Raw genomic sequence first — 55,474 nt, forward strand, 5'->3', positions numbered from 1 at the left:
GACAGCACCTGATTGGGCACCTCGGCGTTTTTATCAAAACCCGCTGCAAGCCCGACCGGATTGGCAAATTTGCGCCCGAAAACCTCGGTCTCAAGCATCGGGGTTGCGTCCGCCGCGTCATCCGCGCGCGGCACCAGATTGTTTTTCAACGCCCAGATCGCCAGACCATGCGCAGTCTCGGCATCGATCCAGCGGACAATCGGCAAAACCAGTGACTTATACCACCCCACGCGTCACACTCCGTGCTTGTAAAGACATGCCCTGTTCTTACGCGCCCGTGCCCGCCGGGGCAAGGATCAATGCGTTAAATAACGGGCTCAGGTTGTCTCTTCCATGCGTGCATCGAACGCGGCACGCGCCGCTTCGACCTCGGGCATGTTTTCTCTGGTCCACATATAAAGCGCCTTGAACGGCCCCAAAAGACTGCGGCCAAGATCAGTGATTTCATATTCGACGGCGACCGGTGATGTGGCAATGACATGGCGCGCAACAATGCCGTTGCGTTCCAGTTTGCGCAGCGTCTGGGTCAGGGCCTTTTGCGTGATGCCTTCAAGCCCGCGCTTGATCGCATTGAACCGCAGCGGCCCATCCGCAAGCACGGCCAGGATCATCATCGACCATTTATCGGCGATCTGATCAAGCAACAGGCGCGACGGGCAGTTTGCATGAAACTCTACCGAGCATTCCTTCATTTCCATGGCCGGCTCCTTTGCTTCCTTGCCGTAAATTCCGGGTCAATCCGCCCTCAACCACTGATGTGCAGTTTCTTGAAGTATACCTGGTTTCTTCAAGGTGCCCAATTGACACCAAGTATATAACATATATCTAGTTGCCATCATAGACTTTCATAAACCGGAGCATTCCGTGATGAGCAATACCGATATTCTGTTTCAGCCCTTTCGGCTTAAAACCCTTGAACTGCCCAACCGCATCGTCATGGCGCCGATGACCCGCAACAAGGCACCTGATGGCATTCCGGGGGCGGCCAATGCCGACTATTACCGCAAGCGCGCCGAAGGTGGCGTTGGCCTGATCCTGTCCGAAGGCACGGTGGTGGATCGCCCCGCTTCGCGCAATCTTCCGGACATTCCGTTCTTCCATGGTGATGAAGCGATGGCCGGTTGGAAGGCCGTTGCCGATGCCGTACATGCCGCAGGTGGCAAAATGGGCCCACAGATCTGGCATACCGGCTCCACCCGCACCCCGGATGGGTGGGAACCGGGCGCACCGGTCGAAAGCCCGTCGGGCCTTGTCGGGCCGGATGATCAGCGTGGCAACACCATGTCTGATGCAGACATTGCCGATACGATTGCCGCCTTCGCCAAGGCCGCCCTTGATGCCAAGAACGCCGGGTTTGATACCTTTGAAATCCATGGCGCGCACGGCTATCTGATTGACCAGTTCTTCTGGTCGGGCACCAACCTGCGCACCGATCGCTTTGGCGGCAAAACCATTGCCGAACGTTCGACCTTTGCCCGCGAAGTTGTTGCGGCCATGCGGGCCGCAGTTGGTCCGGACTTCCCGATCATCCTGCGCGTCAGCCAATGGAAACAGCAGGACTTCACCGCCCGCCTTGCCACCACGCCAGATGAAATGACCTCCTGGCTGGCCCCGCTGGTCGAGGCCGGTGTGGATATCATTCACGCATCACAACGCCGTTTCTGGGAACCGGAATTCCCCGAAATTGATGGTGAAAAGGGCCTGAACTTTGCTGGTTGGGCCAAGAAATTGACAGGCGCGGCAACGATTTCGGTTGGTTCTGTCGGCCTGTCATCGGACTTCATCGGTGCCCTGTTCTCTGGCGAAGCCTCGGAAAAATCGAGCATCGACGACCTGATCGAGCGCATGGAAAAGAACGAGTTCGACCTGATTGCGGTTGGCCGTGCGCTGATCACCGATGCCCAATGGCCCAACAAGGTCAAAAGCGGTGCGTTTGATCAGCTCGAAGATTTCAACGCCGCCGCACTGGGCGAGTTGGTTTAACCCAACGCCCCATAAAATGTGACATTCCTTTGCGCTCCCCACCCCGAACGCAAAAAAGAACCGGGCAGCATCGTTGGCGATGCTGCCCGTTTTGTCATGCACGGCTTTTAAAACTTCAGCCCACAGCTCCAAGCTCAAGGTGCCGAACCCGGGGTCAAAACCCCATGCACCCTCAATTGCTAAAGCAGCTGATCAACACAACCGCCTACAATTCGACAACATGAAAACAACATACTGACGTATAGTATGTTTCTGGCAAATGAATAGGATGGTGACATCAAAAGTCACCACGTCGCCAGAAAGGAGAAATGTCATGCAAAACGAACCAGTCGCGTTCACCCAACGCGCATCAAACATGGCATTCGCAATGGAACAGCAGCCCGAACGGCGCAAGCGCGTAAAGGTTGACCTGCCTGAAAACCGGCACAAGTGGGCATCGAACGACGAGGTTGAAAAACCAACCGTCATTCTGCGCGGTCCGAATTATCTGGTCGACGACCCGGCCAAGCTCAAGAAATCGCCAAGGAAACGCTATCTGCCGACCATCATGGCCTATGCCTTTTCCGGCGCTGTGCTGATCACGGGCTTTATGTATTTCTATACGGAAATGTCTGCGATCCTGAGGTAAGCGGGCCAAACAGCGCCCCACGCGCCCCACGCACACGGGCGGGGCTTGCGCAATCCGGCCTGGCTTGCAGATCAGAAATCATCATGCGTGTTGCCAGTTACACGGCACACGCCCCCTCGACGACATGATCGTCCCGACTAAAAACTTCCGGGCAGGCCATTATTGGCTCTGCCCGGTTTTTTATGGGGCCACTTGCCTATGCCTAAGGTGCGCCCTAGCGCAAATCTTCGGGCAGAACATGCACGCCGTCATCGTCGAGACGAACATCATCGACCTTGGCGACATGCTCAACCGACAGAACATCATAAAGATGCGGGAACAATGTGCCGCCGCGTGCGGGTTCCCATTTCAGTTTGGATTCAATCGCAGCGATGGGAACGCGCAGAAGCTTCAAATGATCGCGCCCAGCATAATGCAGCGCAAGCGTTGCCGCCAACGTATCTTCGGTCGAGAAATGAATAAAGCCATCGGCAATATCATGGGGCGCGCCAACATACTGCCCGTCTGACAGGGCCTTTGCCCATTCATCCGAACCCAGTACGCGGTAAATCGTGGTGTCTGTTGTTTTTGTCATGAGGGGAATTTAGGCAGGGCGGCACGATACGGCAAGCCTAATTCAATTTGGTTTTCAACCAGCCCAAAAGCCTGGCATGGCGTTCCGTCCCGGCGAAATCAGGATTGCACACCAGCCAATAGGCCGATTTCATCGGCACCGTCGGGCCCACGGGCTTTAAAAACCCCTGGGCGATATCGCCTTCGACCAAAAGTGTTCTGCCAAGCCCGACCCCCATGCCGTTGATTGCGGCCTGCAACACCAGATCGGCCCGCTCGAACACGATCTGGCGTTTATCGTGATCCAGCTGCAGCCCCGCCTTTGCAAGGTAATAGGCCCAGCTGAAATCCGTACTATCCTGCTCGCCGGTTGTATCCTTAAGAAACATGGCGTCAGGCTGTTCTGCAAACTGTTCAAGCGTGGCACCATCATCAGATAGACTGGGGCATAAACCGGGGCATAAACCGGGGCGGGCGACCGGCACGATCCTGGCCTTTTTAAGCAGGGTCGAATGCAGGCCGGGATACGGCCCGACGCCAAAGCGAATTGCCGCATCGATCACCCCCGCCTTGAAATCCACCGGGCGGTCATTGACATCAAGGGCAATCTCAAGCCCGGAATGCTGCGCATCGGCCAAATGGGGCAACACCCATTTCATCGCCAAGGAGGATGAAACCGACAAGCGCACCGCCCCTTGCGTTTCGAACTTTTCCAACTTGTCGAATGCGACGTCCCAATGGCCGATGGCGTCACCTGCCGCCGCACACAGAATGCGCCCCTGCGCAGTTGGCGTGATCTGGCGGGTTGTGCGCTCAAACAAGGAAAAGCCAAGCACCTCTTCAAGCAGATTGATCCGGTGGCTGATCGCCGATTGATGCACACCAAGCTTTTCGGCCGCCTTGCTGAAACTGTTTTCACGGGCAATGGCCACCAGAAGCGGGGCGTTTTGATTGACCCTGGCGATTAAATTCTCGCGCGATCTTTCATGAGTTTTCTTCATGTGTATATGACTTCACTCTCGCACTATTCCTGCCAGTATCGGCGTAACACAGATTTTAGCAGGAACAGAGTTATGAGTACATTTCAAGAAACACCCAAAACCGTCCCGGTGCAGATCGTCAATGCGTTCGTCAAAAACAATCAGGGCGGCAACCCGGCCGGTGTCGTGCTGGACGCCGACCAATACAGCGACGCGCAAAAGCTTTTGATCGCGCAAAAAGTCGGCCTGTCGGAAACCGCCTTCGTTTCGAAATCCGACACATGCGGCATCAAGCTTGATTTCTTCACCCCGACCAAACGCATTGCCCATTGCGGCCATGCGACCATTGCAACCTTTTCCTATCTGGCCTCACTCGGGCGGTTTGGCGATGGCGAAACATCCAAGGAAACCGTCGATGGCCCGCGCAAAATCATCCTTGAAAACGGCATGGCCTATATGGAGCAACTGGCCCCGACCTACACCCCGGCAACCGAATGGGTTGATCACGGCGTAACGCTTGAGGCTGTCCTGAATTCACTGTCGATCAGCGAAGATGATCTCGATGACCGCGCCCAGCCGGTTCTGGTCAACACCGGCAACAACTTCATCGTCATCGCGGTGAAAGATCAGGCGACGCTTGCCAACATCACGCCCGATCAGGACACCATCAACGCCATCAGCGAGAAACTCGACCTGATCGGCTATTACATCTTCACCACCGGCACCGATGATGCGGGGATTGATGCCACCACCCGCATGTTCGCCCCGCGCTATGGCATTACTGAGGAAGCCGCCACCGGCATGGCGGCTGGCCCGCTGGCCTGCGTGCTGTTTGATCACCTCAAGATCAAAAAACACACCTTCCGGATCAGTCAGGGCGCATTCATGGATCCCCCATCCCCCAGCCTGATCACGGTCACGCTGGATCTTAAAGACGACCGCATCACCGGCCTCATGGCGGGCGGCGAAGGCAAGGTGATGAAAAACCTTGAGGTTACGCTTTAAGCCAACCGTGCTTTTGTGGCGTTTCTGCAAAGCCATCTTCGGAAGCGCCACCGCTCCCACCGCGTTACCACCGCACGCATTGCAACAACAAAGCCGAACAGCAAATATTTACCCACAGGTAAAATATCGCCCCGCCCCCGCGCGAAAGCATCATTTTTTACCCAGCGGTAAAATTTGATTTCTTTCATCTGCCCCGCCGGTTTAACCCGATCCTTGACGATGCCTCAAACCGATGTGAAGCTTGGATCAAATAACGCGGGTGCCCCCATGAATGATGGCTTGGACCTACCGCCGGGCATTGGCCCGCACAATGATCGCGAACTGGAATTGATGCTGGCCGGGACAAAGCCGATGGCGATGTTTTCCGACGCCGTTCATGTCAGCGACTATTTCCCTGACGCCGATTTCGCCTCGCATGTCAAATCAGGCCGGATCATCCGCGTTGAGGAAATCATCCCCCGCCCACCCCATGAGATGCGATACCTATTCTTCGCCCTGCCCGGCGAGGAATGGCGGATCAAGGAAGCGTTGGTGATGTGCCGCAATCTATGCGCCGGGACGGTCAAGGACCATGACGCGGATTCGGCGCGGATGGGGGAGTTGTTGGGGTATTCGGCTGAGGATATCGAAGCATTCCTAGCGCACGTAAAACGTCGATCAGCTTCAACTGTTTTCTGACAAACTTTTGGTTAGCTACTTCACGATAAATGCACCAACCAGACCAAAGCAAATACAAGGTTAGAATGCACTGAAAATTGGCAAGTATGCGCCCAAATCTTAACAAAGATTCAAAAATTCAAGCGTAATGTGCAGAGTGATATAAAAGCGAAAACTATTTTTTATTTCTCTCGCAAGGGTTGAGTCATGGCCGAAACTGAGATCGAATGGACAGACGCAACTTGGAACCCGGTTGCTGGATGCAGCATTCAATCAAGTGGCTGCAAAAATTGCTACGCAATGCGCATGGCAAAGCGTCTGGAAGCTATGGGAGTAGACAAATACAATGGCTTAACCAAAACGGTGAATGGTAAGGCCGTCTGGACTGGGAAAATCAGAGAAGACAGGCAAGCTCTGGAAGCGCCTCTAAACTGGAAAAAGCCCAGAAAAATATTTGTAAATTCCATGAGCGACTTGTTTCATGCGGATGTGCAGGAAAGCTTTATAAAAGCGGTCTGGCAAGTCATGAGCCAAACCCCGCAACACAATTACCAAATCCTCACCAAGCGACCTGATAGGATGTTGGAGATATTGAGTGGCTCGGACTACGCTGTTTTGCCAAATGTGTGGCTTGGAACGAGCGTCGAAAGTATCGATGTTATTGAGCGCATAGGCTACTTGCGCAAAGTCCCGGCGGCAATTCGGTTCATCTCCTTTGAACCACTTATTGGCGCAGTAGGGCCTACGAACTTATCTGATATTCACTGGGCCATTGTGGGTGGCGAAAGCGGGCCGAATGCGCGTCCAATCAAGGAAGCATGGATTGATGAAATTCATGATCAATGCACAATTTATGATACAGCATTCTTCTTTAAACAGTGGGGCACTTGGGGTTCTGACAACAAGAAGCGATCCAAAAAGGCCAACGGTCGCGTTTATAGAGGACAAACTTGGGATCAAATGCCCGCACACGCTATGTGATAGACTTCCTCAGGTGCCTGACGATCCTTTGAGCAATGTTTTTCGCTGGATTGGAAGGGTTTGACATCGCGAAGAACAAAGAAAATAACTGCGGCCCTTGTGTGTTTCTGAGAGGAATTGGTTCGGATACCCAAGCTGTGAATTCGGTTTGCAATCTTTGCTTAACATAAGCTTCTATCGCCGGAATTTTAGCATTTCGCTCTAGCCGCTCACTGTCTGCGAAGAAGTCTGATTGGGTAGCAGCTTCATAAAGAGCATCACGCCAATCCGTGGTTCCCAAACAACGATCAATCGCTTTGCTTTTGTCTTCGTCAATCTTATCAAAGTTTCTGGCAGCCTGTCGGTACAAGCCTGAGAGCGGAAACAAGAACCACAGATCAATAGCCTTGGTGGCCGCAATATCTTTCAGAGTTTGCCACTCAACCTGCATACCGTAGGGATCCAAGAATAGTACCGCGCGGGTACCCCAATACCCACCTCCGCGCCCCCACTGAGTTGAACGGCAAAATTCTTGCACCAGCTCATTGGCATCGCCTTGGCGGCACCGCGTCTTCTTATTTGGAAACCTTGAGCAGAGCTTCTCCAGGGCATCAACGTGCTTAGCTTTCTTATCGATGAAAAGATACTCGTCAAACTTGTTATCCATCTGCAAAACTAATTGTGCAGATCCTGGGGTGATAGTTTGACCTTCACTTTCTTCCCCTAGAAGGGGAAAGCCATTGTGGGTTGTAGTTCGGCTTCCCGTTCCTGCAAAGGCATCGACATAAATGTTACGATAATTCTGGCCACTCATCACATGTAGATAGGCCTCAAGGTAGCGTTGGATCACGTTCAACTTTATCTCGGTGTGACGCCCACCGAACTTATGCTCAACTGCCATTCAACACCCCTGAAGATCACAACCGCTAGTTTAGATAAATTAACCACCCTTAGTAAACACAACCTAAATATTCAGCTATCCTTACTCAGCTAATGCTCTAGTTGTTTGCTTTACTTATCCCGCTGCGCCTTATCCGCACTCCGCTTAACAACACTCACCCCCAAAACCCCCAATGCAATGCCCCAGATCGGGCTGGTATTGACAAGTGCTGCGATAATCGCCGGGGCCTGAAGCGGCGTTAAGATGATGGCATAGGCAATCGCGCCCATGGTCATGATCCAGGTGAGCGCGACGGCGTAGCCGAAGCTCGGCCGCCAACGCCTCACAAAGGCATCTTCGCTGGCGACCTCGGCGCGGATGGTGCGGTTAACCGACTTAAGCGTTTCGGTATCGCGCGCCAGTTCGATTTCGGCCATGCGTTCGGTGTGGCGGTTGGCAGCAGTGATCTGTTCCGGGGTGACGTCGCCCTTGGTTACCGCCTTTTCAACCTGCTTGAGGCCTTCGGCCGCCGTTTTGGCAATCGGGTTGTCGATATGATCAAGCCCCGCACCGACCGCCTTCATCAAAAGCGGCAGGCCGATTTGGGCAAGCAATGCCGGGATCATTTTATACCTCCATCAAATTCGGGGCATCCAACCGATGGCCGGGATTGTCGGTAAGACGTGGCGAGAAGGAGCATTGGAGAGAACCGGCGCGCAGCGTACATGCCCGTAAGTAAGCACCGGAAGCGCAGCCAATGCTTCTTTGCAGCCCGTCTTGGCGGCAATAGCGGCCATCGGATTAGCCGATATCGCGATAGAACAGGTGCCCACCAATCTCGGCAACCGGCACATGCCCACGCGCCCAATAGGGATCCACCGCGTGGGTGTGGTAATGGGTCGCCCCATCGGTTTGATCGGGAAGATCGCCCGTCACCGCGCGCTTGGCGATGCGTTTGCACAGGCGATAAGCCCTGTCACGCGGACTGATCGCCAAAAGTTTCTTGCGGTTGGGGTCCGCTTCGTTCCAGCAGGAAAACTGCGCCGGTTTGAGGCACACCGATTTGATGTCATGGCCCCACCAATAGCGTCCGCGCGATTGCGCCACCGCCACCCGGTTAAGGATCACCGATGCCACCGCCTCAATCCCGGCAAGCTCTTCGCCGCGTGCCTCGCCATAAAGGGTTCGGGCCAGAACATCGATCTCGGAAAGGGTTTCGGGTGCTGTTGGCGCTGGTGGCGCAGGTGATGTTGTGGTTTCTGCCGCTGGTTTGGTCAGGGGGGCTGTATCAAGGCTCATGGGGTCAGCTCCTTTTTAACCGGCACGTCAAGTTTGGCCTCGATCCGAAGCAAATGCCCGGTCAGGCGTTTTTCGACGTCCTTGAGATAGGGGATGGAGACATAATTGCGCGCAACATCAAGCTTAAACGCCGCCAGACCATCGCGCAGGTCACTCACGTCATTTTCATGGCGCGTGCGTTGGGTTTCGGTGCGATTCAGAAGTTCCGCGCGCATGCGCCAATGCAGCCAAAACAAGCTGGCGACCGCCGGAATTTCCACCGCCGTGATCCACCAGATCACGTCAACAGGTTGGGTCATATGGGCCTCGAAATTCTAGAGCGCATCGCGTTTAATCCGTACCATTTTGCCGGAGGGTTTGATCTTGGCGACGTTTCGCGGCGTTACACCGTTTGACCGATGCCCGCAGCTCTGCACGCTGTGCCTTGCCAAACGACACGCCAAAAACAAACGAAATGATGCCGATTAAACGCGACGCGCTCTAACAAAGAAAAACCCGCAAACCGGATGGCTTGCGGGTCAGGTGACCGTTCCCTCCACCCGGGGCAACACCCCGCGGGTTGGATGGGCGGTTAAAACCGTCAGAAGGCAGATATCAAAGGGCCGCATGCATCGGCCCAAGGGCTCAGGCCAAGCGCCTAGGCTGCCGGTCCGTTCAGCTTTTCTTCAAGGTCCTGCCAAGCCTCGCCAGAAGCAACAAGGCAGCTTGGGCCGGACGGATAGGTAAACAATATGGTCCATGTCTGACCGTCGGGCGCCTTAAGCACCTCGATCACGCCGCCATTGGATGTCACGCCAACCGCGACTGGTTCTTCGGAATATTTCGCACTCAGACTGTCAATGACCTTGGACCGGTCACCGCAGACGGGCGACGCCATGGCGTCTGGAAGTGTCGCAACTGTAACGGCCCCTGCCATCACAGCGATCAAGCTCAGTGTTTTCAACATGGTCAGGCCTCCTGACAGTCAGGTGCGCCCACATGGACGTCTTGTTGTCCTGGACTGTTAAATGGATCAACAAATTGACCTTTGGCCGTTTCCCGGAGCCTTCATGATCAACGGCCCCTGATTCCTCTGGCTTATATGCTCTTTGGTATAGTAAAAATTCGGCGTTACTATTCTTTCATATAATAAACGTAGGGTCGAAAACTGAATTTTCCATGAACATTTCACAAATGTGATACAAAGCCGCGCTAACCATTTGGCATTGTGAGAAAGTTTTTCCTGCACTCACGGATTGAAATGGCTTTCCGCCCGGAAAATCCCGCCGTTTGACCGCCAGTCGGCCCGCCGTATCGGCATATCCACCCGTGGCAAGCGCACCGGTTCGGCCAAAATGCACCCTGCGACCGCATCAAGCCCCCTTGGCCACAAACCGCCACGGATAGCCCGCCAGCATCCCGTCGCGTATTGCTGGATAAAGCATGCGGGCAATTTCCGCCTCCGCCCCCTCTTCCTCAAAGGATGAAATCGGCGCCGCCCCAATCATCACCAACGCACGTGCACACAACGCCATATCACTTAACGCCATCTGATCCCCCCCCCCAAACAGGCCCCAAACAAAAAACGGGGCCCGGAAAACCGGACCCCGCAGTAAAATCAACCGTCAGACTTATGATGCCGACGGATAGAACGCCTTGATCGCATATGTCATCGCGATGTTGCGTGGGCGGGTTTCGACACCGCCAGCTGTCTCTGTTTGATCGATTGCTGACCCGGAGCTACGGTGAATGCTCAGGTTATTGCCCGCTTGACCGACCTCACGAAGAATACCAACTTGATGGAAATGTTCTTTGAACTCATCGGCTTGCGATGAACCAAACACACGTCCGGCATCAACGCCGCGACCATCATCGAAACCACGCACGAACTCGCCGCGAAGATCCGGAAGATTGAAGGTCGAGGTTTCGTCGCCTGCACCCCAAACGGTACCAATGGTCGCAAACAGATCAGCATATTCGGTGCGCGAGATGGCCGAACCATCGCAGACCAGCCAGCCGGTCGGCGGGGTTGGCATGGCAAATGCGGACACAGCACCGATTTCACTGCCGGTAACGATACCGCCGCCAGAACCGCCCCCCGTAATCAGGGTTTCAATCGCCTGAAGAAGCTGGGTCTTGTCATCGCAATCGGGCCAGATGCCAGCCCCCTGAATGACATTGAGGATTTCACATTCGACCGGGGTATTTCCCTGCATAAGCAGTCTCCTTGGTTGGGTAAAAGAAAACCCCGGCAACGCATGTCACCGGGGCGAGGTTGAGGGAGGACGAAATCAGGTTGGATCAATCGGTGTTGCTGGTGCCAACCGCCGTCATGTCGCGGACATCAACGCCTGATGCGCCGGAGCGTGCGACGACGAACAGGCCGCCAGACAGGGTGGCGTCGCGGTTGGTGTTGGCGATGATGAAATCGCCGACGCGCAGCATGTCGCGTGCCTCGGCAAAATAGTTCGCCGTATCAACGTCAGCGGCGACGTCCGGGGTGATGTAGTGCCAAAGCGTAAAGCCGTTGGCATATGCCAGAACACTCAGGTTTCTGGCCTTGAAACCTTCTGCCATTTTGGTCTCCTTGGTTCTTTTGAGCTTGTGGGTCGAGATCCCCGCCTTTGCGGGGGTGACGGTGCCCGAAACAGGTGGATGGAACGAACGTCATTCCCGCGCAGAGCCTGTGCCCGCGAAGGCGGGTACGGGAACCTCGCGCAATAGGCTGAGCAGGACTTTGTCGTTATTCCTGCGCCTGCAGACACACCACCCCATCGCCATCAATGAGCGTCGCGCCCTGGCTCATGGAGTTGTTCACAAAGTGTGCTGCGTGATCCCCGTGCCAGGTGATGTCGGACTGAACGTCTGATCCGATTGCATGGCCAATGGCGGTGCGGTGATACCAGAAGCACGACCGAATACCGCTTGCGACCGGAAGGCCGGAATGGGGCATCCAAAGGGTTCCGAGCCAGCGTTTGGCTTGCGTTCCCTTCCACGGCAAATCGTCATCACCGATATAATCAGATCGTGAAAATTCATCGATCGAGAGCAGTTCCGACCATTGTTTCCAGCCGACAATCGCATAACGCTGCCCGTCATCGGGTACATCGCGGTCGCCAAGGCCTTCGAAGGCCATCATGACCTTATCAAGGGTCATGCCCTCGGCATTATCGGACACGACATCGTCGGCCCCGACCAGTGCATTGATGATCAACTCGTCGGTCTTGCGCCCCAGCGCATAGGCCCCCGCATTGGCCAGCACCATCTTTTCATCATGGTTGATTTTAAGTTCATCAAGCGCATCGACCCAGTCCCCGGCATAGTAATCACGCAGATCACACCGCACCGCCTCGTGATCAACATTCATCACCGGCACCTTGCCATGACGGGCCTTGGTGGTGGCCGTGCCCTTGCCGACCTTCTGGAAAACCGTGGTTGCGCCCTTGATCGCGTTTTTCACCCGCACTGTATTGCGCAGCTTTGATCCCATGCGTTGATAGGCCTGATGCACATCGGCCTGAAAATGGTCGATAAAGCTTTGATCAATCGTGGTTGTCATCGATTACGATCCCCTTGTTGCAAATGCGTTGCGACCATGCGCAGGCAGCCAATTGCGGCACTTGCCACAATTGCCCGCAAACCGGTCATCTTCCGGTCATGGTTCCATGTTTAAAAAGACCCATCCCTACCGGGATAAGCGTGGGATTTGTCCCGGCCTGTTGCACTTGACGGGCATTTCCCCGCGTTTCTCGCCAATCAGGTCCAGACCCAAAGAGTATGTGTCGTGAAGAAACCGGTTTTGCTTGTGTTCACCCTGATCGGGCTTGGTGTTGCGGCTTATTTTCTTTTGCCGCTGACCCCCGTTCCCGATTACATCAATGCTGTCATCGACCGCGCAGGACGCCTGTTTTAAGGCATCTTGCCGTTAAGCCCGCCTATGCCCCCGACAGGCGGGCAAAATCCGCCTGCACCTCTGCGACAAGCGTTGGGTCACGGTCGCGCCAATAGCGCGGATCATTCATCTTGCGCGCGATATCAGCCCGAATATCCCCACGACCATTCCCGGTATCCCCGGTGCCAAGTGCGGCCTCGCCGGCCTGTTCCATCATGCGATGCAACGCCCGCACACCATCGGCACTTTGAGACAGCGCCTCAAAGGCCGCATCAGGCAAATTGGCCTTGCCCCAGCTTTCAATTTTCGGCGCCAATACCTTCCAGCTTTCCGCCCCGCCAAATTCGGCAATAAGCGTGGCCCGATCTGTGGCCCGGGCGGCAGCCTGATCCATTTCAGACAGCATGGGCGACAGGATTTCCCCGGCCAGATCATAAACAAGCTGGGCCTGTGCGTTGCTAAAACCGGCCGCATGCAGGCGCTGATTAAGATCAACATCCATCTCGCCCAAGCCATCCGCAATCGTGATCGCATAGGCGTCTGGCGTTTCGGGAACGACATCGGCATGTGCGGCAACATCAATCCCGGTTTCTGGCAGTGTACGGTCCGTATTGGGTACTTCTGGTGTTTCGGGGGATTCGGATACGTCCGGTGTTTCCAAAGAATCAGAGATCCCGGTTTCAGACGACAGAAGATCAGCTTCGGTTGTCATGCGAACACTCCGCTAAATGGGGGTAAACTTTGTTTGGCATCTGTGGCGCGAGGTTCCCGTACCCGCCTTCGCGGGCACAGGCTCTGCGCGGGAATGACGTTCGTTCCATGCACCTGTTTCGGGTACCGTCATCCCCGCGAAGGCGGGGATCAATCCACTGCCGAACGTTCCGCCAATCGTTTGATCTGCAACACCAAGGCACGCTTGCCTTCGCGCATCCACATCGCCTTGTCACTGGCATCCGGGCCCAACGCGCTTTGCAGGAAATGGCATTCAAGATCGGCCAGAACCGCCTGCCCGGCATCGGTTTCAAAGCAGGCCTGCCAATGGTCGCTGTCGGCTGCTGTCAATGCCGCCCCGTCCGGGTCAAACCAGTCCCATCCACTTTGGGTCATGTCAAGGCCTCCTGTATTTCGTTTGGCAGGGCCGGACGCAGCAAATGGTCGGGCACGCCAAACTGATCGGCAAGCCATCGGACCATGACGGGCAAATCCACCTCGCCCAATGCTTCGGGACCAAGGGTTGCGATCCGCGAAAGCCAATCAAGGGCCTGTCCCGCCTGAACGCGCTTTGGCAATTGCGCAAGCGGCGCGGCATGGCGCAAACAGACAACGTCGCCATCCAGCGGGATATCTGGAAGTTCGCCATTTTTGGCCAGGATATAAAGCGCACGGCGGATCAGCGGATACAGCAATTCCGCCTGCAACCGGCCATAGGTTGCGCCCAAAAGCCGCGCATTTTCCGATGCGCGTTCAAGAACCTCTGTCGCGGTCATGCCCGGTTGATCGGTCTGCCCCAACCGGTCGGCCAGCAAACAGCGCCGAATACGATCCCGCAAATCCGACAGCACAAGATCAGACACATCAAACCGGCCCGGCGCCTCAAGCGGCTTGAGTCCCGCCGATCCCACCGCCTTGGGAATGATGCTGCCCGGCACAAGCCGAATGGTTGCCGGGTTAAGAACCCCGTCATCATCGGCCTGCCAGATACCAGTCACCGCGATGGAAGCATTTTTAAGCACCAGCTCAACCACCTTATTGGCAGTCTTGATGTCCGGCAGGGCCTTCATCACAGGCGACCGGCCATAAATCTCACCCGGTGCCTTCATCCAGCGAAAGGCGATATAGGGCGACACATCAAACGCCGCGCGATGGATCAGATCATTGTCCCCCGCGCCCGCCGGACGGCCACCACCGCCCCCATCACCACCACCGTCTGCATGAAAAACACACAGCATATAGCCCAATGCCCCATCGGGATTTGGCAAAACCGCCTCGATCACATCAAGGCGCCTTTGGGCATCCTCGGCGTCGCTTTTGGCAATGGCACCAAGATTGGCATCGGGCCAGTTGGCCTTGATGTCATCACGCGTAAGCGACATCTTGCGAAACACCGCATCCATCTTGCCATCCGATCGTTCTTCAAACGCCAGATCACGCAACGGCACGGCGGCAAAGCGAAAGGCCGACGGGCTATGCACATCGGCCTTTTCAAGCCGCAAGCAGGCGGTTCCGGCCGTTACCAGATCCAGAAACGCCTGGTGCATTTCAACCGCAAAATTGGACCGGTCAAAATGCCCTTGTAAAATCCGAACGGCCCGGCCGAGTTGTTCGGTCAGAACATGTCGATCATCGCTGGCAACATTGCCGCCCGGCTCCAGATCAAACCACCCGCCCCCCGGCGGGGTGATTTCGGCCATCAGGCTGGCGGCAAGCTGTTCGACCGCATCGGGTGCAGTTGCATCAAACACCCGGTCAAGGCGCTTGCCGCCATTGATCTGGTTGCTGGCTGCGCCATTGCGTTGTGGCAGGGCAAATTCATAACAATCCTGCCAATGGGCCATCCAGTTGCGCCGCCGCCCCACCGCCTTTTGATAGCGTTGGCGCAAGACAGGAATGGCGATCGTGCGATCCGATGTGCCAATAGCAGTGCACTTATCTTGCGCCGCACTTTTCAGCGCAGCTTTTTGTGAAGCCTGTTTTGCCATGCCTATCCCCCCAACAAATTCTTACCGCCTGCGGCCTTGTTGATCCGGTCGGTCAACAGCCCGCGATAACTGGTTCCGACCAGACTTTCCCGACCATAACGGCGGCGTTCCAGCGCCTCTGTCCGTGCAGATCGTGCGGCGTCTTCTGCACTGGTTTCGTCATCGGCAGTCGCGGTTTGCCGTGAAACCGCGGGCGCGATGGTCGCCGGTTTCGGTGTGGAAAACAGACTTCCCATTGCAGCCTCCGGGGTGTGATCTTCGATATCTTGTTTGGCGCTTGTGGTTCGGCGTTCCCGTCCCCGCCTTCGCGGGCACAGGCTCTGCGCGGGAACGACATTCGTTCCATGCTGGTTTTGTGGGCTCCGTCATCCTCGCGAAAGCGGGGATCTCGCGCAGCTTGCGCACCCCAAACGCAAAACGCCCGCAAGGGTTAGAACCCTGCGGGCGCAATTGTGGCGTTGATTTGTCTCTTATGTCACATTAAAAGGAACAAATCAAGAACATTTTTCAGAAAAAAACACATCCCCGATTTGATGTGCGTTTTCCGTGGTTTTTCGCAGATGGCGATAAAGCTGCCAGGGGGTGATGATCCAGAACCCGGAAATGCCCAACACACGCTTGACCAGTTCCACACAGCTCATCGGACCAAAACGGATCTTGCGGGCCACAGATTGCGGATAGCCAGCCCAAACGCAGTGATACCCAATGGCCTGATAATAGGCATACGGATCAAAGATCGGCGAATAGCACCAACTTTCGCACCGCACCCGATGGCTTTGCGGATCAAGGCAAATCCATTCCCCCGCCCGAACGCCAGACACCAGCATAAAGCAATGGCGAAAACCCGGCCTTAACACCCGCAGCAACGGTTTTTCCGGGGCATCGGCGAACACCACCAGAACCGATACTTCGCGCCCGGATGCAGATTGCGAAACCCAATGATCGGCCATGTCCTGTACAGTGGATTTTGGCAAGGCGGGTTTGGTCACGGCGGGTTTTGGCATCGTCATTCCCGATACATCCCGCATGGCGATAAATCCCCCCCCAGTTCGACCGCGACGTCCTCGTGATGAAATGCCTCGTCGCGACCACGTTTGACAATGCCGCGTGTTATCAGAACGTTTTCAAGGGCTTCCATGGCATGACGCCACAGATCATCCTTGCCCTTTTCCCGCAGATCACGGGGATCGGGTTCGCGTTCAACAAGGCCGAAATATTCCAGAACCTGCAAATGCCGGTCGCCCAGAATCCCGCCCTGTTTAAGACGCATCACCGCATTATAAACATCGTCGGGGTCACACGGGCGCACCACCTCGCCCGCATCGGCAATCACGCGGGCCCCTTCGATCCGGGCGGTTTGACAGCGCACAAACCAGAACCACGCCTGACGCGCACTGGCAAAGGGGGTGATGGTCCGCTCAGACAGCGGCTTGGGAAAAAGTCTTTGTTCGGTCACGGTGCCCTCCTGCTTGTTTGAACCTGCTTGCAACGCCGGGTTTACGCACCGGGACAATCCCAAAACCCGCCAAATGCCCGCGAAACAGGCGCACTTCACCCATCCCGGCACATCGCAATGTGCAGAGCAAAGACTGGCGTTTTGTGATTTCCCCAAAGGCAGCATCTGCCGCCCACTTCCGACAACAGGGCTGCGCCCGCTGCCAAACTTGCAGCCCGCCCCGTTCGTCAGGACTTACTTCTGGATGCAATTCCGGTGTTGATACACAAGCTATAATCCCTTTTTGTTCTCATTGTAAAGGATTAATTTCCTATTCAAAAGATTAGACCACCCTGTCGCATTGGTCGAAACCAACAGGTGCAATCTCTTAATCCCTTGAAAATCATTCAGAAATAGAACTGCGCTATGGCAGGTTCTCTTTGACCACGACTTCCATGGTCAGCTTGGCGACATCTTTTTCCGCCGGGTTGCCCCCGCGCAGGTTTTCAAATGTCCGAAGGGCATTTTGCACGATCACACCAGGGCTTTGGGTGATCACCACATCCATGAGGCCTTCGAGCAGGAACCGCCGGGTATCGGGGGTCAGCCCGTGACCGATAAAGATGATGTCCCCGGCACGTCCGCTTTCGCGCAAGGCACGTGCAACCCCGTCAGATGATCCGCCGACGTTATAAATCCCCACCAGATCAGGATATTCTTCAAGCAGTGACTTGGTGTGCAGGTAGTTTTCGCTGCGATCATCATGGCCTTCGCGGGCAGCAACCACGCGGATATCAGGGAAATCTTCGGCCATCAGCGACAGAAATCCCATTTCGCGTTCTTCATGGGCGCGATAGGTGCGGCTGGCGGCAATCATCGCCACCCGCCCGCGATTTGGCCCCATGAACCGGCCCAGCATATAGCCGGCTGTGCGCCCGACCGCCCGGTTATCCAACCCGACATAGGCCGCACGCGGCACGCCGGAAATGTCGGAAACCACCGTAATCATGTGTTTTCCCGCATCCTGCAACTCGGACACGGTTTCACGCACGAGGGGATGATCAATCGCCATAAAGGCAATGCCATCGGCCTTTTGCCCATGTTGGCGAAGGGCCTCGGACAACAATTTGGGATTGAAACTGTCGATGAAAAAGACGCGTGCGCGGATATTATAGCCCGTTGTGGCCTCGGCCGCTGTTTTGATGCGATCCCCCAAAAGCCGCAAATACGGATTGGTCCCCGAGGGCAGCAAAAACACCACCCGCATCGGTTTGGGGCGAAAAACATCCTGCATGTCATTTTCCGGCAGATAACCGAGTTCGGCGGCAGCCTGAAGCACGCGTTTTGCCGTGCGTTCGCGCACACCGGGCCGCTTGTTTAGCACGCGGTCCACCGTTGCCGGGGAAACCCCGCACAGTTCGGCAATATCCTTGATGACTGGCCCGGTTGTCTTTGGCATCCCACCCTCAAAAACATCAAAACACATCATTTTATGATGTTTGATGAGGCAATATGTTTCACGTACTCTGACACTATTCAAGGGAAAACAAGAACAACTCGATCACAAGACAGGCTAAAAGAAGTCATAGACCATCACGGGAGGAAACCATGGTCATCCAAAGCAAGTTCCGTCATATCGCGACAACGTTTGTCGCTGCTGCATCCTTTTCTGTCATGGCGCATGCCGCCAGCGCACAGGAATATGAGCTTAGTTACGGTCACATGAATTCGCCGACCAGCGTTGTCGGCATGCAGGCCGACTGGCTGGCCGAAGAGATCGCCAAAAACACCAATGGCGCGGTCAAGATTGACGTTTATCCGTCATCCCAGCTTGGCAAAATTCAGGAACTCGCAGAAGGCGTTTCCATGGGGGCCATTGCCCTGTCGCATAACACCGCAGGCGCGCTCAGCTCGCTTTACGAAGATTTCGGCGTGCTTGATACCCCGTATCTGTATCGCGATTACGATCACCTGATGAATGTGGTCGACATCAATTCCCCGGTCATGGCCGAACTGAATGCGGGCCTGATTGAAAATACCGGCATGCGTGTACTTTATGCGTTTTATTTCGGCACCCGTCAGCTGACTGCCAATATGGCCGTAAAAACCCCGGCCGATCTTTCGGGCGTTAAAATCCGTGCCATCCCGTCCCCGGTTTATCTGACCGCGGTCGAAGGTCTGGGGGCGGCCCCGGTCCCGGTGGATTGGTCCGAAGTGCCCACCGCCCTTGCCACCGGCATTGTTCAGGGCCAGGAAAACCCGGTCAACGTAGCGGTCGATCATAAACTCTATGACGTTCAGTCACACATGATGCTGACCGGTCATATTTCAGCCGCCGAGATCGTCGTGATCAACGAAGACCTCTGGCAGAGCTTCCCCGATGACATCAAGGATGGCATTACCAAGGCCGCCGAAACGGTGCGCATGAAGGCATCCCAGACGATCCTTGATAAAGAAGCAGGCGATCTTGCCAAGCTCAAAGAAGCGGGCATGACCATCATCGGCCCTGATGACGGCCTTGATGTCGCGGCCTTCCGTGCTGGTGTCGAAAAGCTCGTGCACGAACGTTTCGATGACAAATACGGCAAATATTACGAGCAGATCTCTGCTGTAAAATAATTGGTTTCAGGACGGTTTCGGGGGTGTCACATCCTCGACGCCGGGGAAGCCGTCCTGATTTCGCTTTGCCCCAACTTATTCAGGTTTCGTCATGCCCTACAGGAACTCCCCGATCTATAAGGGGCTGGACCGGACTTGCCGGGTTCTGACCGCTTTTTCCATGGTGATGCTCGCCCTTATGGCTGTGCTGGTGGTCGGTCAGGTGATCTTGCGCAACTTTTTTGATCTGGGCCTGCCCTGGGCAGACGAATTGTCCCGGATTGCCAATATCGCGCTGGTGTTTTTCGCAGTTCCCGCCCTGATGCTTCATAACCGTCATATCGCAATTGACCTGTTGTTCAGCGCGCTTGGCGCACGCGGCAAGGCGGTTCTAAGCTTTGTCAATTACACGCTGATTTCGCTGTTTTCCGCCATTTTCCTGTTTGGTCTTTATAAATTTTTGACGCGCGCGGGCAAATTCACCACCCCTTCGCTGTCTATGCCGAATTACGCCGTCTATGCCCCGGCGGTGATTGCCTTCGCGCTTTTGTTGGCCGTGGCCCTATATCGGCTGATTTCACGCACAGAACCGGTCACGGAATATGACACGGACGAGGCCCGCAACCCGATTGCTGAAGCCATCGCCCCCATCCCCCAAGAAATGTCCCAAGCCGTACCGGCAAAACCATCAGACACAAAATCCGCTGAGGATTCCATCAAATGATGAGTGCAACTCTTCTTATCCTGTTTTTGGCACTCATGATCATTCGCCTGCCGATTGCGATCTGTCTGGGACTGTCATCTGCGGTCGTGATGATCCTGTTTAACCTGCCGATGACGGTTCTGGCGCAGCGCACGCTCAATGCGCTTGATTCCACCCCGCTTCTGGCTGTGCCGCTGTTTATCCTTGCCGCCAATCTTCTCAGCCTGTCGGGTGTGACCAATCACCTGTTTGAACTGGTGCGCATGCTGGTTGGCTGGATCCGGGGTGGCACGGCACAGGTCAGCGTTCTGGTCAGTCTGATTTTCTCGGGCGTGTCGGGGGCGGCCCTTGCCGATATTGGCGCGCTTGGCGCGGTGCAGATCAAAATGATGCGCAAGCAGGGCTATTCAGCCGAATTTGCATCAGGCATCACCATGGCTGCAGCCACCATCGGCCCGATTTTCCCGCCAAGCATTCCGATCATTATCTTTGCCTCTGTCGCCAATGTATCGGCCGTCAAATTGCTGATTGCAGGCATCGTGCCGGCTGTTTTGATCACAGCCCTTCTGATGTTGCAAGTCGGGGTGATGGCGCGGATCTACAAGCTGCCGCGCGACGAGGTGAAATTCAACATTGCCGCCTTTGCCCGCAAGTTTGTTATATCGCTGCCCGCCCTTGCCGCACCGGTCATTCTGATTGGCGGTTTGATTTCGGGGTATTTCGGCCCGACCGAAGTGGCGGGTGTCACGGTGGCCTATGCGCTTTTGATCGGCAAGTTTGTCTATCGCCAGCTTGATCTCAAACGGGTTTTGACAGCGGCGCGTGACAGTGTGGATGCCACGGGCAATGTGCTTTTCATCGTATCTACCGCCGCCCTGTTTGCCTGGGTCCTGACCATGGACCGCCTGCCTGCAACGGCAAGTGAGTTTTTGCTTGGTCTGTCAAGCGACCCGCTGGTGCTGCTTTTGATCGTCAATGTGCTGTTGCTGGTCGTTGGCATGTTCCTGGAATCGATTGCCGCCATCCTGATCATCGCACCGATCATTACCCCGGCCATGACCGCAGCAGGTGTTGATCCGTTGCAGCTTGGCGTGGTGTTTGTGCTCAACCTTATGATCGGGCTTCTGACCCCGCCGGTTGGCATGAGCCTTTATATGGTCAGCATCATCGCCAAGATGCCGCTGCATCGGGTGATCCGTGGTGCGCTTCCCTTCCTGTTACCGCTGTTTTTGTCGCTGCTCGCAGTGACCTGCATACCGGCAATCTCTGTCTGGTTGCCCAACCTTCTGGATTAAGTGAGGAACTATGAGCAGATTTCTGGGTGAAATTCGTCAGCTCGGCTACGTTGTGCCCGATATCGAGGCCGCCATGGACCATTGGTCCGAAACCATGGGCGTTGGTCCCTGGTACTATAACCCCAAGGTCCCGATCGAGGATTACCAGTATGACGGCCAATCCCATGCGGTCCATAATTCCGTCGCACTCGCCAATTCCGGCTATGTTCAGGTCGAACTGATCCAGACGCGGAATGACGCGCCGTCGATGTATCGTGATTTTCTTCAGGCCGGAAACACCGGTTTGCAGCATGTCGCCTATTGGACCGAAAAGTTCGATGACGACCTGGCGCTGATGGAAGGCAAGGGCTTTAAAGTCAAAATGAGCGGCAAGGTCGGTGAAAACGGGCGTTTTGTCTATTTCGACAAGGAAGCGCATCCGGGCACCGTAATCGAACTGTCCGAAGTCGTCGGCCCAAAAGGCCGCCTGTTCAAGTCGATCTACGAGGCCTCCATCGATTGGGATGGTACTGATCCGATCCGTCCGTTCCCGTCGCTTTCGGAAATCTAAGCCATGGATTTGATCGAAGCCCGCTACCTGATTGAAACTCCGCTTGATCCCGAAAAGATCGCCGCTGTGATGGCAGGCGAACAAAGCAGCGGCACCTTTGTGCGCGTTGCTGGTGAAACCGATGAACTGCGCGAACGCTGTGCGGCGCGCATTCTTGGCATCCGTGAACTCAGCCCGGTCAATCACCCCAGCCTGCAAAGTGCCTATCTTGATGCACGCGGGATCAAGGGGCCGTACCGTCGTGCTGAAATCCGCATCGGCTTCCCGGCGGGAAATATCGGGCGCAATCTGGCGACACTGGCCTCAACCGTTTCGGGCAATCTTTATGATCTGGGCGAAATCACCGGGCTTAAGCTGATTGATGTTATCCTGCCCAAGGCATACCGCGATCTTTATGATTATCCGGTCGCAGGCACCAAAGGTACACGCACGCGGATGAATGTGCATGATCGTCCGTTCTTTGGCACGATCATCAAACCCAATGTCGGCATGCGCAGCAATGACATCGCCGATCTGGTCGATCAGCTTTGTGAGGCGGGCGTTGATTTCATCAAGGATGACGAAGTCTGCGCCAACCCGCAATGCGCGCCGCTTGCCGAACGTATTCCCGCTGTTATGGATCGTGTGCGGCGCTATCGTGATCGCACCGGGCGTGACGTGATGATTGCCTTTAACATCACCGATGAAACCGATGCCATGCGCCGCCATGCCGACCTGATCAAACAGGAAGGCGGATCTTGCGCCATGGTCAGCATGAACTGGACGGGGCTTTCAGCCCTTCAGACCTTGCGCACATCAACCGACCTTGTTTTGCATGGTCATCGCAACGGCTTTGGCGCATTTTCGCGCCATCCGCTGATTGGCATGGCGTTTCCGGCTTATCAGACGCTCTATCGTCTGACCGGGATGGATCACATGCATGTCCATGGCATGGGCGGGAAATTCTGTGACGAGGATACCGAGGTCGCAGATTCTGCCGAACGCTGCGCCAACCCCCTTGCCCAAGGCAATGGCGATGAAGACCGCGTTCTTCCGGTGTTTTCATCCGGGCAATGGGCGGGCACAGTTCCAGCCACTTATAAGGCGGTTGGTTCGGCTGATTTCATGTTCCTGGCTGGTGGCGGCATCCTTGCCCATCCATCCGGTCCGGCGGCAGGTGTGACCAGCCTGCGCGAAGCCTGGGAGGCATGCAAGGAAGGCAAAAGCCTTGAAGAATTTGCCAGTCCCGACACCGCCCTTGCCCAAGCCCTGTCATTTTATGGGGCACGGGGCTGACGATGACCAGGTTCGTTTTCTGTGCCGACGATTTTACCGGGGCGTCCGATACGCTGGCGACATTGGCCCGTTCGGGACTTTCCGCAAGGCTGTATCTAAGCGCCGCGGCCCCATCGAACACGGATAACGACCCCGGTCACGGGTCCAAACGCCTCGATGCCTTTGGTGTTGCAACGTCTCTTCGCGCTGTGGGGGTCGAAGACGGCGTTGCAACCATCACCCCGATTGCCAAACAATTGGCCTCTCCGGCGTGCAATCTGTATCACTTCAAGGTTTGCTCAACCTTTGACAGCGCCCCCGACACCGGCAACATCGCCGCCGTTGCCGATCGTTATGCCGATGCTGTTGGCGCAAAATGGAAGGCCATCATTGGCGGCCAGCCATCGCTGAAACGGTTTTGTTTGCTGGGCAACCTGTTTGCCGGTGCCAGCGATGGCAGAATTCATCGTATCGACCGCCATCCGGTCATGGCCCAACACCCGGTCACCCCGATGGATGAAGCTGATTTGCGCTGCCATCTGTCAAAACAGGGGTGGGCGCATGTCGGGTCGATTGACTTCACCATGATCCGCAAGGGCCGCAGCGCGCTGAGTGCGGAAATCAAGCATCGCATCGCTGCCGGGGAAACCGAAACCCTGTTTGACGTTACCGAGGAAACCGATCTTCTGACCATCGGCGAGGCCATCCAAGACATCGCACGCGACATGCCCGTTCTGTGCGTTGGTGCCAGCAGTGTCGCACAGGCCCTGTTTCCGTCCTATGCGCACAGAACGCCCTCGGCACCCGAAGCACATCGGCGTCCCGGCCCGGTCTTTGCCTTTGCCGGCAGTCGATCCCCGCTGACCGCCGAACAGGTCGCACAGGCCAAGAGCTATGTGAAACACAGCATCCGCCCGTCAGACCTGTTGAACACGGCAACGTCGCAGCATCTTATTGATGATTGTGTTGCAGCCTTGAAATCGGGCAAGAACCTGTTGGTATCGCTTTCAGATGATCGCGACCATGATATCGCAAGTCACGATCTTGCACGTGCCAGTGCGACCTTCATCAGCACTATCAGCAATGCTGTTGCGCTTGGCTTTCTGCTGATTGCAGGCGGCGATACATCAAGCATGGCCGTTCAGAAACTTGGCATCGATAGCCTGTCCTTTGCCGCCGATTTTGATGCCGGGGCGCCAATCATTTGCGCCCATTCGGCCAACCGTGAACTTGATCAATTGCCGATGCTGCTCAAGGGCGGTCAGATGGGCAAACCGACCCTGTTTGACAACATTGCGGCCCTGCCCGTTGCCAAGCCTTGACCACCGTCAGAATCAGGAATTAATTCCTTCTTTCGCAACGGACATTCGTCCTGCTAGGATGCGTCATGATCCGACATCAGCAAATATGGGCCGCCCTTGATCAAATCGCCACAGACCACGGTTTAACACCGTCGGGACTGGCGCGACTGGCACAACTGGACCCGACCACATTTAACCGATCCAAACGCACCACAGCCCAAGGCAAGGCGCGCTGGCCATCAACTGAAAGCATTTCCAAGGTGCTGTCGGTCACTGATGTCAGTTTCCGCGAGTTTTCCGAACTGGTTGATGGCAATGGTGCCGGGCGCATTCCCGTCATCGGCTTTGCGCAAGCAGGGAACCGTGGCTTTTTTGATGATGCCGGATATCCCGTGGGCGGATCATGGGAAGACATTACCTTTCCAGCCCTGCATGATCCAACGGCCTATGGGTTGCGTATTTCAGGTGAGTCCATGGCCCCGGTTTTTCGGGATGGCGATCTGATCATTGTCAGCCCGGCGTCAAACATCCGCCCCAAAGACCGGGTGGTTGTCAAAACCAATGACGGCGAGGTCATGGCCAAGGAACTTGTCCGGCGCGGCGCACTGGGGGTCGAGTTAAAATCCTTTAACCCCGATTTCGAAGACCGCTTCATCCCGGCAGAGGAAATTGACTGGGTCGCACGTGTTTTGTGGTGCAGCCAATAGGCGTCAACAACCGACAACGCAGGCATGCACAAGCATGAACAGCACGCAATTGAAAAATTTGTCGAAACCTTCCGTCACTGTTCCTATATGAATTGATAATATTAGGGCGTTTGAATTACACTCAGGCGCGAATATGGTGCGGGAGACCTGCTTGCGACTAGAACGTTATCACATACGCCGATTTCTGGTGATTTTGACTGCCTATTTTATCACCGGCTATGTGGGCCTGCAGCTTCAATATCAGGGCACCAACCAATCGATGGTCTGGCTTCCGCCCGGCATTGGTCTGGCGATGTTGATCGTGTGGGGCTGGCGATATTTTCCTGCGCTTTTCCTTGGATCCATCCTGACAACGATTCCGGCGGGCATTCCGGTTGTCGCCGCTATTCTGATCGGCATTACGTCCTGCCTCTCGATCACTGTTCCGGCAGTGATTCTTGGCCGTTACTTTCGCAGTAACTTGCTGTCGCAATTCCGGGGGTTGCTTGCGTTACTGTTGATCGGCGTCGTTGCCATGCCGTCTTTCTCGGCACTGCTTGGCACCGGCATGGCCTATTTGAACGGCCTTCCGGAGGCAACCGACTTCCTTGCACTTTGGCTGAGTTGGGCTTTGTCGGGCATGGTCGGCGTTTTGGTCACCACCCCGCTTATCGTGCGCATCTGCGAATACCAGTGGAACGCAAAGGGAATTCCGCACTATCTTGAACTGGCGTTCATTGCCGGTTCTGCAACAATCGTCAGTGCCACGGTCAATTCGTCGGCAATGACGTCGCGCCCGGAATATCTTTTTATCTTTGCCTCTTTACCTTTCCTGATCTGGTCGGCTATTCGGTTTGGCCTACTTGGCGCAACATTGGTGAATGCGCTCATCACCATTACCATTGTCATCTTCTCAGCAATGGGCACCGGAAGCTTTATCCAGACCAATGCCAGCAACAGCATTCTTGATATTCACGCCTATGTGCTGTGTGTATCGTTCGTTGCAATTTTGCTTGGGTTTGGCGCAGAGAAGCTCGGACGTATTACCCAACATGCAAAAGATGGTCAGGTCTCAAGTAATATTCAGCAAATCCGCATGAACCTTGCCGTTATTGTTACGGTTGTCGGATTTAGCATTTCCACCATTGCAGCAGTTTACACCTATAGCCAACTTGTCGCAGCAGACCGCAACGTCGCAGAACAATACCGTCTGGCGTTTGAAGCATCGCTGCGCGAAGAACTCAGCAGTGCAACAGACTCCCTGATTGCTGTGGGAACTCTTTTTGATGTCCACGGCAGTATATCGGCCAGTACCTTTGACGCCATGATCGCGCCCTGGGTCAATCGCCGCCCCGGTGTTGCAGCGCTTGAATGGGCTCCGCATGTTGAAAGACGCGCACGTGGTCTGATCGAAGAAAACGCTGCTTTGCGTGGCGTGGATAATTTCGCCATCCGCGAATATGGCGACGGCGCACCTCGGGTTTCGCCGGAAAAGGATGTTTATTATCCTGTTTTCTTCGTTTTTCCGCGTTCGGGAAATGAAAAGGCAATCGGCCTTGACCTTCGGAGCGAAGCTGCGCGCAGACGCGCATTGGAAACATCGCTTCGAACAGGCAGCATCACACTGACCGAGCCGCTCACACTTGTCCAGTCAACCACGCCCGTTACCACTGCATTGGCATTTTTGGCGGTTGAAAATCGCCGCGACAGAACCGGGCCACCGCTTGGTGTCGCCATCGGAGTGCTGCGTCTGACCGACATGATCAGACGCGCAGCCCGGATTGCGCGCATTCCCGCAGACTTTGACATACACCTTGCTGACATGGCGGCAAACGGCGAGCAAAAGCTGATCTTTTCCAATCGCCAACCGGAAACAGCCCTTGGCGATATCCAAAGCCAAATCGAAATCCCATTCAACTCGAATGTTTCGAACTTTACCTATGGGTATCGTGACTGGACGATTGTTATTCATCCACCGCAAGACGGCTTTGCCAGCCTTCTGTACTGGCAGCCGTGGGCCATCTTTGTTTTTGGCAGCACAATCAGCATTCTGCTTTTGATTTACCTGCGGTCACTTAACCGCACGGAAAAGAATATTGTTGACCTTGTTGCCATGCGCACACGTGAACTTGAAGACGCCCGTGCCGAGGCCGAAAAAGCAATGAAGCAGGCCCAACAGGCAGACCGCGCCAAAACCGAATTCGTCGCCCATATGAGCCATGAATTCCGGTCCCCCATGACATCCATCCTGGGATACACCCAACTGGCCAGTGACAGTCTCGACAAGGACCTGTCGGCAGAAACATTGCGCAACTATCTGAAAACCATTCGAGATGCCGGTCGCCACGTCCTGTCATTGATTGGGGATGTTCTTGATATCTCCAAGATCGAAGCCGGAAAACTGACCCTCGAAGAGGCCCCGCTTGATCTGCACCGTCTCTGCGAGGAAGTCGTTTCGATGATGCTTATCCCCGCACGCGATCAGGGGAATACATTGGTGATCAATATTGCCCCGAACCTGCCACGATATGTTGTGGGCGATCCGGTCCGGTTAAAACAGATCGTGACCAATCTGGTATCCAACGCCATCAAGTTTACCAAAAATGGCACGATCACCATATCGGCACAGCCCCTGAACAGTGACGACGATGAACTGTCCTTCCGCATCTCGGTACGCGATGAAGGCATCGGCATCCCATCGGCCAAATTGAAATCGATTTTTGAAGCGTTCTCGCAGGTCGATACGACAATTTCGCGCAAATATGGCGGTACCGGTCTGGGGCTTGCCATTTGCCAACGCATGATCCAGGCCATGGGTGGCACCATTCAGGTCGACAGTCAGGAAGGCAAAGGCAGCCAGTTCTGGTTTGACCTTGCGCTGCCGCGCAGCTCGCAAGAGAAATTTGCTGAATTTGAAGAACAAAACAGCATCCCAACCCCGTCACTTACCCAAGACGGTGAACCGGCCGAAACCGGGAAATGGAACCTGCTGCTGGTCGAAGACATTCAGATCAACCGCATCCTTGCCCAAAAGCTGCTTGAGCAATGTGGTCACACGATCACCACCGCAGCAGACGGACAAATGGCACTTGATCTTCTTGCCGGGGGTGACTTCGACGGGGTTCTGATGGATTTGCATATGCCCGTGCTTGACGGAATGGCTGCAACCCAGAAAATCCGTGCCTTTGAAGACCCTGTAAAGGCCACCATTCCGGTCCTTGCCCTGACTGCGGATATTTCAAACGACAATCTCGAAAAGTTCCGCGAGACGGGCTTTGATGCCTATTGCACCAAACCGCTCGACATTGACAAAATCAATGCAGAACTTGCCCGCCTGGCTCACCGCAAACTGGAAACACGCCAGGTCCGGCACGAACGCACGGCGTGGTAACAAGCTGTCAGATTGGGCTGTGCGTCGTTATTGCGTCACACCGCTCATGGTTTTGAGTTCTTCGGCGACATCCGGGCCAGCAGTCAGGATCGGTGCGCCGTTCTCAAGCACATCGGGCACACCAAGATAATCATTGGCCCAGCCCCCCGCTTCGCGCATCAGGATAATGCCCGCCATGCAATCCCACGGATTGATGTGCGGTTCGTAATAACCGATCAACCGCCCGGCTGCGGCATAGGCCATCATCAATGCCCCGGAACCGTTGCGCACAAAAATGCCTTCGCGGTCCAGAAGTTCCTTGATGAACCCGGTGATCTCATCGCTTTTGGTTCGGTGCGACATGCCAAGTCCAAGCAAACCATCACCCACCGTTTTCGCCGAACTTGCCTTGATCGGCTCTCCGTTGGCAAAGGCCCCCTCGCCAAGACGGGCGGTGAACAATTCATCGCCGCAAGGATGATAGATCAGGCCCAGCACGATTTCGTTATCCACCACCAAAGCAAGCGAAATGCACCAGCTTGGCATCTGATTGACAAAGCAGGCCGTGCCATCAATCGGATCAATCACCCAAAGGCAATCATTGTCGCCTTTCTCGATGCCCATTTCCTCGCCAAGAAATCCGTCTTCGGGAAAGGAATCTGCAATACGGTCACGGATGATGGCTTCGACGTTCTTATCGGCGATGCTGACCATATCAAGGGCGTTTTCCTTGGCCTCGATCTCAAGGTCGCCAGCGGTTCCGTCATAATACTTCATGGCCCGCTTGCCCGCATCACGGATCACATCACGGGCATGTTCAAAGCGTGCCTCAATATCAAGTTTGACGTCATTGCCCATTTAGCATTCCTTTCAACGGCCGCATCAGCGGTAAAAATCATTTCACAGTCAATCAGATACACAAAGACCTGCCCACAGCAAACGGCAAGTTTTAATGACATTTACCAGGCACGGTTTACGGTGATGTTTCCTTTGACCACCAAAGACCAAAATCCTATGCTGTCGGCCAGTTTATGAGCCGCCCCACAGGCGCATTCCCCAAGGGTCAGAACCTGTTTATCCGGTTCTAACCCTGACACAATCAGGAGCATAATAATGGGTCACGGTCACGCCGCCGCTGAGCACACCGCAACCACCTGGACCTGGTACCAGGGCGAATGGCATGAAGGTAATCCCACCATCATGGGACCACAGACCCACGGTGTCTGGATGGCCTCTACCGTATTTGATGGTGCGCGGCGCATGAACGGCAAAATGCCGGACCTTTATCCCCATTGTGCGCGTGTGATCCGCTCGGCAGAACTGATGGGCATGCGCCCCGCCATCACGGCAGATGAAATCGTCGCACTGGTCAAGGACGGTGTCAAAAAATTCGATCCCGACCTGGCCCTTTATATCAAGCCGATTGTGTTTGGTGGGGATGGCTTCATCGCCCCCAATCCCGACAGCGCACAATTTGTGCTGTGCATTACTGTCACCGAAATGCCTGACGCAGTTGAAACCGGCTTTAGCGCCCGTAAATCAAGCTTCCGCCGCCCGTCGCCCGAAAGTGCCCCGACCGAGGCCAAGGCATCCTGCCTTTATCCCAATGTCGGCCGTGCCGTGACCGAGGCGACCGATTCTGGCTTTGATACCGGTGTGATGCTGGACCCGATTGGCAATGTTGCCGAATTTTCCTATGCCAATCTGTTCTTTGCCAAGGATGGTACGGTCTATACCCCGGCAATCAATGGCACGTTCCTGAATGGCCTGACCCGGCAGCGCGTAATCACGCTTTTGCGCGAAAACGGTGTCGAGGTGGTCGAGAAAACCTGCAAATATGAAGAACTTGAAACCGCCGACGAGATCTTTGGCACCGGCAACTATTACAAGGTCGCGCCCTGCGTCAAACTTGATGACCGCAACCTGCAACCCGGCCCGATCACCCGTCGTGCGCAAGAACTTTACATGGCATTCACCGCTGCCAGCGAAGACTGATCCGGGCAGCCGTGCTGCCAACATAAAATGCTAAAGCGCAAACAGCCGCCTTTTCGGGCGGCTGTTTTTGTCTGATCATGACGTGCGGCCGATAAGAAACCCTAGGCCAGATCATCCTTGCCTTCGATCAGGAAATGGAAACTATGTGAACCATTGGTTCGCGCCGCAAGATGCGGGACATATTCCGGATCATTCATGAAATCGAGTGCCGCCTGCTTTGAAGGCCATTCCAGAACAATGCGAAGACCGGCGGCCTGTTCGCTGCCTTCTACTTGCGCGTGTGATGCCGTGCGGGCCAGATATTTGCCACCGTGTTTTTCAACAAGACGATTGGCTGTCGGCAGGTAGTCAGGGATCCAGTCTTCGCTGGTCGGGGTAACGGCAAGAACCGAGTAATAGGTCATGGGATTATCCTTATGTTTGGTGAGCATAAATGCGCTGCGCCGTTAGCGGGCAAAGCCGTTGATCTCTTGGAGAAGTTTCGGGGCAAGTGCCGCATGCCGGGCACGGACATCACCAGGAACATCGCCCAGATGAACCATGCGGGTCGCCGGTGCAGCTGCCAGCCAGCGGTCGGCATAGCGATCCCAGTTGTCGATATGGATATGGGCAGATTCTGCATTGGCAAAACGCTCCCAGATCAGCACATCACCATCATCTGAAACAAAATACTGATAGTTCAGCGTGCCACCTTCTTTCCGGGTTGCCGTAACGATCTCTTGTGCGACAGCTTCGAATTCACCGCGTTTGCCGTCAGCGATTTTTGCTTCAACGATCCAGCCAACATGATCGGTCATTTTCAATCTCCGTTTGTTTGGGTCCGGGTCAGTGCCGGGGTTGAGTGGAGATTGCCTGTTTTGTTTTTCGAAATAAATGATAGTATTTCCAAAACAGTATTTCGGTTTTGGGAATTATTGAATGGATATCAACAACATTCGTTTGTTCGTGCTCGCTGCCGAAAAACAAAACATTGGCTCCGCGGGACGGGACTTGCGAATATCTCCGGCACAGGCGACCACCCGTCTGGCAAAGCTCGAAGCCGAACTGGGTGTCGAATTGTTGCACCGCTCAACGCGCAAAGTTTCCCTATCTCAGGATGGTGCGGACTATCTTCCCTATGCGCGCGAGATATTGGCCCAGGATGATGCGGCGCGCGCCGCATTAGGCAAACAAAGCATGCAACTCAAAGGCACCATTCGCTTTGCCGCCTCAAGCACCTTTGCCCAACTTTACATTGCGCCACTCGTTCCGGATTTTCTGGCGGCTTATCCTAGTCTGGCGCTGGATCTGAAATTCTCTGATACGCAGTTTAACCTTATTGAAGGCAGCTTTGATCTGGCCTTGCGGAGCGGACCACTTGTGGATTCTGCCCTGAAGGGGCGCAAATTGGCCGATGACCCGCGCATTCTGTGTGCATCACCAGATTATCTGAGTGCACAGAATCTGCCGCTTGATAGTGTTGACGACCTCGCAAAACACAGTCTGATCGGTTTCAGGGATGGTGCCCCCCGCCCGCTTGCGCGTGAGGGTAAAATCGTCGGCAATTTTGATCCGAACCGTTCGGCTGGCAGGTTGATCGTTGACGACGGCACCAGCCAAAAGGTCGCGACTATGGCAGGTGCCGGGATTTCCGCCAACTCGCTTTGGAGCGTGCATGAACAGATCATGTCAGGTGAACTGGTGCATGTTCTTCCTGATTTGGAAGTAGCCGATGGCGCTGTACTTTGGCTGGTCTACCCGCAATCCAACATCCTGTCGCCCAAGGTTCGCGCCTTGATCGATTTTCTGATGAACCGCATTGGCAAGTCTCCCCCGTGGCTGGACGGCAAGGTATGATCACTGCGCTTTTTGCGGCCTGATTATTTTCAAAATCGGAATTTTGATTTCTGATAATAGGCATTTATTTGGGCTTTCCGGTGCTTCAAGCTAACAGGCTTGGAAAGGTTTGAAAGCAGGAGCCCGCGATGTCCGTTAGCGGATATGTCAATTACCACATTAAAAGCCCGCAACCGCAGGCCTTTCATATTGATGCGGACGGGGTTACTGGCGTGATCAAGGCCCCGGAACTGGTGACAACGCAAATCGCGCTGACCGACCTTCGGACATACGCGGACGGCGAACCGGTATTTGAAACCGATGGCGTTGAATTCGCCCCATGGCCAAACGTCACGCAGATTGATGCAAACGACCAATGGCAAGCCGCATATGACGGGGAAATCCGGGCCTTTTTCACCAAACGGCTTGGCGCGCGCGAAATCATGATTTTCGATCACACCCACCGTATCGACAGCCCCGATGCGGTGCGCAAACCCGCACGAAATGTTCACAGCGATTACACCGCCACTAGTGCCGAACAACGCCTTACTGATCTGCTTGGCACAGCAAAGGCAGATGAATGGCGTAAAGGGCGCTTTGCCTTTGTCAATGCCTGGCGGCCGGTGGAAAACCCGATCAACAGCTCTCCACTGGGTTTCATTCGCCCCAAAAGCATTTCGCCACGGGACTGGGTTAATATCGCGTTGATCTATCCTGATCGGCGCGGCGAAATTCTTGGTCTTGTTGCAAATCCGGCCCATGACTGGGTTTACCGATCAAGAATGACACCAGACGAAATTGTGTTTTTCAATATCTATGACAGTGCGGGCCTGCCGCCGATTGCCCATAGTGCAATTGACCGGACAGAAGACCCCAACCAGAACACGGTGCGCCAAAGCATCGAAACCAGAATGCTGGTGCGCTACTAGGGGGCTGTCCCCAAAAATCGGCACCGACACCTTTTAACTCAGGAAATTGAGGCACTAATGAGCAAGACAATTCTGATCACCGGATCAACCGACGGCATCGGATTGCTAACAGCAAAGACGCTGAAAGCTGCCGGTCACACCGTATTGCTGCACGGACGCAGCCAAACCAAACTCGATGCTGCCGCCGCCGAACTGGGCGGGGATGTGCAAACATATCTGGCGGATCTGTCCGATATGAAGGATGTCAGTGCACTGGGCCAATCCATTCTGACAGATCATAAAAATCTTGATGTCCTGATCAATAATGCCGGCATTTACAAAACCGCAAACCCGATTGTTAACGGCTATGATGTGCGATTTCTGGTCAACACACTGGCCCCCTTGCTGCTAACCCGGATGTTGTTGCCGATCATCCCCGAAGACGGGCGGGTGATCAACCTGTCCTCTGCTGCGCAGGCTGATGTCGACCCGGCGGCAATCGCCGGGACACGCACGGTGGGTGATTTTGACGCCTACGCCCAAAGCAAACTGGCCTTAATCGTCTGGACCGAAGACCTTGCACGCAGCCATCCGAACGGCCCGGTCTTTGTCGCGGTCAATCCGGGATCGTTACTAGCCTCCAAAATGGTCAAGGAAGGATTTGGCGTTGCCGGAAATGATCTGAGTATCGGGTCTGATATTCTTTGTGCGGCGGCAACTGACGCCGCCTTTGCAACAGCATCGGGCAAATATTTTGACAACGATGCCGGCAAATTTGCCCCGCCGCATGCCTCAATCCAGAACGCGGCAAAATCCCAAGAAATCCTGCAACAGATCGAAACCACACTGGCAAGTCTGATGGGTTAATTCTGGCTGGTTAATTCTGGCGACTTAAATCAGGGCTGCGTTCCAATATCGAGCGGGGTACTCATCCCCGCACGATAAGGATATTGGGCAAAGATCGAGGCAACAGCAGCGCGCACCGTTTCATTTGGCGCTTCGCGAACCGAACTTGTCACACGCGATACAGCCGTTCCTTCCCAGACCATCTGGCTGCTGTGGCGGTTGACCAGATCGACGGTCAAGGTGCCCTCGGTGTAGCTATCGACATAGCCCGGCTCAACATAGCCCGGCCAGCCAACATACATCCCGCCGCGATATCCGTAATATCCACCGACATAGACCGGCGGGGAGGTGCGCGTTTTTTCCTCGGTCTTGAGGTGGAAGTTAATCAAAAGATCAGGCTGTTCGATATCAAGCCTGTATCCCCGTGCCTCCATGGCAAGGGCAATGGCATCCTCGATCCGTTGCCCCGACAGTGTCTGGTACTCGGCCTCGGCATTTTTGCCTGCTGCTTCAAGAAAGGCATAGGTCCGGAACTGACCGAAATCGGCGGTCGGATCGGCATCCGTATAAACGCGCGGGCCACTGGCACAGGCCGAAAGCATCCCCACCAGCACCCCGGCGATCACAAGTTTCACTGTCGTCAGCTTATTCATTGCCCGCGTCCTTTATTGCCCGAGTCCTTAATTGATTATCGTGATCCTTTTTGATCACGTGCCTCATAATAGTATGACGTTTCAGAGCAGCTATTTCATCATTAGAAAATGAAGTGATGATGGCAAAACATCTCGGGGCCCAAGCGCATTCAAATGAATGACGCCATCAGGCCCGATCAAGTCGATTACTGGCAAGCGCCTTGGCAAACCCGACCCCGACCAGACCGGCAATATGACATTGCGGTTTTCGATCCGCCTGATCGGCAACAAGCTTGCCGAAATCACGCACAAATCCGGTGCGCGGATAATCGCGCAGGATCTTGCCCCGGACATCGGCATGAATGTTCATCACCTGCATGCCAACCACATCCACGCCCGCACCAAGATGAAGCAACAATCCCTCCGGGTCGCGTGGTCCGGTATGGCAAACTGCGGAATGCAGTGCCATCGCTTCGTGAATGATATCAGCCTTCTCGGGATCATATCCCTGCTGCCCAAGCCAACGATGGGCACAACCGGCGGCCTCGACCTCAAACGAGCCCGGACCATCATGCTCAGACGAGGCAAGTGAAATGTCATGCAGGATACTTGCGATATGAAGCACTTCCCGATCAAAGCGCACATTGTGATAGTCGGCCAGGGCCACGCCAAAGGCAAAACTGCGAAGCCCGTGATACTGCACAAAATCCGGCTGGATCGCGGCCGCCCATTGGGTGGCCTCCTTTGCAATGGCACTATCGGGCACACCAAGGTGATCAAGCACGGCCCTGTCCGGACGTCCAAAGCCAAAAGACTGGCGCAGGTCATAAAACTTGTCACGTATGCCAAGTCTGGCGAAGTTGAACAGCAGGGCGGCCTTGGAATCACGGCCAAGTTCGGTGGTCAGGGCGCGGGGCATGACGGGGACTTTCGTGCGGTGGTGGGGCTTATTGGGAAGACGCGGTTTAGGACGGCCGGATCAGCACATCGGCAGCATGGCGCAGATCGTTAATCTCATCATCAAGGATCGCGCGATCATTCATCGCATGGGCCAAAACAATCGCTCCCTGCCATCGCAAGACGAACTGACGCGCAGTTTTCTGTGCTTCCACGCCATTCACCCCGGCCTGATCAAACTGATCGGCCAACCAGTTGATCAAACTGGCAAAAATCGCCTGCCCGGCGTCCCGGGTGGGGCCAAAGCCATCCTCGTTCGGGATATCAAGCATCAATCGCGCCACCGGGCAGCCATACTGAACCCGGCGCGGCGTCATGGCATCGAGATAATCAAAGAAGATCGCCAAACGTTCGGCCACTGTGCCATCCGGTGCGATGGTCGCCAAAAGTGGGGTAAATTCGCCTTGCATGGTTTCCATAGCGGCCTGGGCCAGATCGTGCTTTTTCGGAAACCGGTAAAACACCCCGCCCGGCGGCAAGCCCGCCTCTTTGGCAACCGTCTGGATCGTTGCGCCGTGATACCCATCGCGCCAGATTACATTCATCGCGGCACGGGCAAGCTTTTGGCGTTTTTCTTCGGGTTTGAGTTTTTCGGCCATGACCATCACCATAAAATAAGTAAGTTAACTTACTTAATATCAAACATCGCCCCCCTGTCAATCGCCTTTTCGTCGTCTTATTCCCGCGCTACCAAAGATCAGACGTTTGAAAGCCGCGCATTTGCGTGTACCACTTACCGCTAACAACACGCGCCAAAGCGGCGCAAGACCATCAACACGATCCGGAGCAACCGTGAAAAACAAGCAATTCACCCTTGCCGATATCCGAGATGCGGTATCGGCGGGCGCGCTGAGCGAAGACGCCTTTGCACGGCTGGAAGATTATCTGGCGGAGCAATCGCAAAACGCCCCCGAAACGGAAAAATTCACCCTGTTTCGCGGCATGAACGACATTTTCATCGCCCTTGGTATCACGGCACTCACCATCGGCTGGTTTGTTTTGTGGGGTTTGCTTGCCAATGGCCCGGTCTTCTGGATCGCGCCGCCGCTTGCCATGATCGCCTATGTCGCCCTGGCGGAATATATCGCCGGCCGGCTCAAGGCATCCCTGCCCTCGATCGCAATCATGGCCGCCCTTGGCGCAACACTGATGATCTATGTGGTTGCGATTTATATGTCCCTTGTCGGACCAACCGGGCAACTAGCAGATCTTGATACGGTGATTGAATTCGGCCAACGATCGATGAATGTGCTGGTTCTGGTTGCCGTGATCGGCTTTGCGTTCCAGCTTGGCTTTTTCCTGCGCTATCGCCTGCCGGTATCCTTTGCGCTGATTGCGGCGGGCATCATTGGCGTGTTCTGGTCAGCCCTGATGGCAACATTTGGCCCGGCAGCAGAGCCCTATATCCCCTATCTGATCACAGCGACCGGCATTCTTTTGCTGGCCTTGGCAATCTTTATCGACAGCCGCGATCCAAATCGGGTCAATGGCTGGGCGGAATGTGCCTTCTGGCTGTATGTGTTTGGCGCGCCGCTGACCATCCATTCGATTGCCGCCACGTTTGAGGCCGCAGCCCTTGCGATGATCCCTGTGATTATTATCGCCATGGTGCTATCGCTGATCCTTGATCGCCGGTCCCCGATCATCAGTGGCCTGATCTATGTCGGCTATCTGCTGCAATCAGGCTTTGAAGGGGCGGCGATTGATCCATCCATGACGATTGTTCTGGTCTGCTTCATAGTTGGCGGGCTGGTGATGGCGTTCGGGGTTGGCTGGCAACGCGCGCGTCATGTGCTGCTGGCCCCGTTTGAACATCATCCGCTGCGCCGGTACCTGCCGCCAAGTTAACGACACGCAAAGGCACCCCGCAAGAATACAAAGGCCCGCCCATACCCCCTTTTACGCAACCAATTAACAGGAACAATCAACTTTTAGTTGACGCCTTCTTCAAAAGAGGTCGAAAATTCGAATTGAAACCCATTGAGTGCGTTTTGGGGGCCATCAAAACAGGAGGGTGAATTGCTTAAATTTTCACGCCGTGCAGCACAGGTCATTGCGGGGTCATCAGTTCTACTAATCGGCGCTTGCAGCAACGGCATTCATGATCAAGTCGTTGGTGGCAGCGCGTTACTGGGCGAACCACAAGTCGGGGCACTTTCCACCACCGCGTCCTATCGAACCGTGATCGCCAAATTCAAATCTGATGCCGTTGTATGCCCGGAACCACCGCCCGATGTTGCTGTTGCCGTCACTGCGGCACTTACTGCAAGCCTCAGTGCGGAAAGCAAAAGCCTTGATGCCGAAGGAACGGCCGAACTATCGCGTGCAGTAGCAGAGAGCATCACACCACTTTTACGCAGGACGTCTGCTGTGCAGTTTTACCGGGATGCGCGGTCATATAACTGCTTTGCCCATATGAATGGTGCGCTGACCGCAGAACAATATGCCGCGGCAAACACTGCACTCATGCTTGCGGCAAAAGACTTGCTTCATGCTGAGATCGAAAAGGGGTTTGAGCACATCGACCCACAAGCCATGCAAAACAGTATTGATGAAATGGTTAAGGCCGTCAAAGACTTGGAAAAGCCCAAAAGCGACGACTGATACCGCGCCAAAGAAAAGCCCCGCAACAAGCATTGCGGGGCTTTCTGATCATCTTCAATCTGCTATCATCAAGCGCTCAGGTCTTCACCCGCAAGCGCCCGATCAATCAGCGCAACGCTTTCATCAAGACCATAGAGTGCTATGAACGATCCCATGCGCGGGCCCTGTTCCTGACCGAGAAGCACTTCATACAGCGTTTTGAACCATTCACGCAGGTTTTCGTAATTGTGGTTTTTGCCCACGGTGAAAACCTCGGTCTGGATATCAGACGGCTCGGTACCCGGTGCGATCTTTGACAGCGCGTCGCGCAGATCTTTCAATGCGGCCTGCTCTGCCTCGGTCGCGGCACGGTATTTTTTCGTCGGCTTGACGAAGTCGTTGTAATAGTTGATCGCATAGCCGACCAGCTTGTCCAGATATGGCGAGCTTTCCGGGGTTGCGCCGGCGACGTAACGTGAAATGAACTTCCACAGCAGGTCGCGGTCATCGGTGTTGCACACCGAAACAAGGTTCAAAAGGATACCAAACGACAGCGGAATGTCACGATCCGGTGCCGTACCGGCATGAATGTGCCAAGCCGGGTTCTGCAGGATCTTGGTCGGGTCGGTCTCGGTTTTAAGCTTTTCGGCAAAGGTCAGGTATTCATCCACGGTTTTCGGGATGACATCGAAATACAGACGCTTTGCGGTTTTCGGCTTCTGGAACATGAACAGCGACAGGCTGTCTTCCGGTGCATATTTCAGCCAGTCTTCCATCGAAAGACCATTGCCCTTGGATTTGGAGATTTTCTGCGCGTTCTCATCCAAAAACAGCTCGTAGTTAAAGCCTTCCGGCGGCTTGCCGCCCAGCGCCTTGACGATCTTGTTGCCAAGTTCGACCGACGGAATAAGGTCCTTGCCCGCCATTTCGTAATCAACACCAAGCGCATACCAGCGCATCGCCCAGTCAGGCTTCCACTGCAGCTTGCAATTACCGCCCGTGACCAGCGTTTCGACAAGATCACCGGTTTCCGGATGTTCGTAAACGATGCTGCCCGACTCAGGCTTGAGTTCGGTGACTTTGGCCATCAGGACCTTGTTGGTGCCCGGCTCGACCGGCATGAACGGGCTATAGGTCGCGCGGCGTTCTTCGCCAAGGGTCGGCAGCATGATTTTCTGGATCGCGTCATACCGTTCGAGAAGACGCAGCAAAGCCGCATCAAACATGCCCGACTTGTAGCAATCGGTCGAAGATTTGAATTCATATTCAAAGCCGAAACCATCAAGGAAGTCGCACAAACGCGCATTGTTATGATGGGCAAAGCTTTCATGGGTGCCAAACGGATCAGGAACGCTTGTCAGCGCCTTGCCAAGATGTTCGGCGACCATATCCTTGTTCGGGATATTGTCAGGCACCTTGCGCAATCCATCCATATCATCGGAAAAGCAAAACAGCTTGGTCGGGATATCACACATGGTTTCAAAGGCGCGACGGACATAGGTCGTACGCGCAACTTCGCCAAAGGTGCCAATATGTGGCAGACCCGACGGACCATAACCGGTTTCAAAAAGCACATAGCCCTTTTCAGGCGCCTTCTCCTTGTACCGCTTGACCAGCTTGCTGGCTTCCTGAAAAGCCCAGACGTTGCTGTTAAGTGCGGCATCTCGAAGATCGGTTGTCATTTTTGAAACCTTGTTTGTCAGTTGAATCGTTTAATTCTCGGGAGATATACGTATCACGCGATCTCTTCGATCGCATGTTTGCGCGAAGCTATACCCCACTTCGGGCGAAGATCAAGCACCTGTTGCGCATAGCAGCCAAATAATCACCGATTTCATGCCGTCCCGGTCCCGGCACAGGCACCATCACAAACTCAAAAACCGGGCCCTGAAATGCCAATGCCCAACAGAAATCATTTTGCCGTCAGCCACAGTCAATTGCGCGACACTGCAAGGCGCTCGAAAGCCGCCCCTTCAAGATGATTGTGTCCAAATAGTTTCACATGACAAACCAATAGCAAACTTTTCATATACTTTATTCTACTTTAGAATAAGAGCCGAAAGTGCCGTGCCCATATTCTATGCCAAGTCATTGAGTTTGATCGCATAACACTGGTTTGCGATCTGCACCACGAAAGAACAGGTCGGAAGGACGGCTGAATGAACTTTTCTTCCTTGTCCCTTGGCGCCAAGCTGACAGTTGCAAGCGCCTTGGCCATCGCAGTCTGCCTGATCGCAGGCATCTCCCTTCAAACAATCCAAACCGGCAAAACCACCGAAAACCTGACCGCTGGCGAAGCGCGCGCCGTGGCCAGCCATCATGCAGAACAGGCCGGAAGTGTTCTGAATGGCGGCATGCTCGTTGCCAAAAACCTTGCCGGTGCATTTCGTGCCATCCGCGAACAGGGCGGTGCAGATCGGAAGGCCTATAACGAAATTCTCAATCGCACGCTGATGGATAACCCGTCACTTGCTGGCGCCTGGTCGGGGTTTGAGCCCAATGCGCTGGATGGCAAGGATGGCGACTACAAGAACGAAGGCGAACCATTTGGCGATGGCAGCGGTAAGTATGTGACCTACTACTATAACTTTGGTGACGGCATTACCCCCTATCACCTGACCGGTTTGGATGATCCATCGGTCAATGAATATTACACCACCCCGCGTGACACCAATAAACCCTATGTCACTGATGCCATTACCTATGACATTCAGGGCCGTGACGTTGTTCTGACGTCCTTTGTCTATCCGGTACAAAATCCGGCGGGCAAGTTCCTTGGCGTTCTGGGGGTTGACCTTGAACTCAATGCCCTGTCCGAACGGTTTGCCGAACTGACCCCGTTTGGCACCGGCACGGTTAATCTGGTCTCGGCCCAGGGCACGTGGGTTGCCCATGAAGACCCGGACGTGCGCGGCACCACACTTGCCAATGACAACACCGTTCATGCCGCCATCCTTGAGGCCATGAAAAGCGGCAAACCAACCCGCATCGACGATGATACGACCATGCACATGATTGTCCCGGTCGAAATCGCTGGATACCCCAATCAATGGGGCGTGGTTGTCAATGTGCCACTTGCGACGGTTTATGCACCGGCAGACAGCCTGCGCAATGCCACCCTGATTGGCGGTGTGATCCTGCTTGCGATTGTGATTGGCGTTGTTCTGTTTTCGACCACAAGCCTTGTGTCCCGTCCGATGACCAATGTTGCCGGTGTGATTGATCACCTGCAAAAGGGCAACTTTGACATCACGGTCCCCTATCTCAAACGCGATGATGAAATCGGGGCAATTGCCAAGGCGCTAGAGGCTTTCAAGGAAGCATCCGCTGGCATGCAAAAGGCTGAACGCGAAAAGCTTGAAGCCGAACAACGCGCAAGCGAAGAACGCAATCGCACGCGATTGCAGATGGCCAACGATTTTGAAAAGTCGGTTGGGTCCATTGTTGTCAATGTTTCTGACAGTGCCGAAAACATGGAAACGGTTTCCCGTCAGATGCGCCGGGCGGCCGATGAAAGCTCCGAACAGGCTGTGGTGGTTTCTGCCGCCGCCGATGAAGCCAGCGCCAACGTGCAAACAGTGGCATCGGCGACCGAGGAGCTCTCTGCCTCCATTCAGGAAATCAGCTCTCAGGTGTCAAAATCCTCTGACATCTCCAGCACGGCTGTTGACGAAGCATCGCGAGCCAATGCCATGGTCACCGGCCTGGCAGAGGCCGCAGATCGCATTGGCGAAGTCGTCAGCCTGATCAACGACATTGCGGCCCAGACCAACCTGCTGGCCCTTAACGCAACGATCGAAGCCGCGCGCGCCGGGGAAGCCGGCAAAGGCTTTGCCGTCGTGGCACAGGAAGTTAAAAACCTTGCCAATCAGACTGCCAAGGCAACCGAAGACATCGCCCAGCAGATCGGGTCCATTCAATCGGAAACGCAAAACACGGTCGGCGCAATTGAACGGGTGACGGAAACCATTTCCAGCATCAATGAAATTGCCACCGCCATTGCGTCTGCGGTCGAGGAACAGGGGGCGGCCACCGCTGAAATTTCGGGCAACGTACAACAGGCCGCCGCAGGCACGAACGAGGTGTCTTCCTCGATCGGGATTGTACGCAATACGTCACAGGAAACCGGTGAAGCCGCATCGAACGTGCAAGCAGGCGCAACCCAGCTTGCCGATGAAGCCCGAAATCTGGATCAACAGGTCAAAAGCTTCCTTGATCAACTGCGCAATATCTAGGGTCAGGCCCCTAGAACCGGCAAACGCACTAATTCACAACACATCCAATGACGGCACCGGTAACCGGTGCCGTCATTTTGTTGATAGCCGCCCCATTAAGTGATTGAATTGTGCAAAGTCTTCGCTTTAGGCCCCTTCAGACAAGGAAACCGCCCATGCTGCCGCTGCCCGTCACAATTTTCACCACTGGTGTTTTCGCCCTGATGCTGACGACACTGGACTTGCTGGTTTCACTGCGCCGTCGCGACCTGAAACTTTTGATGGGCGATGGGGATGATATGTCGTTGCGCCGCCGCATTCGCGCGCACGGCAATTTCATCGAAAATGCCCCAATGATCATTCTGTTGGTGCTGGCGCTTGAAGCCGTATTGGCAACGTCAAACCTTGTCTGGCCCGTCGCCGTTATTCTGATTATATCGCGCCTGTTGCACGCCATCGGTGCCATAAGCGGCAATCCGCGTTTGATTTTTCCGGCAATGCTCAGCCAACATGCGATCTTTGTGATTTGTGGCATCTGGCTTCTGATCCAGACACTGAGCCTTCTTGCCCAGGCAGCATGATGATGGTGAACACACCCGCTTCAGACTCTGTCGTCGTCAAACGCCTTGGCACCTATCCGCAAGAAGCTCGCGAAAAACTGCTTTGCATTCGCGCATGGGTCTTTGAACTTGCGAATGCGGACACCTCAATTGGCAAGATTGATGAAAGTCTGAAGTGGGGGGAACCGGCATGGCGGCCGAAATCCGGGGTTGGCACAACCATCCGGGCAGACTGGAAGGAAAAGACCCCTGATCAGGTCATGGTGTTCTTTGATTGCAAAACCGATCTGATTGATCGCACCCGAAGCCTGCTGTCAGCCGATCTGACATGCGAAGGCAACCGTGCGATTGTCCTGCCGCTTGCTTCTGCCCTTCCCGAAGCGGCACTTAAAACCGCACTTGGCTGGGCGTTGACCTATCACCGGGACCGCAAAGCAACCCGAGCTTAGGGCGCAAACTCATAGCTTTTTGACACTGGCATCCATCTGATCACGCAGGGTGCGTAAATCACGATTCAGGCGTTTGGCCGTTTCAGTATCCAGCCCTGTTGCCTCAAGAATGCAGGGGGGAACGTCCTGTGCCTTTTCCCGCAGAACCTTGCCGACCTCCGTCAGGCGAACCCGCACGGACCGTTCATCTTCGGGATCACGTTTGCGCACGACAAACCCGTTGGCCTCAAGACGCTTGAGCAACGGCGTTAACGTGTTGGATTCCAGATACATCTTTTCGCCGATGCTGCGCACCGACTGATTGTCTTCCTGCCAGAGTGCTACCATCACAAGATATTGCGGGTAGGTCAGGCCAAGCTCGTCAAGCAACGGCTTGTAGATGCGGTTGAACGCATGCCCCGCCGAATAGACCGAAAAGCAAAGGAAGTTTTCAAGCTGCAGAAGATCATCTTTGGAAGACCCGTTCATCGGCTTTGGTCCATCTGTATGTGTGACACCTTGTCAATGACATCAGGCCCCCGCCCGCAAACCGGAGCATATCCAGCCCGGCGACATCCGGCGACCTGAAGATCAAAGCGGACAACATTAAATCGTGCACAATTTAATTGCAAGCGATTTCATCGCATACCTGATTTGCAAATATTTATATCGTACACGATTTAATTGTGTGCGATATAACATGCCATGAACAACACACCGCCCGGTCTTACGGGCCTTGAAAGGATGAAAACCATGAGTCCTCTTAAAGTCAAAATTGCTTCTGCTGCCTTTGCTGTTTCCACAGCACTGGCATCTTCCGCGGCCATTGCCGATCCGGTACTCGAACAGACCACCCGGAACTTTATCAATGCACTTGAAGCTTCTGGTGGGCCGGCGATCTATACCCTGACCCCTGATGAAGCACGCAACGTTCTTGCCGGTGCCCAGGCAGGCGATATTGCCAAACCGGCTGTCGACATCACGGATACGGTCTTTGGCGTTGGCCCGACAGGCGCCACCAAGGTCCGCATCATCCGACCGGCGGGCAATACAGAACGTCTTCCCGTGATCGTGTACTTCCATGGCGCAGGCTGGGTGATGGGCGATACCGGCACCCATGATCGTCTGGTGCGCGAACTGGCTGTTCGTGCCAATGCCGCCCTGGTGTTTGTCGATTACGAACGCTCCCCCGAGGCGCGCTATCCGGTTGCGATCGAACAGGACTACGCTGTCACCAAATATGTTGCCGAGCATGGTGAACAACTCAATATCGATCCGACCCGACTGGCGATTGCCGGTGACAGTGTCGGGGGCAATATGACCGCTGTGGTCTCCCTTCTGGCCGAAGAACGGGGTGGCCCGGACATCACCACACAGGTTCTGTTCTATCCGGTAACCGATGCCGATTTTAACAACGGGTCCTACACCGAATTTGCCAATGGCCCGTGGTTGACCGAGCCTGCGATGGAATGGTTCTGGAACCAGTACCTGCCGGACGGCGTTGATCGTACGGATCCGAAAATCACACCGATCCACGCAAGTGCCGATCAGCTTGCCGGTCAGGCCCCGGCCCTTGTGATCACCGCAGAAAATGACGTACTGCGTGACGAAGGCGAAGAATACGCCCGCAAACTCAGCCAGGCTGGCGTTGATGTCACCGTGACGCGTTACAACGGAACGATCCATGATTTTGTGATGCTCAACGCGCTTGCCGATACTCCGGCAGCCAAGGGCGCGATTGCTCAGGCGGGTCAGTATCTTCATACCGCTCTGCACGGCCAGTGATCACAAAAGTTTCATACTCTCTTTCGGGTAGGTGCGCTTGCACCTTCCCACCCCCGGCGACATATGAAGGACTGCGGTCCGAAACAGCCGGGTAATCACCAACCGAACCGACGTTCAAACAAAGGATGAAAACCATGTCTGTTGATGTCAAATACACCGCACACGCTTCTGCAACGGGTGGCCGCGATGGCCGCGCCACGACCGATGACGGCAGCATCGATGTCAAGCTGACCACGCCCAAGGAACTTGGTGGCGCTGGCGGTGACGGCAACAACCCCGAACAGCTGTTTGCGATGGGCTACTCGGCCTGCTTCATCGGCGCGATGAAATTCGTCTCATCCCAGGGCGGCCCGAAGGTGCCCCAGGATGTATCTGTCAGTGCCGATGTTGGCATCGGCCCACGCGACGCTGGCGGCTTTGGCCTTGCGGTTACGCTCAATGTTTCGCTTCCGGGTCTTGATAAGGCCGAGGCAGAAAAGCTTGTCGAAGAAGCTCACAAAATCTGCCCTTATTCCAACGCAACCCGCGGCAATGTCGATGTGAAATCTGTCGTCGCGTAACGCACAACCTCCCCCCTGCTGGTCAGCATCCCCCCTAATCCGCTGACCAGCAATTTCAGGCCCGGTGTTACCCCGCACCGGGCCTTTTTCTGTTTTGTCTCTACTTGTGGAACAACCGTTTGTCCGGCAGTGTGTCTGGCAATGACCCTTCCGAACACAAACCCATAACAAAGTCAGGAAACCACAATGACCAAGCAGCTTACCGTTGTTGCCACCGCACGCGCCAAACCCGGCATGGAAGAAGAACTTGGCAAACGGCTTTTGGCATTGGTCGAACCCTCCCGCGCCGAAGAAGGCTGCCTTGGCTATGACATGCACCAGTCAAAGGATGATCCAGCGGTCTGGCTGGCCTATGAAAACTGGCGCTCGGAAGAGGACCTCGCCCTGCATTTTGAGATGCCCTACCTGAAGGCCTTTGGCGACACCGGTGATGAAGTGCTTGCAGGTCCGGTTGATGTCCGTACATTCAGCCTCAAATCATAACGCCTGATATGACCTGACGGATTTTCAACCGTGCTTTTCGCTCTTTTCCTCTCTGCTCTTACATCGGCCACCATCCTGCCCGGCACGTCCGAAGCCGCCCTTGGCGCGCTGGTGGCATCGGGGGATCATGCCGTGTGGCTGCTTGTCAGCATTGCGACCATCGGCAATGTTCTGGGGTCTTTGGTAAACTGGTGGCTTGGTCTTTATGTCGAGCATTTCAAAGACCGGCGCTGGTTCCCGGTATCAGAGGCAGCACTTGACCGCGCGTCAAACTGGTTTGCCAAGTATGGCCTGTGGTCGCTTTTGCTGTCGTGGCTTCCGATCATTGGTGATCCGCTGACCCTGTTTGCCGGGGTGATGCGGGTGCACTTTGTGCCATTTCTGATCTTGGTCACGCTTGGCAAACTGGCCCGCTACATCATGATTGCCGGCGGCATGTCCTGGCTTGTATCGTTATTTGCCAGCTAGTTAGTCGATATAAATATTTATCAAACTCCAAAAATAAAATTGGTATGCACGCAAATTCTTCTTCGCGTATAAACCAATAATTTAAATATAATAATATAAATCAATTGTAATTCATTATTATAGGTGTTCCTCTTTGATCCAACAGCGCCAGCGGAAAATACTTTTCCCGGCCTGATCAAAAGGAATTTTATTATGTCCATCGAAATCCCCGAGTGGGTCAAACCCGGAATTTGGGGCGGCGTTATCGGTGCCGTGCTGATCACCGTTGTCGGCTTTAGCACCGGCTCGGTCGTATCTGGCAGCACCGCACAAGAAATGGCCGAGACCAGTGGCAAGGAATCTGCCATTGCCGCCATGGCGCCGGTCTGCGTTGCGCAGTTCAAAATGCTGACCCCCAACAATCAGATGGAACAGCTTGCAGCACTCAAAGCAGAAAGCTCCTACAAGCGCGATGACTTTGTCATCGACAAGGGCTGGGCCACCATGCCGGGCAGCGAAGCGCCAAACAACGACATCGCACAACGTTGCGCGTCGTTGCTGATGGATTTGGCGGAAAGCTGATCTGAACGCGGCACGGGTCTGACGACGGATCCATGATCGCGACCGCGCAGGCAATAGATACATCACATCAACGCAACCGGCACCCAAGCCGGTTGCGTTTTTTTGTGCCCAAAGCACATAAAAACGGCCCATCTACACCCAAAAGAGCAATTTCGTTCAATAAATCATCCCCGCGTTCCCCCACCTTGACGCCAAGAAAAACGCACCCGGCCACACGCCTGCCCCGCCTCGCCCCACCTTGCCAAAGGCATGAAATCGAACCGGGACGCATCAAAGGAACGATCCAAAATGAGCGCCACCTTAAGTCTTTATCTTTCGATGTCCGCCTTTGCCCTTGCGGCTTCCATCACGCCGGGTCCGGTCAATATTCTGGTGCTGAGTTCGGGTGTGCAATACGGCTTTCGCAAATCGCTTCGCCTTGTGTTTGGCGCAACGACGGGGTTTTGCCTACTATTGCTTCTGATCGGGCTTGGCCTGCATGAACTGCTCACAGTCTTCCCGCAAATGACCACCATCATCCAATGGGCCGGGGTCGCCTTTCTGTTGTTCATGGCCTGGAAGCTGTTTTCGTCAAACGGCGAACTTGGCAAGGAAAATGCCGATACGGGCCCCAGAGCAATCACCGGCGCCATCATGCAATGGGTCAACCCCAAGGCCTGGCTGGCGTCCATCGCCGGGATGGGGGCCTATGCCGCATCCGGTGCGCCAAGCCTGATCTGGGAATTTACCGCGATCTACTTTGTGATCTGTTTTGCATCTGTCGCCTGCTGGGCATACGCCGGGGCGTTTTTGGCGCGTTTTCTGGGACAACCATCACGCGTTCAGATGTTTAACCGCGCCATGGCGGTATTGCTGGCGGCCAGTGCCGCGTATCTCGTTTTCGGATAGAAGCGGCCCTACTCAATGTGCGGCATGAGATTCCCGCCTGCGCGGGAATGACGATGGCAAGGATCAAATTTTACCGTCATGCCGTGAAGGCGCGGAACGGGCATCCGTCGCCCAAAACGAGCCAAACACGCCAAGAATTCAGGCCGCCTGCGCCCGCGCATAAAGCCGGGGCGTGGTGGCCGTCAGGCGTTTGAACATGCGCTGGAAATGCGCCTGATCGGCAAAACCGGTTTCAAGCGCGACATCAACGATCTTCTCCCCGCGCCTGAGCGCATGACGCGCACGCTGAATGCGGCAATTGATCAGATAGGCATAAGGCGTCATGCCATAGGTCTTTTTAAAGGCCCGCACCAGATGACTGGGCGACACCCCGGCCGCCCCGCAGATATCGGCAAGCGACAGCGCATCAACACAATGGCTGCGAATGAAGTCCGCCGCCCGGGCCATTTTGGCATTGTCCCCTGCCCCGACATCCGAAAGCCCGCCCTTGCGATCAAGCCGGTCGTGCAGGTCGGTGAAAAACGCTACAAGCGCCGTTTCCTTACCCAAGGCATCGATATCACCATCAAACAGCGCATCGCCCATCGCCGTCAGATCGTGATAAAGCCCGGCGTCTTCGGGCACGATATCAGCAAACATGGCAAAATCGCCCGACGCATCTGCGCCAATGTCACACTGCAAATCGCGCAGCCAGTCACACTCAAGATAAATCATCTGATAGGACCAGGGCACACCATTTCGCGGATTACAGGCATGAACATCTTCGGGATTGATCACAACGACCGATCCCGCCGTCACATCATGGCTATGCCCCCGGTTCCAGCAGGTACTGGCCCCGCCCGTGATCGCACCGATGGAAAAGGTATCATGGCTGTGCTTGGCAAAGCAGATATCACGCCCTTCCTGAACACGCTGGGCCTCGACAAACGGCAAAGCCGCGTCGCGCCAGAATTGTTGATTGGGGGTAGCGTTGCGCTCCATCAGGACACCATGCCGATCCGTAGTCGATAAATTCCAACATAGGTCAATTTCCCCGGTGGCGCCAGTCGCAGCCTGTGCTTATAGTGCCCCAAATGTTCGATGATCGTCTTGATGAGTCCCAGCCGCGCTTTAACCCGCCCAATGCCCCTGTCATGGTCGTTGGATTGCGCCATGCTGTGTTTCTGTCACCTGATGGCGAGATCGAGGAACTGCCGCACGGGGCTGCGGCCAAGCGCGCCCGGTCATCACGCCCCATCCTTGTTCATACCCCGGCCTGTGCGCGGCGCTTAAAAACCGATCCGTTTCCGGCCCATGACCTGTTGGAGCTTTTCGCCTTTGTCCGCCCGGCGCAATTTTGCGTGCCGACCCCGCGCGGCATTGCGCTTGCGACGGGTCAGAAACCGGCAGATGACCTGATTGGTCAGGCAGAGGCATTGGCAGAGGCGATGAAACGCCTTTTGCAGGAACTGGCAACCCTTCATCGCAACAAACGCGCCCCGGCCCTGTCGGTTGCATGGCCGATGGCGCGCGGGCACTGGCCGTGGGGTGTGTCGGTTCTGGCCGCCCTTGGTGCTGATGGTGACGGCCCGCACCGTTATGCGGTCTATGAGGGGCTTAAGGTCTGGAAGAAGCTTGGCGAATGGGCCGAACATGCCCCACCACCGCCCCCCGCCAATTATCCGGTTGATCCCAAGGATGCCCGTAAACGCCTAAAAGACCTTCTCGGCGAAGGGGCTGAGGAACGCCCGCAACAGGCCGATTATGCGTCATCGGTCTGTTCCGCCTTTGGCCCGCGTCTGCATGATGGTGCGCCCAATATCGTCTTGGCCGAGGCCGGAACGGGGACAGGCAAGACATTGGGGTACGTCGCCCCGGCATCCCTTTGGGCGCAGAAAAACGATGGGGCGGTCTGGATTTCGACCTATACCCGTAACCTGCAACGCCAAATCGATCAGGAACTCGATCGCCTTTATGACGACCCCAAGGACAAGCGGCTTAAGGCCGTGGTGCGCAAGGGGCGGGAAAACTATTTCTGCCTGCTGAATTTCGAAGAAGCGCAAAGGCCGCTTAATCAGCAACCCCATCAGGCAACCCCACTGGGCCTGATTGCACGTTGGGCATCGCACACGCGTGATGGCGATATGGTCGGTGGCGATTTTCCCGCCTGGCTGACCGAATTGCTGGGTAATCGCTTTACCGGCGCACTGGCCGATCAGCGCGGTGAATGCATCTATGCCGCCTGCCCGCATTATTCGAAATGCTTTGTTGAAAAAACCGTGCGCCGCGCAAGGTCAGCCGAGATCGTGGTGGCCAATCATGCGCTGGTGATGGTGCAGGCTGCCTTGGGCGGGCTTGATGATGCGTCTATGCCAACGCGCTATGTCTTTGACGAAGGCCATCATTTGTTTGATGCGGCTGACAAGGCCTTTTCGGCACATCTGACCGGGATGGAGGGGCAGGAACTCCGTCGCTGGCTTTTGGGGGCAGAGCAAAAAGGATCATCACGCGCACGCGGCCTTAAACAGCGCCTTGAAACCCTGATCCTTGATCGGGACGAGCTGCGCGATGCGGTCAATGCGGTGATTGTTGCGGCCCAATGCCTGCCCGAACAGGGTTGGCTATCGCGCATTCATGACGGATCGCAACATGCCAAGGGCCCGGCAGAGGTTTTCCTTGCCCATGTGCGGGCACAGGTGATGGCGCGGTCTTCTGATGGTGATCGCGGCTATTCGATTGAAACCGATTGCAAACCGGCCCTGAACGAAGTTCTTGCCAGTGCCGCGGATCTGGATCGTGCGCTAGAGGCCATGGAAAAACCGGCCAAATCACTGATCAAGATCATCGCCCATATGTTGGATGAAAAGGCAGACGAGCTTGATAGTGCTGAACGCCAGCGCCTTGATGCTGCCATTCGGTCGCTTGAGCGCCGCGCCATCATGCAGGTTGGCGCATGGCGTGAAATGCTGGCGTCATTGGTCGAGGAAACACCAAAAACCTTCGTCGACTGGTTTGCGATTGAACGCCAGTTTGGCCGCGATTTTGATGTTGGCATGCACCGCCATCACCTTGACCCGACCATCCCGCTGACCACATCTCTTGCCCCCACCGCCCATGGTTTGGTGGTAACCTCGGCAACGCTTCGCGATGGCACAGGCGATGAAGATTTCGACTGGGCCGTGGCCGAGGATCGCACGGGGGCCGCGCACATGCCGCTGCCTGCCATCCGGGCGGCCATGAAAAGCCCGTATAATTACCGCGAACAAACCCGCGTTTTCATCGTCAATGATCTGGGCCGCGACAATCCGGACCATATTGCCGCGGCCTATCGTGAGTTATTCCTGGCATCGGGGGGCGGGGCGCTTGGCCTGTTTACCGCGATCACGCGCCTGCGTGCGACCTATGAACGGCTGATGGGGCCGATGGATGATGCCGGTCTGCAATTGCTGGCCCAGCATATCGACGGCATGGATGTTTCAACACTTATCGACATTTTCCGGGTTGAACGCGACGCCTGTTTGCTCGGCACCGATGCGGTGCGTGACGGGGTGGATGTGCCCGGCGATAGCTTGCGCCTGATCGTCTTTGACCGCGTGCCATGGCCCCGGCCCGACATCCTGCACCGTGCGCGTAAATCGGCGTTTCACGGGGCGCGCTATGACGACATGCTAACCCGTTTGCGCATGAAACAGGCTTTTGGCCGCCTTGTCCGCCGTGCTGAAGATCGCGGCGTGTTTGTCCTGCTTGATAACCGCATGCCATCACGGCTTCTGGGCGCGTTTCCGGATGACGTCGAGGTGCAGCGGGTTGGCCTGCGCGAGGCGATTGAACAGACGAGGGCATTTCTGGCAAAGACGTCGTCAGACGATATACCATATTAGGACCTGTTGCGGTTTGCTTGAACCGCTTTGTCGAGGGTCACGTTTTGTTTTGTCTTAGCTTGTTGACTAACATCTCAACAAAAGCTGACACCTTAGGCGGTCGAAACCGCATGGCCGGATAGACAACGTAAATACCCCCCGAAGGCAACCGCCAATCAGGAAGAACACACACAAGCTCGCCAGAAGCGAGCTCTTTCTCAACCAGAAAATCGGGTAAAACAGATAACCCGCCTGCCTCGCGTGCAACACTTAGCGCTGCGGGCGTAGTGTTCACACTTAATTTGGCCTGCACCTGAATGGATCGGGTACCATATGTTTCATGTTGAAAATCCCATGCCAGCGGATTTTTAAGAGCTGTATTGGCGATATAAGGCAGGCTTGCAATATCTTCTGGCTGCGACAGGGTTTGCTGCCTTGTCAAGCTCGGTGCAGCAACCAAAAACTGGGCGAACTCGCCAATCCTGCGCGCACGCAAGCTTGAACTTTCAAGCCAGCCCACCCGAATGGCCAGATCAATCTGATTTGAAACCAGATCAATACGGCGATCCGTCAAAACAAGGTCGATCTGGCATGATGGGTATTTGTCGCAAAATGCCGCCGTCAAAGGCGCAATGACCGAATGCCCAAAATCGTTTGGTGCTGTGATCCGCACCATTCCACGGGGCTCTGCCGTATTTTGCGCCAGTTCGCTATACGCATCATCTACTTCACGCAGAATACGCTGGCATCTCTCATGCAGAGATATCCCGGCTTCGGTCGGTTCGACCCGCCTTGTTGTCCGGATCAGAAGGTTCGCCCCGATTTCCTCTTCAAGCCGCGCCACCTGTTGACTGACAACCGTTTTAGACACACCGAGGCGGTCAGACGCACGGGTGAATGACCCGGTATCAACAACAGCAGAAAAATACACCAGGCGATTAAGATTGATTGGCTTCCCCGTCTTTTGCACCGCACACCTTTGTAAGTCAAAAACAAACAGTCTGTTTTATTAGACGATATTTTTTTTCAATACAAATGACGATATTGTTTTTGAAACAGGAGTTTCAAGATGCAGATAACTTATCTTTTTGATCCGCTATGTGGCTGGTGCTATGGCGCAGCTCCCGCCCTGACAAAATTGGTCGAAATGCCCGAGATCGATGTCAAACTTATGCCAACCGGCCTGTTCGCGGGACACGGCGCACGCAAAATGGACGCCAACTTTGCGTCATTTGCGTGGGACAATGACCAACGCATCGCCAAGTTGACCGGTCAGGTCTTTAGCATGGCATATCGTAATGACGTTCTCAAAAAGCCGAATGGATCGTTTGATTCCGGTCCTGCCGGACTTGCTCTGGCTGCAGTGCAAATAACCGCACCGGAACATACATTCAAGGCACTGAAAGCGTTTCAAAATGCGCGCTATGTCGATGGGTTAGACAATGCCAACGACGACCTTCTGATCAAAATTCTGCGTGATATTGACCTTGGTGCAGCAGCAAATCTGCTGGCCAAGCCGACGCCTGAATTACGCGCGAGCTATCAGGATGCCACTGAACAGGCACAACGTCTTATGCAACGCTTCGGGTTGCGCGGCGTGCCATCCCTGCTGGTCGAAACGGCGAGCGGGCCAAAGGTGATTCACAGCACTTTGCTGTACGGCGACATTGCCCAACTGACCAAAGAACTCAACGAAGTTTGTGCATAGCAATCTTCTCGCTGAACAACGGCGCATAAATGCACTGCACTACGAGGAAACCAACGATGACAACCAGAAGAGAACTTCTCAAATCTACCCTTGCGGCGGCGGCTTTCGCTACTGTCGCGCAAACTCCGCTTGGGCACGCTTTCGCTGCGACGGGGAACAGTCTCGGCTGGCAACATTTCCCGGCCGGACCAAACGGCTTCTATCGTGCGCCCGTACTTTTGACCGGTGCCACCGAAACATTGCTGATTGACGGCGGATTTTCCTATCCTGATGGCGCTGCAATTGTCGACGCAATCAGCAAAAGCGGCAAAAAACTGACCACAATCTATATCAGCCAGTCAGATCCCGATTATTACTTCAGCTTAAAACCGATCCACGAAGCGTTCCCGGATGCCAAAGTTATTGCGTCCTCCGAAACGATTGCGGCGATCAAAGGCAATATCGAGAAGAAGCTCGCCGTTTGGGGGCCAAAACTTGGCGAAAATGGACCTCAAACCATGGATGATATTGTCATGCCGGATGTGTTTGATGGTGATACCCTCACGGTTGATGGCGAAACGGTCGAAATCATCACTGTCGATAGTATGAAAAATCGCCGCTATCTCTGGGTTCCGTCACTTGGTGCCATTTTTGGCGGTGTTTTGATCTTCTCGGGCGTTCATGTATGGACTGCCGACACGCCAACCACTGCAATCCGTCAAGAATGGATCGAAATTCTTGACAAACTTGCAACCCGCAATCCCAAAACCGTTGTGCCCGGACATATGACCGCTGACAGTACAACCGACATCGGCGGCATTCTGCACACAAAGAACTACTTGATCGCCTTCGACGAAGAACTGCCCAAGGCAGCGAACGCGGCAGAACTGAAAGCGGCAATGGAAGCACGTTTCCCCAACCTTGGCATGGGTATTGCCCTTGACATCGGGTCAAAAGTTGCCACTGGCGAAATGACTTGGGGATAGCCGCTCCAAAGCACACATCAGTCTATCACGAGCTGCAGGAGAGAAGGGTCTTTGACCTTTCTCTCCTGCGCTTTCCGATTCAAACCTGATCCCGGGCTTTAGACCTGATCGAACGCGTCTGCACTTAAATCCGCATCGATATCGCGCCTAAGCGCCAATCTCAGCGCATTGAGGATCGCAATCACATCAATCCCTTCCTGCAAAAGCGCGCCGGCCACCGGGGTGATATAACCCGCGGCCGCAAATCCCATGGCGAGAACCGACAGCACCATGCCACCAATGACGCTTTGCAAAAGGATGCGGCGCATCGCCATGCTGATGTGAAGAAGCTCGTCCACCGTCACCAGTGATGCTTCGGGGATGACCGCGCCTGCAGCATCCGCCGTCACGGCACTTTCCTTGCCAAAGGCAATCCCAACCGTGGAGACGGCCAATGCCGGGGCGTCGTTGATGCCGTCCCCCATGAAAAGGGTTGGGGCCTTGGCGGCCTCGGTCCGCACAATTTCGACTTTCTGCTCCGGGCTTTGCGATGCCAGGCTGTCGTGAATGCCAAGCAGGTCGGAAAGGTAGCTG

Annotated in this window: 64 protein-coding genes (2 of these 64 cut by a window edge); 32 read left to right on the plus strand and 32 right to left on the minus strand. The window is 55.1% G+C overall.

Translation table 11 applies throughout. From position 1 onward, the window contains the following. Both JF44_RS0109640 and JF44_RS0109645 read right to left on the minus strand, forming a co-directional pair. Positions 1–230 carry the beginning of a quinone-dependent dihydroorotate dehydrogenase gene (locus tag JF44_RS0109640; RefSeq protein WP_033068760.1) on the minus strand. It extends 901 nt beyond the left edge of the window, so 230 of the gene's 1,131 nt are visible here — the first part of the coding sequence; its start codon is at positions 228–230; its stop codon lies off the left edge, out of view. Positions 231–317: 87 nt separating this feature from the next. Further along, positions 318–698 (minus strand): winged helix-turn-helix transcriptional regulator, encoded by a 381-nt coding sequence (locus JF44_RS0109645; protein WP_033068761.1) that lies wholly within the window; start codon positions 696–698, stop codon positions 318–320. Between the two features lie 169 nt (positions 699–867). Here JF44_RS0109645 and JF44_RS0109650 point away from each other — a divergent pair, with 169 nt between their 5' ends. Together JF44_RS0109650 and JF44_RS0109655 are read left to right on the plus strand one after the other, a co-directional pair. Further along, on the plus strand, positions 868–1,983 hold the full coding sequence (locus JF44_RS0109650) for an NADH:flavin oxidoreductase (RefSeq protein ID WP_033068762.1): 1,116 nt from the start codon (positions 868–870) through the stop codon (positions 1,981–1,983). A gap of 313 nt (positions 1,984–2,296) precedes the next feature. Further along, the gene (locus tag JF44_RS0109655) at positions 2,297–2,611 is read left to right on the plus strand and encodes a hypothetical protein (RefSeq protein WP_033068763.1); all 315 of its coding nucleotides are present in this window, start codon (positions 2,297–2,299) and stop codon (positions 2,609–2,611) included. 214 nt (positions 2,612–2,825) lie between these two features. On the opposite strand, the gene JF44_RS0109660 is transcribed toward JF44_RS0109655, so the two are convergent. Together JF44_RS0109660 and JF44_RS0109665 are read right to left on the minus strand one after the other, a co-directional pair. Continuing rightward, positions 2,826–3,185, minus strand: coding sequence for a DUF952 domain-containing protein (locus JF44_RS0109660; RefSeq protein ID WP_033068764.1), 360 nt, complete (start codon positions 3,183–3,185; stop codon positions 2,826–2,828). Between the two features lie 37 nt (positions 3,186–3,222). Beyond that, positions 3,223–4,164 (minus strand): LysR substrate-binding domain-containing protein, encoded by a 942-nt coding sequence (locus tag JF44_RS0109665; protein ID WP_033068765.1) that lies wholly within the window; start codon positions 4,162–4,164, stop codon positions 3,223–3,225. Between the two features lie 72 nt (positions 4,165–4,236). Between JF44_RS0109665 and JF44_RS0109670 the strand changes: the two genes are divergently transcribed. Further along, positions 4,237–5,148, plus strand: a complete 912-nt coding sequence (locus JF44_RS0109670; protein ID WP_033068766.1) for a PhzF family phenazine biosynthesis protein — start codon at positions 4,237–4,239, stop codon at positions 5,146–5,148. On the opposite strand, the gene JF44_RS20325 is transcribed toward JF44_RS0109670, so the two are convergent. Further along, positions 5,145–5,336: a hypothetical protein gene (locus JF44_RS20325; protein ID WP_156111643.1), complete on the minus strand. Its 192-nt coding sequence runs from the start codon at positions 5,334–5,336 to the stop codon at positions 5,145–5,147. The genes JF44_RS0109670 and JF44_RS20325 overlap by 4 nt on opposite strands. 79 nt (positions 5,337–5,415) lie before the next feature. Between JF44_RS20325 and JF44_RS0109675 the strand changes: the two genes are divergently transcribed. Together JF44_RS0109675 and JF44_RS0109680 are read left to right on the plus strand one after the other, a co-directional pair. Then, positions 5,416–5,826 carry a hypothetical protein gene (locus JF44_RS0109675; RefSeq protein WP_033068948.1) on the plus strand — a complete coding sequence of 137 codons (411 nt, stop codon included), beginning with the start codon at positions 5,416–5,418 and terminating at the stop codon, positions 5,824–5,826. A gap of 186 nt (positions 5,827–6,012) precedes the next feature. Then, positions 6,013–6,786 carry a DUF5131 family protein gene (locus tag JF44_RS0109680; protein ID WP_033068767.1) on the plus strand — a complete coding sequence of 258 codons (774 nt, stop codon included), beginning with the start codon at positions 6,013–6,015 and terminating at the stop codon, positions 6,784–6,786. On the opposite strand, the gene tcmP is transcribed toward JF44_RS0109680, so the two are convergent. The 9 genes from tcmP to JF44_RS0109725 all read right to left on the minus strand — a co-directional run bounded on the left by tcmP (position 6,779) and on the right by JF44_RS0109725 (position 12,482). Continuing rightward, positions 6,779–7,666, minus strand: coding sequence for a three-Cys-motif partner protein TcmP (gene tcmP / locus JF44_RS0109685; protein WP_033068768.1), 888 nt, complete (start codon positions 7,664–7,666; stop codon positions 6,779–6,781). The two genes, JF44_RS0109680 and tcmP, sit on opposite strands and share 8 nt — an antisense overlap. Positions 7,667–7,776: 110 nt before the next feature. Beyond that, entirely contained in the window at positions 7,777–8,271 is a 495-nt protein-coding gene (locus JF44_RS0109690; protein WP_033068769.1) for a 3TM-type holin, read from the minus strand. A gap of 175 nt (positions 8,272–8,446) precedes the next feature. Beyond that, positions 8,447–8,944, minus strand: coding sequence for a cell wall hydrolase (locus JF44_RS0109695; RefSeq protein WP_081944394.1), 498 nt, complete (start codon positions 8,942–8,944; stop codon positions 8,447–8,449). After that, positions 8,941–9,243 (minus strand): hypothetical protein, encoded by a 303-nt coding sequence (locus JF44_RS0109700; protein WP_033068770.1) that lies wholly within the window; start codon positions 9,241–9,243, stop codon positions 8,941–8,943. The genes JF44_RS0109695 and JF44_RS0109700 overlap by 4 nt, the downstream gene beginning before the upstream one ends. A 338-nt stretch (positions 9,244–9,581) precedes the next feature. Then, positions 9,582–9,890 carry a hypothetical protein gene (locus tag JF44_RS0109705; RefSeq protein ID WP_033068771.1) on the minus strand — a complete coding sequence of 103 codons (309 nt, stop codon included), beginning with the start codon at positions 9,888–9,890 and terminating at the stop codon, positions 9,582–9,584. A gap of 406 nt (positions 9,891–10,296) precedes the next feature. Further along, entirely contained in the window at positions 10,297–10,473 is a 177-nt protein-coding gene (locus JF44_RS0109710; RefSeq protein ID WP_156111644.1) for a hypothetical protein, read from the minus strand. An 81-nt stretch (positions 10,474–10,554) separates the two neighbouring features. Continuing rightward, positions 10,555–11,139, minus strand: a complete 585-nt coding sequence (locus JF44_RS0109715; RefSeq protein ID WP_033068773.1) for a phage tail protein — start codon at positions 11,137–11,139, stop codon at positions 10,555–10,557. Positions 11,140–11,224: 85 nt separating this feature from the next. Continuing rightward, positions 11,225–11,500, minus strand: coding sequence for a hypothetical protein (locus JF44_RS0109720; protein WP_033068774.1), 276 nt, complete (start codon positions 11,498–11,500; stop codon positions 11,225–11,227). 166 nt (positions 11,501–11,666) lie between these two features. Then, positions 11,667–12,482 carry a phage capsid protein gene (locus JF44_RS0109725; protein WP_033068775.1) on the minus strand — a complete coding sequence of 272 codons (816 nt, stop codon included), beginning with the start codon at positions 12,480–12,482 and terminating at the stop codon, positions 11,667–11,669. Between the two features lie 147 nt (positions 12,483–12,629). Between JF44_RS0109725 and JF44_RS20330 the strand changes: the two genes are divergently transcribed. Further along, positions 12,630–12,836, plus strand: coding sequence for a hypothetical protein (locus JF44_RS20330; protein ID WP_156111645.1), 207 nt, complete (start codon positions 12,630–12,632; stop codon positions 12,834–12,836). A 22-nt stretch (positions 12,837–12,858) separates the two neighbouring features. Here the strand turns inward: JF44_RS20330 and JF44_RS0109730 are convergent, their stop codons facing one another. The 7 genes from JF44_RS0109730 to JF44_RS0109760 form a co-directional block, all read right to left on the minus strand. Continuing rightward, positions 12,859–13,527, minus strand: a complete 669-nt coding sequence (locus JF44_RS0109730; protein WP_052065697.1) for a capsid assembly protein — start codon at positions 13,525–13,527, stop codon at positions 12,859–12,861. Positions 13,528–13,676: 149 nt separating this feature from the next. Then, positions 13,677–13,922: a Bbp19 family protein gene (locus JF44_RS0109735; protein WP_033068776.1), complete on the minus strand. Its 246-nt coding sequence runs from the start codon at positions 13,920–13,922 to the stop codon at positions 13,677–13,679. Then, positions 13,919–15,514 (minus strand): portal protein, encoded by a 1,596-nt coding sequence (locus tag JF44_RS0109740; protein ID WP_033068777.1) that lies wholly within the window; start codon positions 15,512–15,514, stop codon positions 13,919–13,921. The genes JF44_RS0109735 and JF44_RS0109740 overlap by 4 nt, the downstream gene beginning before the upstream one ends. A 2-nt stretch (positions 15,515–15,516) precedes the next feature. Further along, positions 15,517–15,750, minus strand: a complete 234-nt coding sequence (locus JF44_RS0109745; protein WP_033068778.1) for a hypothetical protein — start codon at positions 15,748–15,750, stop codon at positions 15,517–15,519. 258 nt (positions 15,751–16,008) lie between these two features. Further along, positions 16,009–16,524, minus strand: coding sequence for a hypothetical protein (locus tag JF44_RS0109750; RefSeq protein WP_052065699.1), 516 nt, complete (start codon positions 16,522–16,524; stop codon positions 16,009–16,011). Next, on the minus strand, positions 16,521–16,970 hold the full coding sequence (locus tag JF44_RS0109755; RefSeq protein ID WP_033068952.1) for a hypothetical protein: 450 nt from the start codon (positions 16,968–16,970) through the stop codon (positions 16,521–16,523). The genes JF44_RS0109750 and JF44_RS0109755 overlap by 4 nt, the downstream gene beginning before the upstream one ends. A gap of 403 nt (positions 16,971–17,373) precedes the next feature. Further along, a complete protein-coding gene (locus tag JF44_RS0109760) occupies positions 17,374–18,408 on the minus strand; it encodes a LacI family DNA-binding transcriptional regulator (protein ID WP_033068953.1) in 1,035 nt (344 codons plus the stop codon). A 149-nt stretch (positions 18,409–18,557) separates the two neighbouring features. On the opposite strand from JF44_RS0109760, the gene JF44_RS0109765 reads away from it, so the two are divergent. From JF44_RS0109765 to JF44_RS0109800, 8 genes are all read left to right on the plus strand, one after another. Continuing rightward, a complete protein-coding gene (locus JF44_RS0109765; protein ID WP_033068779.1) occupies positions 18,558–19,568 on the plus strand; it encodes a TRAP transporter substrate-binding protein in 1,011 nt (336 codons plus the stop codon). 91 nt (positions 19,569–19,659) lie between these two features. Continuing rightward, positions 19,660–20,271, plus strand: coding sequence for a TRAP transporter small permease (locus JF44_RS0109770; protein WP_081944395.1), 612 nt, complete (start codon positions 19,660–19,662; stop codon positions 20,269–20,271). Continuing rightward, a complete protein-coding gene (locus JF44_RS0109775) occupies positions 20,271–21,545 on the plus strand; it encodes a TRAP transporter large permease (protein ID WP_033068780.1) in 1,275 nt (424 codons plus the stop codon). Before JF44_RS0109770 ends, JF44_RS0109775 begins: the two co-directional genes overlap by 1 nt. Before the next feature lie 10 nt (positions 21,546–21,555). Then, entirely contained in the window at positions 21,556–22,095 is a 540-nt protein-coding gene (locus JF44_RS0109780; protein WP_033068781.1) for a VOC family protein, read from the plus strand. 3 nt (positions 22,096–22,098) lie between these two features. Beyond that, on the plus strand, positions 22,099–23,370 hold the full coding sequence (locus JF44_RS0109785; RefSeq protein WP_033068782.1) for a ribulose-bisphosphate carboxylase large subunit family protein: 1,272 nt from the start codon (positions 22,099–22,101) through the stop codon (positions 23,368–23,370). Positions 23,371–23,372: 2 nt separating this feature from the next. Next, positions 23,373–24,671: a four-carbon acid sugar kinase family protein gene (locus JF44_RS0109790; protein ID WP_033068783.1), complete on the plus strand. Its 1,299-nt coding sequence runs from the start codon at positions 23,373–23,375 to the stop codon at positions 24,669–24,671. A 65-nt stretch (positions 24,672–24,736) separates the two neighbouring features. Continuing rightward, positions 24,737–25,357, plus strand: coding sequence for a S24 family peptidase (locus JF44_RS0109795; RefSeq protein WP_033068784.1), 621 nt, complete (start codon positions 24,737–24,739; stop codon positions 25,355–25,357). Positions 25,358–25,508: 151 nt separating this feature from the next. Beyond that, a complete protein-coding gene (locus JF44_RS0109800; RefSeq protein ID WP_238318420.1) occupies positions 25,509–28,727 on the plus strand; it encodes an ATP-binding protein in 3,219 nt (1,072 codons plus the stop codon). 27 nt (positions 28,728–28,754) lie between these two features. Here JF44_RS0109800 and JF44_RS0109805 read toward each other — a convergent pair whose 3' ends face one another. Then, positions 28,755–29,564, minus strand: coding sequence for an inositol monophosphatase family protein (locus JF44_RS0109805; protein ID WP_033068786.1), 810 nt, complete (start codon positions 29,562–29,564; stop codon positions 28,755–28,757). 255 nt (positions 29,565–29,819) lie between these two features. Between JF44_RS0109805 and JF44_RS0109810 the strand changes: the two genes are divergently transcribed. Beyond that, positions 29,820–30,701 carry a branched-chain amino acid aminotransferase gene (locus JF44_RS0109810; protein ID WP_033068787.1) on the plus strand — a complete coding sequence of 294 codons (882 nt, stop codon included), beginning with the start codon at positions 29,820–29,822 and terminating at the stop codon, positions 30,699–30,701. Between the two features lie 101 nt (positions 30,702–30,802). Here the strand turns inward: JF44_RS0109810 and JF44_RS0109815 are convergent, their stop codons facing one another. Next, positions 30,803–31,105 carry a DUF1330 domain-containing protein gene (locus tag JF44_RS0109815; protein ID WP_033068955.1) on the minus strand — a complete coding sequence of 101 codons (303 nt, stop codon included), beginning with the start codon at positions 31,103–31,105 and terminating at the stop codon, positions 30,803–30,805. A 42-nt stretch (positions 31,106–31,147) separates the two neighbouring features. Next, a complete protein-coding gene (locus tag JF44_RS0109820; protein ID WP_033068956.1) occupies positions 31,148–31,498 on the minus strand; it encodes a putative quinol monooxygenase in 351 nt (116 codons plus the stop codon). Between the two features lie 121 nt (positions 31,499–31,619). On the opposite strand from JF44_RS0109820, the gene JF44_RS0109825 reads away from it, so the two are divergent. The 3 genes from JF44_RS0109825 to JF44_RS0109835 all read left to right on the plus strand — a co-directional run bounded on the left by JF44_RS0109825 (position 31,620) and on the right by JF44_RS0109835 (position 34,291). Next, positions 31,620–32,537 carry a LysR family transcriptional regulator gene (locus JF44_RS0109825; RefSeq protein ID WP_033068788.1) on the plus strand — a complete coding sequence of 306 codons (918 nt, stop codon included), beginning with the start codon at positions 31,620–31,622 and terminating at the stop codon, positions 32,535–32,537. 128 nt (positions 32,538–32,665) lie between these two features. Then, the gene (locus JF44_RS0109830) at positions 32,666–33,445 is read left to right on the plus strand and encodes a CmcJ/NvfI family oxidoreductase (RefSeq protein ID WP_033068789.1); all 780 of its coding nucleotides are present in this window, start codon (positions 32,666–32,668) and stop codon (positions 33,443–33,445) included. 57 nt (positions 33,446–33,502) lie between these two features. Further along, a complete protein-coding gene (locus tag JF44_RS0109835; RefSeq protein ID WP_033068790.1) occupies positions 33,503–34,291 on the plus strand; it encodes an SDR family NAD(P)-dependent oxidoreductase in 789 nt (262 codons plus the stop codon). A 29-nt stretch (positions 34,292–34,320) separates the two neighbouring features. Here JF44_RS0109835 and JF44_RS0109840 read toward each other — a convergent pair whose 3' ends face one another. The 3 genes from JF44_RS0109840 to JF44_RS0109850 form a co-directional block, all read right to left on the minus strand. Beyond that, positions 34,321–34,923, minus strand: a complete 603-nt coding sequence (locus JF44_RS0109840) for a DUF4136 domain-containing protein (protein ID WP_033068791.1) — start codon at positions 34,921–34,923, stop codon at positions 34,321–34,323. 166 nt (positions 34,924–35,089) lie between these two features. After that, on the minus strand, positions 35,090–35,821 hold the full coding sequence (locus JF44_RS0109845) for an HD domain-containing protein (RefSeq protein ID WP_033068792.1): 732 nt from the start codon (positions 35,819–35,821) through the stop codon (positions 35,090–35,092). A 46-nt stretch (positions 35,822–35,867) separates the two neighbouring features. Then, on the minus strand, positions 35,868–36,458 hold the full coding sequence (locus JF44_RS0109850) for a TetR/AcrR family transcriptional regulator (protein WP_162181397.1): 591 nt from the start codon (positions 36,456–36,458) through the stop codon (positions 35,868–35,870). Between the two features lie 193 nt (positions 36,459–36,651). Between JF44_RS0109850 and JF44_RS0109855 the strand changes: the two genes are divergently transcribed. Together JF44_RS0109855 and JF44_RS0109860 are read left to right on the plus strand one after the other, a co-directional pair. Then, positions 36,652–37,707, plus strand: coding sequence for a hypothetical protein (locus JF44_RS0109855; protein ID WP_033068794.1), 1,056 nt, complete (start codon positions 36,652–36,654; stop codon positions 37,705–37,707). Positions 37,708–37,878: 171 nt separating this feature from the next. Then, entirely contained in the window at positions 37,879–38,463 is a 585-nt protein-coding gene (locus tag JF44_RS0109860; RefSeq protein ID WP_156111646.1) for a hypothetical protein, read from the plus strand. Positions 38,464–38,531: 68 nt separating this feature from the next. On the opposite strand, the gene JF44_RS0109865 is transcribed toward JF44_RS0109860, so the two are convergent. Further along, positions 38,532–40,124, minus strand: coding sequence for a lysine--tRNA ligase (locus JF44_RS0109865; RefSeq protein ID WP_033068796.1), 1,593 nt, complete (start codon positions 40,122–40,124; stop codon positions 38,532–38,534). A 477-nt stretch (positions 40,125–40,601) separates the two neighbouring features. Between JF44_RS0109865 and JF44_RS0109870 the strand changes: the two genes are divergently transcribed. The 3 genes from JF44_RS0109870 (at position 40,602) to JF44_RS0109880 (ending at position 43,665) form a co-directional block, all read left to right on the plus strand. After that, a complete protein-coding gene (locus JF44_RS0109870; RefSeq protein WP_052065701.1) occupies positions 40,602–42,677 on the plus strand; it encodes a methyl-accepting chemotaxis protein in 2,076 nt (691 codons plus the stop codon). 155 nt (positions 42,678–42,832) lie between these two features. Beyond that, positions 42,833–43,237, plus strand: coding sequence for an MAPEG family protein (locus JF44_RS0109875; RefSeq protein WP_033068797.1), 405 nt, complete (start codon positions 42,833–42,835; stop codon positions 43,235–43,237). 5 nt (positions 43,238–43,242) lie between these two features. Next, positions 43,243–43,665 (plus strand): DUF1801 domain-containing protein, encoded by a 423-nt coding sequence (locus tag JF44_RS0109880; RefSeq protein ID WP_052065738.1) that lies wholly within the window; start codon positions 43,243–43,245, stop codon positions 43,663–43,665. A 9-nt stretch (positions 43,666–43,674) separates the two neighbouring features. On the opposite strand, the gene JF44_RS0109885 is transcribed toward JF44_RS0109880, so the two are convergent. After that, a complete protein-coding gene (locus tag JF44_RS0109885) occupies positions 43,675–44,133 on the minus strand; it encodes a MarR family winged helix-turn-helix transcriptional regulator (protein ID WP_156111647.1) in 459 nt (152 codons plus the stop codon). 264 nt (positions 44,134–44,397) lie between these two features. On the opposite strand from JF44_RS0109885, the gene JF44_RS0109890 reads away from it, so the two are divergent. The 6 genes from JF44_RS0109890 to JF44_RS0109915 all read left to right on the plus strand — a co-directional run bounded on the left by JF44_RS0109890 (position 44,398) and on the right by JF44_RS0109915 (position 48,389). After that, entirely contained in the window at positions 44,398–45,429 is a 1,032-nt protein-coding gene (locus tag JF44_RS0109890; RefSeq protein ID WP_033068960.1) for an alpha/beta hydrolase, read from the plus strand. Positions 45,430–45,563: 134 nt separating this feature from the next. After that, entirely contained in the window at positions 45,564–45,989 is a 426-nt protein-coding gene (locus JF44_RS0109895; protein WP_033068961.1) for an organic hydroperoxide resistance protein, read from the plus strand. Positions 45,990–46,175: 186 nt separating this feature from the next. Then, entirely contained in the window at positions 46,176–46,472 is a 297-nt protein-coding gene (locus JF44_RS0109900) for a putative quinol monooxygenase (RefSeq protein WP_033068798.1), read from the plus strand. A gap of 30 nt (positions 46,473–46,502) precedes the next feature. Then, positions 46,503–46,940, plus strand: a complete 438-nt coding sequence (locus JF44_RS0109905) for a YqaA family protein (protein ID WP_033068799.1) — start codon at positions 46,503–46,505, stop codon at positions 46,938–46,940. A 192-nt stretch (positions 46,941–47,132) separates the two neighbouring features. Next, positions 47,133–47,501, plus strand: a complete 369-nt coding sequence (locus tag JF44_RS0109910; RefSeq protein ID WP_033068800.1) for a hypothetical protein — start codon at positions 47,133–47,135, stop codon at positions 47,499–47,501. Between the two features lie 288 nt (positions 47,502–47,789). After that, positions 47,790–48,389: a LysE family translocator gene (locus tag JF44_RS0109915; RefSeq protein WP_033068801.1), complete on the plus strand. Its 600-nt coding sequence runs from the start codon at positions 47,790–47,792 to the stop codon at positions 48,387–48,389. 138 nt (positions 48,390–48,527) lie between these two features. On the opposite strand, the gene JF44_RS0109920 is transcribed toward JF44_RS0109915, so the two are convergent. Further along, entirely contained in the window at positions 48,528–49,370 is an 843-nt protein-coding gene (locus JF44_RS0109920) for an AraC family transcriptional regulator (RefSeq protein ID WP_033068802.1), read from the minus strand. Positions 49,371–49,462: 92 nt separating this feature from the next. On the opposite strand from JF44_RS0109920, the gene JF44_RS0109925 reads away from it, so the two are divergent. Continuing rightward, positions 49,463–52,249: an ATP-dependent DNA helicase gene (locus JF44_RS0109925; protein ID WP_033068962.1), complete on the plus strand. Its 2,787-nt coding sequence runs from the start codon at positions 49,463–49,465 to the stop codon at positions 52,247–52,249. A 37-nt stretch (positions 52,250–52,286) separates the two neighbouring features. On the opposite strand, the gene JF44_RS0109930 is transcribed toward JF44_RS0109925, so the two are convergent. Further along, on the minus strand, positions 52,287–53,198 hold the full coding sequence (locus JF44_RS0109930; protein ID WP_033068803.1) for a LysR family transcriptional regulator: 912 nt from the start codon (positions 53,196–53,198) through the stop codon (positions 52,287–52,289). A gap of 99 nt (positions 53,199–53,297) precedes the next feature. Here JF44_RS0109930 and JF44_RS0109935 point away from each other — a divergent pair, with 99 nt between their 5' ends. Continuing rightward, entirely contained in the window at positions 53,298–53,936 is a 639-nt protein-coding gene (locus tag JF44_RS0109935) for a DsbA family protein (RefSeq protein WP_033068804.1), read from the plus strand. A 56-nt stretch (positions 53,937–53,992) separates the two neighbouring features. Then, a complete protein-coding gene (locus JF44_RS0109940) occupies positions 53,993–54,901 on the plus strand; it encodes an MBL fold metallo-hydrolase (protein ID WP_033068805.1) in 909 nt (302 codons plus the stop codon). Positions 54,902–54,999: 98 nt separating this feature from the next. Here JF44_RS0109940 and JF44_RS0109945 read toward each other — a convergent pair whose 3' ends face one another. Beyond that, a protein-coding gene (locus tag JF44_RS0109945; RefSeq protein ID WP_081944396.1) for a heavy metal translocating P-type ATPase crosses the window boundary here: on the minus strand, positions 55,000–55,474 show its 3' end. 1,454 nt of this gene lie beyond the right edge of the window; the window shows 475 of its 1,929 coding nt (coding positions 1,455–1,929); its start codon lies off the right edge, out of view; it ends in the stop codon at positions 55,000–55,002.

It is taken from the genome of Thalassospira australica, from assembly GCF_000763295.1.
Classification (GTDB): Bacteria; Pseudomonadota; Alphaproteobacteria; order Rhodospirillales; family Thalassospiraceae; genus Thalassospira; species Thalassospira australica.

Coding starts and splice junctions, on each gene's coding strand:
- JF44_RS0109760 (WP_033068953.1), bottom strand. CDS start 18,408: ATGCCAAAGACAACCGGGCCAGTCATCAAGGATATTGCCGAACTGTGC.
- JF44_RS0109670 (WP_033068766.1), top strand. CDS start 4,237: ATGAGTACATTTCAAGAAACACCCAAAACCGTCCCGGTGCAGATCGTC.
- JF44_RS0109770 (WP_081944395.1), top strand. CDS start 19,660: ATGCCCTACAGGAACTCCCCGATCTATAAGGGGCTGGACCGGACTTGC.
- JF44_RS0109655 (WP_033068763.1), top strand. CDS start 2,297: ATGCAAAACGAACCAGTCGCGTTCACCCAACGCGCATCAAACATGGCA.
- tcmP (WP_033068768.1), bottom strand. CDS start 7,666: ATGGCAGTTGAGCATAAGTTCGGTGGGCGTCACACCGAGATAAAGTTG.
- JF44_RS0109680 (WP_033068767.1), top strand. CDS start 6,013: ATGGCCGAAACTGAGATCGAATGGACAGACGCAACTTGGAACCCGGTT.
- JF44_RS0109780 (WP_033068781.1), top strand. CDS start 21,556: ATGAGCAGATTTCTGGGTGAAATTCGTCAGCTCGGCTACGTTGTGCCC.
- JF44_RS0109830 (WP_033068789.1), top strand. CDS start 32,666: ATGTCCGTTAGCGGATATGTCAATTACCACATTAAAAGCCCGCAACCG.
- JF44_RS0109795 (WP_033068784.1), top strand. CDS start 24,737: ATGATCCGACATCAGCAAATATGGGCCGCCCTTGATCAAATCGCCACA.
- JF44_RS0109875 (WP_033068797.1), top strand. CDS start 42,833: ATGCTGCCGCTGCCCGTCACAATTTTCACCACTGGTGTTTTCGCCCTG.
- JF44_RS0109915 (WP_033068801.1), top strand. CDS start 47,790: ATGAGCGCCACCTTAAGTCTTTATCTTTCGATGTCCGCCTTTGCCCTT.
- JF44_RS0109745 (WP_033068778.1), bottom strand. CDS start 15,750: ATGGGAAGTCTGTTTTCCACACCGAAACCGGCGACCATCGCGCCCGCG.
- JF44_RS0109740 (WP_033068777.1), bottom strand. CDS start 15,514: ATGGCAAAACAGGCTTCACAAAAAGCTGCGCTGAAAAGTGCGGCGCAA.
- JF44_RS0109815 (WP_033068955.1), bottom strand. CDS start 31,105: ATGACCTATTACTCGGTTCTTGCCGTTACCCCGACCAGCGAAGACTGG.
- JF44_RS0109660 (WP_033068764.1), bottom strand. CDS start 3,185: ATGACAAAAACAACAGACACCACGATTTACCGCGTACTGGGTTCGGAT.
- JF44_RS0109825 (WP_033068788.1), top strand. CDS start 31,620: ATGGATATCAACAACATTCGTTTGTTCGTGCTCGCTGCCGAAAAACAA.
- JF44_RS0109675 (WP_033068948.1), top strand. CDS start 5,416: ATGAATGATGGCTTGGACCTACCGCCGGGCATTGGCCCGCACAATGAT.
- JF44_RS20325 (WP_156111643.1), bottom strand. CDS start 5,336: ATGAAAGAAATCAAATTTTACCGCTGGGTAAAAAATGATGCTTTCGCG.
- JF44_RS0109725 (WP_033068775.1), bottom strand. CDS start 12,482: ATGACAACCACGATTGATCAAAGCTTTATCGACCATTTTCAGGCCGAT.
- JF44_RS0109865 (WP_033068796.1), bottom strand. CDS start 40,124: ATGACAACCGATCTTCGAGATGCCGCACTTAACAGCAACGTCTGGGCT.
- JF44_RS0109645 (WP_033068761.1), bottom strand. CDS start 698: ATGGAAATGAAGGAATGCTCGGTAGAGTTTCATGCAAACTGCCCGTCG.
- JF44_RS0109700 (WP_033068770.1), bottom strand. CDS start 9,243: ATGACCCAACCTGTTGACGTGATCTGGTGGATCACGGCGGTGGAAATT.
- JF44_RS0109900 (WP_033068798.1), top strand. CDS start 46,176: ATGACCAAGCAGCTTACCGTTGTTGCCACCGCACGCGCCAAACCCGGC.
- JF44_RS0109650 (WP_033068762.1), top strand. CDS start 868: ATGAGCAATACCGATATTCTGTTTCAGCCCTTTCGGCTTAAAACCCTT.
- JF44_RS0109840 (WP_033068791.1), bottom strand. CDS start 34,923: ATGAATAAGCTGACGACAGTGAAACTTGTGATCGCCGGGGTGCTGGTG.
- JF44_RS0109705 (WP_033068771.1), bottom strand. CDS start 9,890: ATGTTGAAAACACTGAGCTTGATCGCTGTGATGGCAGGGGCCGTTACA.
- JF44_RS0109885 (WP_156111647.1), bottom strand. CDS start 44,133: ATGAACGGGTCTTCCAAAGATGATCTTCTGCAGCTTGAAAACTTCCTT.
- JF44_RS0109735 (WP_033068776.1), bottom strand. CDS start 13,922: ATGACCCAAAGTGGATGGGACTGGTTTGACCCGGACGGGGCGGCATTG.
- JF44_RS0109715 (WP_033068773.1), bottom strand. CDS start 11,139: ATGCAGGGAAATACCCCGGTCGAATGTGAAATCCTCAATGTCATTCAG.
- JF44_RS0109870 (WP_052065701.1), top strand. CDS start 40,602: ATGAACTTTTCTTCCTTGTCCCTTGGCGCCAAGCTGACAGTTGCAAGC.
- JF44_RS0109710 (WP_156111644.1), bottom strand. CDS start 10,473: ATGGCGTTAAGTGATATGGCGTTGTGTGCACGTGCGTTGGTGATGATT.
- JF44_RS0109850 (WP_162181397.1), bottom strand. CDS start 36,458: ATGGCCGAAAAACTCAAACCCGAAGAAAAACGCCAAAAGCTTGCCCGT.
- JF44_RS0109750 (WP_052065699.1), bottom strand. CDS start 16,524: ATGACGATGCCAAAACCCGCCGTGACCAAACCCGCCTTGCCAAAATCC.
- JF44_RS0109890 (WP_033068960.1), top strand. CDS start 44,398: ATGAGTCCTCTTAAAGTCAAAATTGCTTCTGCTGCCTTTGCTGTTTCC.
- JF44_RS0109805 (WP_033068786.1), bottom strand. CDS start 29,564: ATGGGCAATGACGTCAAACTTGATATTGAGGCACGCTTTGAACATGCC.
- JF44_RS0109690 (WP_033068769.1), bottom strand. CDS start 8,271: ATGATCCCGGCATTGCTTGCCCAAATCGGCCTGCCGCTTTTGATGAAG.
- JF44_RS0109730 (WP_052065697.1), bottom strand. CDS start 13,527: ATGACAACCGAAGCTGATCTTCTGTCGTCTGAAACCGGGATCTCTGAT.
- JF44_RS0109910 (WP_033068800.1), top strand. CDS start 47,133: ATGTCCATCGAAATCCCCGAGTGGGTCAAACCCGGAATTTGGGGCGGC.
- JF44_RS0109810 (WP_033068787.1), top strand. CDS start 29,820: ATGGGTCACGGTCACGCCGCCGCTGAGCACACCGCAACCACCTGGACC.
- JF44_RS0109785 (WP_033068782.1), top strand. CDS start 22,099: ATGGATTTGATCGAAGCCCGCTACCTGATTGAAACTCCGCTTGATCCC.
- JF44_RS0109940 (WP_033068805.1), top strand. CDS start 53,993: ATGACAACCAGAAGAGAACTTCTCAAATCTACCCTTGCGGCGGCGGCT.
- JF44_RS0109920 (WP_033068802.1), bottom strand. CDS start 49,370: ATGGAGCGCAACGCTACCCCCAATCAACAATTCTGGCGCGACGCGGCT.
- JF44_RS0109665 (WP_033068765.1), bottom strand. CDS start 4,164: ATGAAGAAAACTCATGAAAGATCGCGCGAGAATTTAATCGCCAGGGTC.
- JF44_RS0109895 (WP_033068961.1), top strand. CDS start 45,564: ATGTCTGTTGATGTCAAATACACCGCACACGCTTCTGCAACGGGTGGC.
- JF44_RS0109775 (WP_033068780.1), top strand. CDS start 20,271: ATGAGTGCAACTCTTCTTATCCTGTTTTTGGCACTCATGATCATTCGC.
- JF44_RS0109695 (WP_081944394.1), bottom strand. CDS start 8,944: ATGAGCCTTGATACAGCCCCCCTGACCAAACCAGCGGCAGAAACCACA.
- JF44_RS0109790 (WP_033068783.1), top strand. CDS start 23,373: ATGACCAGGTTCGTTTTCTGTGCCGACGATTTTACCGGGGCGTCCGAT.
- JF44_RS0109720 (WP_033068774.1), bottom strand. CDS start 11,500: ATGGCAGAAGGTTTCAAGGCCAGAAACCTGAGTGTTCTGGCATATGCC.
- JF44_RS0109845 (WP_033068792.1), bottom strand. CDS start 35,821: ATGCCCCGCGCCCTGACCACCGAACTTGGCCGTGATTCCAAGGCCGCC.
- JF44_RS0109765 (WP_033068779.1), top strand. CDS start 18,558: ATGGTCATCCAAAGCAAGTTCCGTCATATCGCGACAACGTTTGTCGCT.
- JF44_RS0109935 (WP_033068804.1), top strand. CDS start 53,298: ATGCAGATAACTTATCTTTTTGATCCGCTATGTGGCTGGTGCTATGGC.
- JF44_RS0109835 (WP_033068790.1), top strand. CDS start 33,503: ATGAGCAAGACAATTCTGATCACCGGATCAACCGACGGCATCGGATTG.
- JF44_RS0109820 (WP_033068956.1), bottom strand. CDS start 31,498: ATGACCGATCATGTTGGCTGGATCGTTGAAGCAAAAATCGCTGACGGC.
- JF44_RS0109925 (WP_033068962.1), top strand. CDS start 49,463: ATGTTCGATGATCGTCTTGATGAGTCCCAGCCGCGCTTTAACCCGCCC.